The following is a 56,362-nucleotide window of genomic DNA, read 5'->3' as shown; positions in this document are numbered from 1 at the left end:
AGTCCTCACGATCGGGGAAGACGCCCCGCTATCCAAGGCGGCGATGCTGCTCGGCGTTCACCGGATCAAGCGCCTGCCGGTTGTCCGCGACCCGCAGTTGGTGGGCATCGTCAGCCGGGCGGATCTGCTCAAGGTCATCGCAACGGGCGGGCCGGACGCCGAAATCAGGGGCGACGAGGCGGTCCGCCGCGCGCTACACGCCCGCCTCGCGGAGGCCGGGAACGTCTTGAGCCGTCAGCCGGAACTTCACGTCGAGGCTGGCAGGGTGCGCGTGGCCGGCGCAATGGGATCGCCCGCAGAGCTCGAGGTCGTGCGGATGGTGGTCGACAGCGTCGTCGGATCGGGGTTTAAGGACGAACTGACGGTCGAGAAGGAGCGTGAATGAGGGTTGTTCTGTTCGAGGCGGAGGATTGGGAAAAGAAGGCTTGCGCAACACTGATGCGCCTGCACGATGTCCGCTGCACGACAGTTCCGCTCAACATCTCGACAGTCGATGACTTCAAGGATGCCGAGGCAATCAGCCCCTTCGTGGCCTCGCGCCTCGATGCCCGCATCATCAACCGACTGCCCGATCTGAAGCTCATTGCGACCCGATCGGCGGGATACGATCATATCGACCTCGACGCCTGCCGCGAACAGGGGGTCGCCGTTGCCAATGTCCCGGACTATGGGGATGCGACGGTCGCCGAGCATGCCTTCGCGCTCCTGCTGGCGCTCGCCCGCAACATTGTCGAGAGCGTTGCGCTGACCCGCCGTGGCGGCTTCTCGATGGCTGGAGTGCGCGGTCTCGAATTGCGCGACAAGGTCATCGCGGTCGTCGGGACGGGGCGCATCGGCCGCCGCACGATTGAGATCGCGCGCGGCTTCGGCATGAAGGTGTTGGCCTTCGACCAAGTCGAGGACCACGCGGCCGCGACGCGGCTGGGATTCACCTATGGCGCGCTCGACGAAATCCTGGCGCTCGCCGATGTCGTGACGCTGCATGTGCCGTCATCGCCGACGACCGTGGGACTGATCGGCGACCAGCAGTTCGCAACCATGAAGGATGGCGCCATCCTCATCAACACGGCGCGCGGCAACGTGGTCGATACCGAGGCGCTGGTGCGGGCGCTGGCAAGCGGCAAGCTGCGGGCGGCTGGTCTCGACGTGTTACCCCAGGAGCCGCTGATCCGGGAAGAAGCCGAGATCTTCCGCCAGGACAAGGCGGTTGATGCGTCCGATCTCAAGGCGCTGGTCGCCAACCATGTGCTGCTGCGATTTCCGAACGTTCTGATCACGCCGCACAATGCCTACAACACCGACTCTGCTCTCCGGCGGATCATAGAGACCACTATCGCCAACATCGAAGGGTTCGCGGCGGGTCGCTCCGTCAACCTGGTCCAGGCTGGCTGAGATGTGCCTGTCCGCAGAGGTCAGTCTGGGCGCCGCGGCCGTTCTCATCCCGACCGGGGCGGTTGCCGCCGCCTCCGCCTGGCGGCGGGATCGCCGCTACCTGATGATCGCGACTCTGCCTTTTCTCTTCGGACTGCAGCAATTGGTGGAAGGGCTGATCTGGATTGAGGGCCGTGCCGGCAATGCGCATCACGTCGCACAATACTCGCTCCTCTATATGTTTTTCACCTGGATCGCCTGGCCGATTTGGGTGCCGGTCTCGGCCTATTTCCTCGAAAGCGGCGCGCGGCGGAACGTCATCCTGCTGTTCGTCATCGCCGGCGCGATGCTGGGCGGCCTGCAGTTCATTCCGTACTTTGTTCACGACGGCTGGTTGACGACGACCTTCCTGCGTTGGGCCGTCCGCTACCAGGACATCAACCTGCTCGACGGGCTCGTGTCGCGGACCGTGACCTACGCGGTCTACGTGAGCGTCATCATTGTCCCGTTCCTGCTGGTGCGCGGCTGGGAGATCAAGGTGTTCGGCCTGCTCGTCGCTGCCGTCCTCATCGTCACCTATGTGTTCTTTTCCTTCGCCTATATTTCGGTATTCTGCTTTGGCGGTGCGGTGATCTCCGCCTATTTGCTGGCGCTGATGTGGCGCCGGCGGCGGCCCACGCCCGCCTTGGCGTGATCGCGCGGGAGCTTCAGCGCCGCCAGAGCGAGTTCGCCGATCGCACGACGCGACGGCAAAGCCAGAGCGCCACGGCTAATCCGGCCAGGGCGGCTGCTGGCACGCCGAGCACGACCGGTCCGACGCGCGCCAGCGCGAGCAGCGCGGAGGCGATGAGGATGCCGATCGCCAGGAGCGCCAGCGCCATGAGTCCCGCGCGTCGATCAAGCCCCCGCTCCATCTCTTCCGAATGCTCGACGCGCAGGCCGAAAGCTGGTGTTTTTCCGTCTTCATGGGCGCGATGCAGGAGCGAGGCCAGCAGCGCGGGCAGGTCCTGGGCTGAAAGCGCCAGCTCGGTCTTGAGACGCGCCATCGCGGCGCGATCGGGCCGGCCGCCCAGGGTGTGAGCGATAGCGGCCTCGCCCTTGGCGATGAGGTTGTCAAGGACGTTGAAGTCCGGATCCAGCCGGCGCAGGCAACCCTCGATGAGGAAGAGCGCGCGCACCAGGACCATGAGATTGTAGGGCACGGCGACATGGGCGCCATCGCCGAGCCGCATCACTCTGAGGAAGGCATCGGCGATCGACCAATCCTTCAGCGGCAGCGATGAATAGTCGCTGAGTATCTCTTCGATGCCCCGCACGAAAGGCGTTCGTTCCGCCTTGCGGTCGATCAGAGAAAGCTCGATTGCCGCGTCGAGCATCCATCCGGCGTCCTGTTGAACGAAGGCCTGAAGGAAGATCCCGAGGTTGCGCCGAGTCGTGCGATCGAGATAACCGACGAGCCCGAAATCATGAAAGCAGAGTCGACCGTCCTCCATCAGGAAGAGGTTGCCGGGATGCGGATCGCCATGAAAGAGCCCGTCTTCAACAGCTGCTCGAGATAGAAATCGACCAGAACGCCCGCGATCCTGGGACCGTCCCGCACCGCGACTGGATCCTCGATCGATCGGCCATGGCTCATCACCTGGACGAGGATCGCCTCGCTGCACAGCGCTTCGAACGCTGCGGGCACATAGACGTCCGAGCGCTGTTTGTAGGCCTCGCCGAAGCGGCGGATGTTGCGGGCTTCCTGTAGGAGGTCCGTCTCGCGAATGAGATTGTCCCACATCTCGCCGGCAAGGCGCTGGAGTTGAAAGCGGCGCAGGCCGGGAACCAATGCGCCGGCGCATTTGGCAACGACAGTCAGAATGCGCATGTCGCCGTCGATGCGCTCGCGCATCTGCGGGCGCCGGATCTTCACGATCACGTCCTGTCCGTCGCGCAGGTGGCGCGATGGACCTGGGCGATCGAGGCAGCGGCGAAAGGTTCGCTCTCGAATGTCCGGAAGACCTCGTCAAGCGGGCGTCGCAGGGCGCGGTCCAGCTCGCGCTTGGCCTCCTGCGCCGAGAACGGCCGGGCATGCTCGCGCAGGTCCCGCAACTGCCTCAGATAGGGCTCCGGGAGGAGGTCTGGCCGCATGCTGAGGGCCTGGCCGACCTTGAGGAAGGTCGCGCCAAGATCGTCGAGCGCCCGGCGCAGGCGCAGCGGCAGGGCCGACGCATCGGCGCTGACGCCGCGACGGCGCCCAGATAGAGCAGGATCAGCGAGGATGCTGAGGCAACGATCTTGAAGAAACGGGCTATCACTTAGGGGGCGGCCCGTATTGATCACGGACTCCGGCCATCGCGTCAGAAAAACCGCTGCCGAATGCCGAGGGAGGCATTCGTGCGCGCGATGGAGCTGTGAGCGTCCGATGCGAGACCGGTCAGCGCGCGGATCGCGTCGATCGTCTCGGGAATGACGATGGCCTGATTGTCGACCATATAGGCATAGAACAGCTCGTCGCCTTCCGTGCGTAGCATGTCTTCCCAAAGCGCCACTTCGTAGAGATTGTCGCGTGGGCGGTCGAGGTCGGCCATCAGCTCCTTGACGGTGTTAATGGCGGTGAGGCCGTCCGCGGTTCGGATCAGCGCGATCCGCGACGATTCCCTGAAGGCCTGAAGCACCTCTTCCTTCTCTGCCGGGCGTGTCAGCTGCACCACCCAGTAATGGAGGTGCGCAAGCGTTTCCGGCACCTTGACGGCCATGGTGACGACATCGAGCTCCGGATCGACGCTTCGTGCATCCGGGCCCTGATGGCTTGGGATTTCCCCCTCGGGAACGAGCGTGTTCATGATGCCGCCCGCATCGCTTTCCCAGGGGTCGGTGGCGCGCCTGAGGAGCGTGCCGCGCGCTCGCTTCAGAAGACCGGCGCGCTTCAGCGCTGACAGCGTGCGGACGATGGAGGTGGTGTTGCACGACACGACACGCGTCGATTCCCGGCCGACCGCTGTCGTAAAGGAACTGTCTGCAACGAAGGAGTGCCCTGTGACGGCGTGCTTTTCGCCGCCATGCACGATGAACTTGATGCCGCGGGCGCGGTAATGCTGGACGTTGGCGGCGCCGACGCGCTTGGGTGTGCAGTCGACGATGATGTCGACGGCTTGCACGAGCGCCTTGAGGGTGCCGGCGACCGCAAGGCCAGCCTGGTTCATGCTGCGGGCCGTCTCCTCGGAGGCTCCGTAGAGTGTAATCCCTTTGTGGTCCAACGAGCGCAGGCGCCAGTCACTGGCGACATCGCATACGCCGACGAGTTCCATGTCATCCTGCAAACGCACGGCATCGGCGACGCGCTTGCCAATCACGCCATAGCCATTGACCGCAACGCGGACGGGACTGCGTCCTATCATTGAAGCGCCCTTCGTGAAGTTTGCCTGACCTAGGGACCACCGCCAGTCCTGTCGATCGGTGGAAATCGCCTCGACATCATCTTGTTGCCGCCGCATGAGCCTGCGCGCGTCGTCGCAAGTCATCCTTGATCGAGGTTAAGGAAACGCGTTTCCGGGTCCTAGCTTTATGACTGCTCGCCAGCGGCGAAGCGCCGAGTGTCTGCGGGCATTGTCCTGGCAAGGGATTGGGGGCCGTCTGATAAGCGAGATATTGAACCGAAGGCTGTTCTCAATGGTACCAAGGAAAGATGCGCTTTCGGGGATCTTGCTTGTCGCTCTAGGGGTCGTCAGTCTCGGTATCGCGACATTCTTCCTTGTGCTTCGCCCGTCGCTGCTACCCGAGGACCTTGCCTATACGGGCGTTGACGCAAGTGCGCTGCCAGAGGCCTTTCACGATTGGCTTCGCATCGTTTTTCGCACCTGGGGCGGATTCATTGCAGGTTTAGGCTGCCTGTTGGTGGGAGTCGGCGTCTTCCTGCTCACGGGGCGCCTGCGCTGGCTCTATCTCGGCTCCTCGGCAGGCATCGTGCTTGCGTTTGGACGCTTCCTGTTCAGCAATATCGTGTTGGGCTCCAACTTCCTTTGGCTGATCGCGGCGGCGTTCGCGTTGGCGCTCTGCACAGCGTTTCTTTTGGTCGTTAGGAGTGGTCGATGAAGCGCAGCATGGAGCCTGCGGATTGCTTGGCTCGATGCTTTTGACCACCCATCGATGTGGTGGGCGCAACGCAGGGGGTCAGTCATCCGGGCGGCACCGGCTGGGCCGCATGGCTTCGGACGCCTGATGCCGGCTGCGATGCCGGCACCAGGCTTGTCGTGGTCTAGCCAAGGTCCTCATAGGTGAGGTAGGCCATCATGCCGGTCGCCATATGGTAGAGATGGTGGCAATGCAGCGGCCACGTCCCCGGATTATTGGCATCAAAGACGATCGTCACCGTGCCGCCGGGCGGAACCAGCACCGTATCGCGCAACGCTCCGCCCAGCTCCGTGCCGTTGATGGCGGTCACCTGGAAATGGTGCCCGTGCAGATGCATCGGATGCGACATCATGGATGCATTCCGCATGGTGATCTCGATGCGTTGGCGCCGCCGCGCGCGCAGCTCGTCGCCGCCGTCGATCGCCCACGCATAGCCTTGCATCTGGCCCGTGAGCGTCACCGTGAAGCGTCGATCGGGCGGTCTCGATGCAAGTGGATGGCGCGCCCGCAGACGCATCTCGAGGTCGGTACCGACGATCGGGCCCGGCGCATCGCTCGCAGTGTCGACGCGCTTTGCCGTGGATCCGGCTGTGGCGAGGATCACGCCGGTGCGCTCAACAGCGCCCTCCCGCATCGCGAGGATGGGGTAGGAACCTCCGCCTGACGGGAGCGACAGCGCGATGTCGAGGCGCTGTCCCATGCTGATCGGGAATTTTGCTCCGACGATTGGTTCAACGTCTTGGCCGTCGACGGCGACGAGGGTGCCCCGAAGAGTGCCCGTATCGACGGTAAAGCCCGTCGCGGTTGCGCCATTGATGATGCGAAGGCGAATGCGGCCGCCTTTTTCGACCCGCACGATCTCGGGGTCGTCGAGGGTCCGCTCATTAGCAAGATACGCGTCATACTCGATGTCGTTAAGGTCCATCCCGCCCATTTGCATGCCGGGCATCCCCGCCATGGGCATCTTGGCCATGTCGCCGGCACCCATCTTGGAATGATCCATCATCGGCATGCCCGCCATTCCGCCCGCTCCCATCGCCGAGTGGTCCATGGCAGCGCCATGATCCTGACCTTGCTTCAACCGGGCGAGCAGCTCCTCGACGGGCGTGAAGGAGAAATCGTGAAGGAGGATCACGACTTCCTGCTCGTCTCGCGCGCGGTCTGCCGCGCGGCGGACAATGAGCGGGGCGGCCAACAGATTCTGCTCCTGCAGCGTGTGAGCGTGCATCCAGTGCGTGCCGCCGTCGCCGACCGGGAATGTGTACCGATGGCTGCTTGCCGGCTTGAGCAAGGGCATCGGATTGTCGGGAACGCCATCGGCCTCCCAGGGCGGCGTGAGTCCATGCCAGTGAATCATCGTCGGCTGGTCGATCTGGTTCGATAGCTCGACGTCGAAGTGCGCATCGGCATCCAGTGTCAGCCCGTGCACGCCATTGGGCTGCAGCAAGCCGAAAACGCGCGCGGCGCGGCCATTGACCTCGATCGTCCGGCTCGTGGCCGCGAGCTTGATTGGCGGACGATCGCCCGGCGCCTGCGCCCAGCTGGTAACTGGACGCGCAAGCGCGCCGACACCGAGCGCTGCTGCGCCACCCATCATCGAGTTGAGAAAACTACGTCTGTTCATGGTGCTGATTCCTCATCGTGCCTGCATCGGGCAGGCGAGCTGATTGAGCGCGTCGTGGCGACGCGCACCGACTGGGGAGGTTGGGCTGGATCAGCGTCGAGGAGGTCCGTGCGGCTGGCCGACAAAGATGCCGGCGACCCAGTCGCCCCGGTCGAGCCGATGCTTGACGAGTATCGGCTGGGGCTGTTCGCCCGAGCCTGCAGCGACGGGAGCATTGCAAAGGCTGCACATCGACGTGCAACAGGAAGCAGGGCGGGCGTCGGCTCGCTTGTCGATGGCGTTCGCCGCGAAATGGACGACGGCGTCATGATTCGCGCTGTCAACGCTGCGGACGTGCTCTGCAAAGGGCGTTGCATGGGAGCACGGCATCACGTGCGCGCTCGCCATCGACATGCCCAGCCAGGCGAGCACGAGCACGGCGACCAAGGCCGTTCTCATGGAGCCGACAACACTCGTCAGTAACCACATCTGCGCGGAGAACCCTGTTTTCACGAGACTATCTTACCACGCCCCGTGTTCGATTGATCGGGATCAATCTGTTTGAGCTTTCGTGTTGTTGAGAATCGGACATGATCCCAGATGGCGATAGCTTTGATTATCAAAGGATCGGTGTCGCTCCAGGCCAGGTAAAGTGCGGCAGTGCCGCGAAGGCCGCGGCGCCGGCAGCACCCGCGAGGGCGGAGGCGCCGGCAAGCGGAAGCCAGAAACGCACCGGCCCCGTGGCGGCGGCGACGATCAAGCGGCCAACGGCATTGGTCGCGAGCGCGATCAACACGGCGTGGCCGACCGCCTCGACATCGGCCGAGGCTCCCAGAAGCCGCAGCGCGCTCAGAACTGCAACGTCGACATCGAAGACGCCGGAGACTGCAGATGTCGCCACCATTCCCGCGGAATGTCCCGAAGCGGCGGCAGCGCTGATGGTCGAGACGACGGCGAAGCCAACCGCGAAGAGGAGGAGCGGTCCGAGCTCGAACGGATTTCGGGGAGAACCATCGCCAGTTCCCGCGAGATTACCGCGCGTGAGATAAAGGCCTCCGCATATCGCAAAGACGGCGACCGCTGCGAGAATTGCAATGCCCGCGACGCCAAGCACGGAAGGCGCGACGATGGCGACGATTCCGGTGACCCGCAGCACCGAGACCGCTGCCGCGAGCGTCGCCGCTCCCGCAAGCGGCCATGGATTGCCGCCAGCGGCCGCCGTGCGCGCGAGCGCAAGCGTAACCGCTGTGGATGAGACGACCGCGCCCGCCAATCCGCCGACCAGCACGCCGCGCGTGGCGCCGAAGACGCGGACAGCGATATAGCCAAGATAGGAAATCGCAGCGGTGAGGACCGTGAAAATCCACACCTGCCGCGGATTGAAGCCGCCCCATGGATCGACCGCCTGCGCCGGAAGGAGCGGGAGGATGATCGCTGTCATGACCGCGAGCACGAGCGCGGCCCGCAGCTCGACCCATGAGATTCGCTTGACCAGCCCATGGAGGAGGTCGCGGCTCGCAAGAATGACGGCGAGCGCGGTGCCGCCAGCGGCCGCGGCGCGTTGATCGCCCGTGACCGCCAGCGCGCCGAGCATGAAGACGCTCATGCCTGCCACCACGCCCGTGACGCTGAAATCTGCATCGTGAAGGGCTTCGCGACTCTTGTACCAGGCAAATACGGCGGTGAAGGCGAAGAGCCCTGCGATCAGCAGGGAGGGCGCCTCCAGGCTGAGGGCGAGAGACGCCGTGAGACCGCCCAGCAGTCCTGTAATGGCGTAGGTGCGGATACCGGCGGTCCGTGCGCCATCCGGAGCATCGCGTTCACGCCAGCCACGCTCGAGGCCGACCAACAGGCCGATGGCGAGCGCCAGCCCGAGTTTGGCGATGAGAGACTCCATCACCAGCCTGCCGATAGCCGATGGTCACGGGGCGAACAGGGCCTCATCGCGCGCCCCGAAGCATGCGCCAAAGGACCGCGTCGCGGCGCCAGAAATGGTGCCAGAGCGCGGCACCTGCATGGAGGAGAACCAGCGTGAGCAATGTCCAGCTCAGCAGGCTGTGAAGCGGCGCGATCCTGAACGACACATACATGGCGATCGTGCCGGTCACCGGAAGCGCGATCAGGACACCGTAGAGAGCGGCATGCATGACCGCGGCGATGATACGCTCGCCTACCGACATGCCCTCGACAGGTGCCGGCCTGCCATAAGCGAAGCGCAGGACCAACTGCGCCAGAACGAGACCAAGGATGGCCCAGCCACTCCAGGCATGGACCTGATGCAGAAACAGGTCAAAGGGGCGCGGCTTCATGAAAAGGTGCATCATGTGGGTGCGCTGGATCGCCCAGGCCGTCGGCACCTGCACCAGGCACAAGACCAGCACCGTCCAATGCATGAGGCGATGGGCGAGGGGAAATCCATCCGGCGGCGCGGCGCGGCGCATCGATCCTGGCCCGAGCCACCTCAAGCCTCGACCTCGACGATATCCCCGGCCCGCGCGGCGTAATCGAGCGCGTAGGCGAGCTCGCCCGTCGTTTCGGCGTGGACATGGAGCAGGGGTTGCCCGCGATCGATGTCGTCGCCGAGCCGCACCGCCATGCGCAGGCCCGCCGCCTTCGCCTCCGGGGCGCCGGCGAGCTTGGCGAGCCGGGAGAGCTTGCGGTTGTTAATGTGAACGACGCGACCGGCGTGCGCCGCGGTCAACGGATGGACGTAGGACGCCTTCGGCGGCGTGCGAAAGCCACCCTGCGCCTGACAGATCGCCTCGAACTTCACCCATGCCCGCCCGCTTGCGAGCGTTTCAAGTGCGAGGTTCACACCTTCTCCCCGCGCAGCCTTGCCGCCGATCTCAAGCGCTGCGCCGGCCAGCGCCGCCGCGCGTCGGCGCAGATCGTCCGGCGCCTCCGGCGTGTTCTGCAGCACGGCGAGGACGTCGTAAGCCTCCAACGCCGGTCCGATTCCACGGCCGACAGGTTGGGAGCCGTCGGTCTGGACGCAGGTCGTCGCCAGGCGGAAGCGCTTCGCGACGGCGTCGAGGCGCGAAGCCAACCGGTTGGCCGCGTCGTCGCCCCGCACCTTCGCCGTCGGCCCGACAGGGATGTCGATGACGACATGGGTCGAGCCCGCTGCGATCTTCTTCGACAAAACCGAGGCGACGAGCTGCCCTTCGGTGTCGATATCGAGTTCGCGCTCGACGCGCACAAAGATGTCGTCAGCGGGGCTCAGATGCACGGCGCCGCCCCAGGCGACGCAGCCCCCTTCGCTTTCGACGACGCGTCTCAACGTAGCGAGATCGAGTTCGACCGGCGCCAGCGTTTCCATCGTGTCGGCGGTGCCGGCCGGGGAAGTGATGGCGCGCGAGGAGGTCTTGGGCATGACCAGCCCGTTCGCGGCAACGATCGCGACGACGATCGGCGTCGTCCGGTTGCCGGGAAGGCCGCCCACACAATGCTTGTCGACGACAATCGGCGCGTCCCACCGCATCCGCTCCCCGACATCGACCATGGCGCCTGTCAGATCGACGGTCTCGTTCTCGTCGAGGGGGAGAGCGGCGCTGGCGGTGAGGAATGCCGCAAGGTGGACTTCGGTGTAACGCCCTGCAACGATATCACGCAGAATCTCGGCAAAGGCGTGGGCGTCGAGCCGATTGCCATAGATGCGCTGACGCACACTGGCGAGAGAATCGATCGCGGGCGCGTGGCTGACATGGACCGCATCGCCGTCGGTGAGCCCGAGCCGTTCCCAGGCGGTCTCCGAAAGGCCGACCTCGTCGATGGCGATCAGGCCATCGCCATCGACCTGAAACAGGGTCGCCTGGACCTCTCCTTTGCCGTTCGACACGAGCACCTGCGATCGCGCCGACAAGCCCTCCGATCGGCAGACGTGGCAATCGCTGCGCATGACGGCCACTGCCTGATGCTGCGTGTGCAGCCGGATGCGCCTGACTCGGAGCGTGGGCTGAGCAGGAATCGTCGCGACGGAAGACGTCATAGCTTGAAAGCCTGGTCCTGACGCGGAACGACGGCGTTCCATCCGAGCTCGCGGTCGATGCGAACCCGCAAGGCTTCGGAGCCCTCATCCTCGCCATGCACGATGAAAATGCGGGTCGGCGCATGCCGGAACCCCGACAGCCATCGTAACAGCTCATTGGAATCGGCATGAGCCGAGAGCATCGACAGTTCCTGGACAGCGGCGCGGACGGGAATCCACTCGCCATGAATTTTGGTCTCCTGGGCGCCCTGCAGCATGGCGCGGCCGCGGGTGCCTGCTGCCTGGAAACCCGAGAAAAGAATGGTGTTGCGGGCATGGGGGGCGAAGGTCTTCAGGTGATGGAGGACACGCCCGCCGGTCGCCATGCCGCTCGCTGAGATCACCACCTTGGGATAGGGGCTTGCGGTAATCGCCTTCGAAGCCTCGACATCGCGCGTGTAGGTCGCGATCGCGCAGACCTCCTTGCATTGCTCGGGCGTCAGGCGGTGATCCTGGCGATGGGCATGCAAAAGGTCGGTGGCGTCGATCGCCATGGGGCTGTCTAGATAGACCGGAACCTGGGCCAGGCGCCCTGCCGTCTTGAGCTTCCACAGATGATAGAGCAGTGACTGGGCGCGACCGACGGCGAAGGCCGGGACGACGACCGTCCCACCGCGCGCGATTGTCCGCTCGACGACGGCGCCGAGCGCCTCGGTCGGATCGGCCGGATCGTGAACACGATTGCCATAGGTCGATTCAATCAGAACGTAGTCGGCTTCCGGCACCGGCGCTGGATCGGGCAGAACCGGATCGTCATAGCGTCCGAGGTCCCCAGAGAATGCGACGCGCCGGCCGCCCCATTGGATCTCGGCGGTGGCCGCGCCGAGGATATGCCCGGCATGGCGGAAAGTCAGGGTCGCGCCAAAGGGCAGCTGGGTCGGTGTGTCGAACGGAACGGTCGAGAAGAACTCGAGGCTGCGTTCCGCATCGCGGATGCCGTAGAGCGCGAGCGCCGGCTTGTGCTTCGAGAAGCCTTTCCGGTTGGCGTATTCGGCATCCTTTTCCTGCAGGTGCCCACTGTCCTTGAGGATGAGCTCCGAGACGTCGCGCGTCGCGGACGTCGCATAAATCCTTCCACGAAAACCATCACGCACGAGCTTCGGAAGGTAGCCCGAATGGTCGAGATGGGCATGCGTCAGGATGACGGCGTCAATGCTCGACGGCGCGATCGGCAGCGGCTCCCAGTTCAACTCGCGCAGGTTCTTGAGGCCCTGAAACAGACCGCAGTCGACCAGGATGCGCTTGTCGCCGTTGGCGAGGAGATGTTTCGAGCCGGTGACGGTGCCTGCGCCGCCGAGGGAGGTGAGTGTGAGCATGTCGTCCTTCACTGCGTGGCGGTGGACAGAGCGGCGGGTGTGCCCTTCCCATCGATGGCGTTGCGTTCGTCAGGCGTGAGGTGGTCGTGGCGGGACCAGCCGGCGAGCGGAGCCGCCGCGTCGATCAGATGCGCCCATGAGCACCGATTGGCGAACAGCATCCCGGCGACGTCGAGCGTGCCGCCCCGGCTGATATAGCCGCGCGCGCCGGTCCGTTTCGGGCCCTCGTCGAGCCGGCGCAGCAGGCCGAGCATCGGCTCCGGACGGGTGTGCGACACGATCAGGCGCGGGACGCCGGGCGGAAAGAGGCGCGCGAGCGTATCGTCTGTCGCCACGAAGCGCGCTTCGATCGGATCGCGTGGGATCCGAAAACGGCCGGGCTCATTGATCGCCGTCACCAGGACATGCCGTCCGCGCGCCTTCAGCCGACGGGCGGCCTTGAGCGCCTCTTCGAGCTGGTAGGCGCCGATCGCGACGATCTGCAGCTCCGCGCTCCCGGCCTGTCCGAAAACAGGGGCGGCGCCGTCGGCCACGAAACGGGTCGCGGCCTCGCCGTCGAAGCGATGCGGCATGTCTCGCTTCGAAACGATCACGCAGCCGACTTGCCCGCGTCCGTCGAAGACCGAGACCATCGTGGCGACCGCGCTGTTGGCGTCCACAGGGAACAGCACACGCGCCGTATCGGACATTTCGCCAAACAGCGCCTCGCCGAGGGTCGGGTCCTGGTGCGATTGCTCGTTCTTGGAGTTCTCCCAGGTATGCGAGGTGACGACGAGCGGCACCGAAATCCAGCCCGGCTCCTTGCCATCCTCGCGCTGGCGGCGCGCGAACACGATTTCCTGTCGCAGGCCGCCGAGCATCTTCATCGCGAAGGCCTCGTAGCTGACGATGAGATTGATCCCGCCCTTGTTCGCAAGTGCCGCGGCGGCGACCGCCTCCTCGTTGAGCGCCGTGATCACACCGCCGTCGTAGGCCTCGGCCACGCCTGTCTCCGGCGCGTTGACGCGATGGCGCAGGCGCTCGAGGGTCGCGCTCATATGGTTGGAGCTCAGCTCGTCCGGATTGCCGACGCGCACTCTGAGCCCCGGATTGGCATCGACAAGCCGGACGAACCAGCGATCGAGCGCATGCATGGCGCAATCGGGCGGAGCGTTCGTATCGGTCCATTGCGGCTGCGGCTGGATCGGCTGAGGCGGATGGCGCGAAGCCAGCGGATGCCGGCTCGCCGCGGGCCGGTTCTGCTCCTGGTGGACGGCGATGGCGGAGACCGCCGCAGCGATGTCGGCTGGCGCGACAAACAGAGCCCGCGCCGCCTCATTGAACGCATCGCGCGCGGCCCGATCGCGCGACGGGTTTGCGGCAAGCGGCAGGTTATGCGCGGCATTGGTGCCCGCGCCGGGAAAGCCGAAGCCCTTCACGGTTTCGGCGATGGCGTAGGGGATGGGAGCAGGATAGCTGCGGGCGGGATCGGCGGCAAAACGGCCGAGGCGTTCCTCCGCCGTCAGGATCGCCCAGACGAAGGCTGCGGGATCACGGCCGTCGATCCCGAAGGGGTCGAAGCCGTTGAGCCTGAGATGATCGGCAAGCCACGCCGCGCCGCCTTGCTGCGCGATCTGCGCCCGCTCCTCGATACGCCGCCCATTGAGGATCATGATGGGAACGACGAGGCCGCAATCCTCCGCCCGCCACCAGCGCGCCGTCCAGTCCGAGCCCCGCTGCTCCTCGAAGGCGCCGTCGCTCAGAAAGGCGACCAGGCTCTCTCCCGGCAGCGGTGCGTGGACATACTGGACTTCGGCGAAGCCGAGATAGCCGCCCTCGGAGATAGCGCCGGCCGTGTTTGGCCCGGCATGGCTGCCAATCGGAACCGCCGGCCGGCCGTCGGCGTCGATCGCGTAGGAATAGAAATCGGCGGCAAGCTGGGACAGGCCCTTCTCGCTGCGGTCATAGCGGCCTTTTTGCGCGTCGGAGACATCGCCGGTGAGGGCGTTGACCGCCTCGACCGCGGCGACACAATGGCCCTGTCCCATCAGCCAGGAGCGAGTCGTGGCCGACAAGGCGTTCGCCGTCAGATAGCCGACAAAGGCGGGCACCATGTTCAGCGATCCGCCGGTGTGCCCTTCCGGCGCAGTCTTGAAGGCGTCGGCCGGCAAAGGCGCTCCGGATAGATCGACTCGCTTGGCATAGGTCATGTGCACGACCGTCCACATCGCGGCACATGCCAGCCGGTCAGCGGCGGCGAGACGACGATAAAACGTTTCCGGGTCGAATCTCCCCGATTGCGCAAGCGTGCGAATGCGCTCCACCGTCTCGTCGCCGTGCGTGATCGGGCCGTAGCCGCTGCGCCAGTGTTCGACGGCTGATGATGTCGTTGCGACCATACGCTTGTCATTCCTTGAGTTCTCTGTGTCGGCTGTCCTATTCGACCCCGCCGGTCCAGGGTGGAGGGTCGCTTGCGGGAAAGGAATCGATGCCCGCCCGTTCCACGTCGTCGATCGGCTCAGGTGGCCGCCGATGGCGGATCGGCCCAGGACCGGGCGTGTCTGCGGCAGCGACCGCATCGGCGATCAGCCGGGCGAGCCCGATCGCGTTGCTGGCGTGGCTGACGGAATTAGTCGAGACAATCCTGCCGCAGAGCGGCGCCAACCGCGCATAGGAGTCGCCGGCGAAGATGCCGTGCACCACCGCGACGTCGGGGCGGGTAAAACCCTGCGACGGCAGCTGGCGCGCCGCTTCGATGAGAGTGTTGCCGGACGAGGCGATATCGTCGACGAGTACGGGCTGTAGATCACTCCATTGCGAGAGGTCCGGCAGCGCGACTTCGACATCGCGGTCGCCATGGCGGATCTTGCGCAGCACGGCATGCGGCGCGCCGATCCGCGCCGCGATCGCCGACACCCACTGTTCGCTTTCCTCATCCGGACCGATGACGAGCGGCTTGGTGATCGAAGCCGCGATCCAGTCGGCCAGCAACGGTGCGGCATGCAGCGTCAGCGTCCGGATGTCGTAGAGCGCGGACAGCGCCGGATAGCGGTGAAGATGAGGATCAACAGTGACGAGCCGGTCGAAGCTGGATGAGATCAGGCGCGCGAAGCTGCGCGACGTGACGGCTTCGCCCGGCTGGAAACGGCGATCCTGCCGCATATAGGCGAGATAAGGGGCGACCAGCGTCACCTCGGCCGCGCCGAGGGAGCGTGCTGCATCGGCAAGGAAGATGAGGCGCAGGAAACCTTCGTCGGGTCGAGCGAGGGTCGAAACCAGCAGAACCGCTCGTCCTGCCACGTCGGAGGCGAGGCGCACATAGGTCTCGCCATCGGGGAAGTTGCGCGTCTCGATGGCGCCGACCTCGCCGGCGCCGGCGCTTGCAAGATCGCGCGCGAAGGCCTCATTGCCCGGCAAGGGGATGATAATGTGCGGAAAATTCTTCGAGACGGGGACAATGGCCATTCTTTATCTTTCGTCGTCTCGCCTCGGCGTTTAGCAGGACCCGGCGTCGGCTCGTGATTTCTGTCGCGAAGGCGAAGACTCGGTTCCTGATAAGGCTGCGCGGCGCCGCAATTCTTTAATCGAGATTAAGTTCTGTCCGGGTCCCTGCCGACCGTCCGGGCTCGTGGAATCGCCTTTCCCGTCGCGCTCAATGCCTGGGTAGACGGTCTCGCCGGCAGCGACTTTCCGGGCGCAACCTTGATTTGAGTTAAAGTTTCGGCCGGCACGGACGCGCATCGTCGCCGCCGAGGAGGGGGCACGGGTTCGCCGTTGTCGGCGAGCTCTCTAGGCCCTGATGCTCATTAGACGTGGTGATCGGTTACGTTCCGGGGCTGATGATTTCAACCGGATCGCGCCCGTCACGGACGAGGGAAGTACGGGAAGGCGGCTGATGGCGACTGACAACAAAGCTCCCGCCAAGCGGGTCTTCAAGTTCGACATCCTTTACTTCATCGCGGTTTTTTTCGCCGTTCTGCTGATTCGTGATCTGCTGGTCGGCCAGAACCACGTCAAGGTCATCCCCTATAGCGAATTCCAGAACCTCATCGAAAAGGACGGTGTCACCGACCTGATTGTCGGTCCAACCGAGATCACCGGCGCCTATAAGCCGCCGGTCGACAAGGACGCGCCTCAGCATTTCTCGACCGTTCGCGTCGACCCCCAGATCGCGGATGTGCTCACCCGCCGCAATATTTCCTTCTCCGGGCAACCGGCGCCCGGCCTTTTCGAAAACCTGCTGTCGTGGCTCATGCCGGCCGCGATGTTCGTGCTGATCTGGATGTTTCTGCTGCGCCCGATGATGGCCGGGCAGCATGGCGGGTTGATGAGCATTGGTCGCAGCCGGGCCAAGGTCTATGCGGAGAAGGGCGTGAAGGTGACATTCGCGGATGTCGCGGGCGTCGACGAGGCAAAGCAGGAGCTCGCCGAAGTCGTCGGGTTTCTCAAGGACCCGGCAACCTCTGGCCGGCTCGGCGCACGCATTCCCAAAGGTTTGCTTCTCGTCGGACCGCCCGGAACGGGCAAGACGCTGTTGGCGCGCGCCGTCGCTGGAGAATCGGGCGTTCGCTTTTTCTCCATCACGGGCTCCGAATTCGTCGAAATGTTCGTCGGCGTCGGCGCCTCGCGCGTGCGCGACCTTTTCCAGCAGGCGCGCGAGCAGGCGCCAGCCATCGTCTTCATCGACGAGCTCGACGCGCTGGGCCGCGCGCGTGGCATCGATGTGCCAGGCGGGGGACACGACGAGAAGGAGCAGACGCTCAATCAGCTGCTCGCCGAGATGGACGGCTTCGACCCCAGCGTCGGCATCGTCGTCCTCGCAGCAACCAACCGGCCCGAGATCCTCGATCCGGCGCTTTTGCGGGCCGGGCGCTTCGATCGGCAGGTTCTGGTCGACCGTCCCGACCGGCAGGGCCGGATCGACATCCTCAACGTGCATCTGAAGAAGATCAGTGTGGCGCCCGATCTCGACGTCGCAGCGGTCGCGGCGCTCACACCGGGATTTACCGGCGCCGATCTGGCCAATCTCGTCAACGAGGCTGCGCTTGTTGCCACGCGCCGTGGCGCGAGCGCCACCGTTCTCGACGATTTCACACAGGCTGTGGAGCGTATCGTCGCCGGACTCGAGAAGAAGAGCCGGATTCTCATTCCGCGCGAGCGTGAGATCGTCGCCCATCACGAAATGGGACATGCGCTCGTCGCCATGGCCCTGCCGCAGACAGACGTGGTGCAGAAGGTCTCGATCATCCCGCGCGGCATCGCGGCGCTGGGCTACACGCTGCAGCGGCCGATCGAGGATCGCTTTCTCATGAGCCAGTCCGAGCTGGAGGATCGCATGGCGGTGCTGCTCGGCGGCCGTGCCGCCGAAAGCCTGGTCTTCGACGAGATTTCGACCGGCGCGGCCGACGATCTGGTCAAAGCGACGGACATTGCGCGCAACATGGTGGTTCGGTTCGGCATGTCGAAGGAGCTGGGACAGGTCGCCTACGAGCCGGAGACAGGCAGCTTCCTGGTCGGCCAAACCCCGGTCTGGCGTCCACGTACCTATAGCGATGAGACGGCCGAGGCGATCGATCACATGGTGAAGGACCTCATCAGCAGCGCCTTCCAGAAGGCCCGCGCGATCCTCGAGCGCAACCGGTCAATGCTCGACGCCAGCGCGCGCGAGCTTCTCGCCCGCGAGACGCTCGGCCCGGATGAACTCGCCACGTTGACCGCGGGGCTCGAGCGCGAGGTGCGGCGAAAGCCCGGTCTCGCTCTGGTCGAATGATGCGGATCGGAAACTGCCAGATTGGCCTGCTCGGCGGGCGCTCGCTGTTCAGGGGTATCTATGGTGCGTAGATCGTCCGTTGTCGTCGTCGCCGTGCTGGTCGCCACCGCTGCGGCCGGCGCCTACGTCTATTGGCTACGAACGCAGAACCAGGTGCCTGCGGGGTTAGCGCGGGTGAATGGAAGGATCGAGGTCGAGCGGGTCGACATCACCAGCAAATATGCCGGCCGTCTGGCCGAAGTGATGGTCGACGAGGGGGCCAACGTCAGCAAGGGCGACGTCCTCGCCCGGCTCGATACGAGCGAGATCCGGGCGCAATTGACGGCGGCGAGAGCTGCTGTCCATCGCAGCCATCAGAGCGTGGCCAGCGCTGAAGCCAGCGTCGCGCTACGCGAGGCGGAACTCAATCTCGCGCAAATCGAGCTCCAGCGTGTCGTGGATCTCATGCGGACGAATACCTCCACGCAGGCCGAGCTCGATCGGCGGACGGCACAGCGCGACATCGCACGAGCCTCGCTGCTGACCGCGAAAGCCGCAGTCGAGGACGCCAAGGCCTCGGTGGAGGTCGCCGAGGCGCAGGTCAGCCAGATCGAAGCCGCCATCGCCGACATGACGTTGAGGGCGCCGGTGTCCGGCCGCGTCGAGTACCGGCTGGCGCGAACCGGAGAGGTTGTCGGCGCCGGAGGGCGGGTCCTCACCGTCTTCGATCTTTCGGATGCGCACATGACCATCTATCTGCCGACGGCCTCCGCTGGTCGTGTGGCCGTCGGTTCGCAAGCCCGCCTCGTGCTGGATGGCCCGGGCGGTTTTGTCCTGCCGGCGACCGTGTCCTTCGTCTCCGCCGACGCGCAGTTCACGCCGAAATTCGTCGAGACCGCGAACGAACGCGAGAAGCTGATGTATCGCGTCAAGCTGCACCTCGATCCGGCCCTTGTGGCCTCCGAGCGGGGCTATGTGAAGGCGGGCATGACCGGCAACGCCTATGTCCCGGTGACGGGCAACGCGAACTGGCCGGCCGAGCTTGCGCCGAGGCTGCCCGATGGAGGCTGAGTCAGCAGCAGCCGTCAGCCTCTCGGCGATCCATCAGGCCTATGGGAAGGTGATCGCGCTTCGCGATCTCGGGCTCTTGATATCAACGGGCTGCAAGCTTGCGATTGTCGGTCCAGATGGCGTTGGGAAGTCGACTTTGCTGGGTCTGATCGCGGGGGTGCGGCGCATCCAGCGCGGTTCGGTTCGCGTGCTCGGCGGTGACATGGCCTCGGCGTCCCACCGCAGCGCGGCCGCGCCGCGGATCGCCTATATGCCGCAAGGGCTCGGACGCAATCTTTATCCGACGCTTTCGGTCATGGAGAATATCGACTTTTTCGCCCGACTCTACAGCCAGCCGGACGGCCGCAGACGTCGACGGATCGATCAGCTCATGCGGGTCACCGGGCTTTTTACCTTTGCCGACAGGCCGGCGGGAAAGCTGTCAGGCGGGATGAAACAGAAGCTCGGCCTGTGCTGCGCGCTGGTGCATGATCCCGATCTTCTCATCCTCGATGAGCCGACGACGGGCATCGATCCGCTGTCGCGCCGCCAGTTCTGGACGCTGATCGCGCGTATCCAGGCCGAGCGGCCGGCCATGACGGTGATCGTGGCGACCGCCTATATGGAGGAGGCCGGCGAGTTCGATCGCATCATCGCCATGGATGATGGAGCGATCATCGCCGACGGCAGCAAGGCGGAGCTTCTCGCCCGGACCGGCGCCGCCACGCTCGAGCAAGCCTATATCGAGCTGCAGCGCCCAGAGCGGCGCGGCGCGCGCCCAGTGTCGTCCGTGCCACGTCTTGTGCCGGATGGCGGGCCCCCGGCCATCGTGGCCGAAGGCCTGACGATGCGCTTCGGCGATTTCACCGCGGTCGACCATGTGAGCTTCCGCATCGAGCGAGGCGAGATCTTCGGCTTCCTCGGCTCCAATGGCTGCGGCAAGACGACCACGATGAAGATGCTGACCGGGCTGCTGCCGGCGACGGAAGGACGCGCCGAGCTTCTGGGAAAGCCCGTGGACGCCCGTGATATCTCGACTAGGACGCGGATCGGCTACGTCTCGCAAACCTTCTCGCTCTACGAAGAATTGTCCGTGCGCGGCAATCTCGAATTGCACGGGCGGCTCTGTGGCATTGGCGGCAAGACGCTCGTCGAGCGTGTCGAACAAGGCTTGTCGCGCTTCGAACTCGCTGATGTCGCCGAGACGCTGCCAGACGCATTGCCGTTGGGCATGCGCCAGCGGCTTCAGCTGGCGGCGGCATGTCTGCACCGGCCGGACGTCCTGATCCTGGACGAGCCGACGTCAGGTGTCGACCCGGCGGCGCGCGACCGCTTCTGGAGCCTTTTGGTGGAGATGTCGCGCAAAGACGGGGTGACGATTTTCATCTCGACGCACTTCATGAACGAGGCCGAGCGCTGCGACCGCGTCTCTCTCATGCATGCCGGTCGGGTGCTGGCCGTCGGCGCGCCACACGAGCTTCAGACCGCGCGCGGGGCTGCGAGCCTCGACGACGCCTTCGTCGCCTACCTGGAGGATGCCGCCGCGACCGGATCCGACGCGGAGACGCCCAGTGAGGGTGCCTGGTCAACCGAGCCCGCTGCGCCAGCCTCCAAGGACGACGCCATTGCGCCGCCACGGCCGCTCCTGGCGCCGGCGAAGCGGATCTGGACGTTCGCACGGCGCGAGGCGCTGGAGCTCAGCCGGGACCGCATTCGGCTGGCTTTCGCGCTCGTCGGCCCCCTCCTACTCATGGCGGCGTTCGGCTACGGGATTTCCTTCGATATCGAAGGCCTGCGTTACGCCGTACTCGACCGCGACCAGTCGCTGGAAAGCCGTGCGTTTCTCGATCAGTTCTCGAACTCCCGGTATTTTGTCGAGCAGGAACGCCTTGGCGAGGAGATCGACATCGATCGGCGCTTGCGCGCCGGTGAGCTGAAGTTCGCCATCGACATCCCGCCTGGCTTCGGGCGCGACCTGTTGCAAGGGCATCGTCCCGAAATCGGCTTCTGGCTCGACGGCGGCAACACCTTCCCCGCCGAGACCGCTCGCGCCTATATCCTGGGGACGCTTCAGACCTATGCCGGCGAGCTCGCGCGCGCCTCGCGCGCGGCAGACGGGCCGCCGGCGGAGACGCTGCGGGTCGAACCGCGCTTTCGCTACAATCAGGATTTCCGCAGCGTCTTTGCGATCACGCCCGGATCGATCATGCTCCTGCTGATCATCTTCCCGGCCATGCTGACGGCCCTCGGCGTCGTCCGGGAGAAGGAGATGGGCTCGATCGCGAACGTCTATGCGTCGCCGGCGACGGTGGGTGAATATCTGCTGGGCAAGCAGCTCCCCTATGTCGCGATCGGGATCTTGAGTTATCTGAGCTTGCTGGCCTTTGCCGGCGGTGTACTCGGCGTCGTGCCGAAGGGCTCGCTGCTGGCGCTCTCTCTGGCGGCCGTCCTCTATGTCTTCGCCGCTACGGCCTTCGGCCTCCTGGTTTCGGCCTTCGTCTCGACCCAGGTGGCAGCGATCTTCGGCACCGCGATCCTGACCGCGATGACCGCGGCCCATTATTCCGGATTCCTGATCCCGGCCTCCTCGCTGGAGGGCCCGGGGCGCATCATGGGCCTGTCTTTCCCCCCGCTCTGGTTCCAGACGATCAGCCTGGGGGTCTTCGCCAAGGGACTCGACACACCCGCCTTCACCCGCGAGCTCATTGTGCTGGCCGGTTTCGGGCTGGGATTCCTGCTGCTCGCGCGGCTGCTGATCCGCAAACAGGGGGCGTAGCGATGCGCCGCTGGATCGAAAATGCCTTCCGTCTCGGCGTCAAGGAATTCGCCAGTCTGTCGCGTGACGTCGTGATGGTGGTGCTCATCGCCTACGTCTTCACCTTCGCTGTTTATTCAGAGGCGACAGCGATGCGAACGGACGTCAATGACGCAAAGGTGGCCGTCATCGACGGCGATCGCTCGACTCTTTCGGGCCGGATCAAGGACGCGCTGCGGGCACCCTATTTTCGGCCTCCGGTCGAAATCGACCGCTCGAGCCTCGACGGCTTGATGGACAAGGGCGCCTTCACCTTCATCATCGATATCCCGCACGGGCTGGAAGCTGATTTCCTGGCCGGTCGTAGCCCCGCGATCCAGGTCAATGTCGACGCAACCAGCATCTCTCAGGCCGGTGTCGGCACGGCCTATATCCAGCAGATTGTCGCGCAGGAAACGACCAGCTTCCTCAAGCAAGCTCCCGCCGAGACCCTCGCTCCGGTCAATGCCGTGATCCGCGCGATGTTCAATCCGAATCTCGAAGCGATCAGCTTCACCGCGAGCATGGGCGTCATCAACAACGTCACCATTCTCGCCATCATTCTGGTTGGCGCCGCGGTGATGCGCGAGCGCGAGCACGGCACGATCGAACATCTCCTCGTCATGCCGGTGAGCGCCAGCGAGATCATCGCCGGGAAGGTCTGGGCGAATGGCCTGGTCATTCTTCTCGCGGCCGCCTTCTCTCTTCATGTCGTCGTCGAGGTCGTCCTGCGCACACCGATCGTCGGTTCGATCGAACTGTTTCTCGCTGGAACGGCGATCTACCTCTTCGCCGTGACGTCGCTCGGCATTCTGCTCGCCACGGTCGCGAACTCCATGCCGCAATTTGCGCTGCTCTCGATTCCGGTCTTTGTCCTAATGTTTCTGTTGTCGGGCTCGTTCACGCCGTTCGAGAGCATGCCGCGGGCCCTCCAGGCGATCATGGACCTCTCACCGTCGACCCATTTCGTGCGCTTCGCCCAAGCGGTCCTCTACCGCGGCGCGGGCATCGCCGTTGTTTGGCGGGATCTTCTGATCATGGCTGGGCTTGGCGCGGCCTTCGTTACGCTTGCGCTTTATCGCTTCAAGGCGATGTTGTCGCGTCAGTCGTAGGAGTTGCGTTCAAGGGTGCGACGAGGCTTGCGCGGTTGCGCACATTCGTCTCCAGCAGCTATTTGCTCGCGGGCGTGTCCGGCATCAGGAGCTGGGGCAGGCGCATGCTGGCGAGCAGCGTTCCCAGGACGAGCAGAGCGGCGAGGACGAAGCTGGCATCGGGCAAGACTGGCAAATCGAACAACGCGCCGCCCGCGACCGATCCAAGCGCCTGACCGAGGCTGGCTGCGGCTGTCATGCGGCCGAGCTGCGCGCCCTCGCTGGTCGCGATGCCGAGGGACGCCCAGTATGTGGCAACTGGCGAGAGCATGCCGGCGCTTGCCGCCACCAGCGCAACGGCGATCGACATCAAGACCGAGCCGCTCACGAGCGAGACGACGACGAGCCCGACGGACAGGGTCGCGAGCCCGGGCGCAATGAACCAGCGCGTGAGTTCTGGTTTGATGAGAGGCGAGAACACCAAGGCCTGGACGATGGCCATCACGAGGCTGCATTCGGCGAACATGATGCCGATATGTGCGGCATCGAGTCCGAGAACCTTGCCGCGCAATGCCAGCCCGACCTCGAAAACGCCGATCGCGAGAGCGGCCACGAGCGCGATCGCGAGAAGCCGCACCATGGCGCGACGCTCGATCTGTGCGGCGTCGGGTGGCGCATCAACGCGGTTGCGTTCTATCCCTGCAGGAAGGAGAAGAACCACGAGGATTGCTGCGATGACCGCCAGGCCTGTCGCTGTGAGCAAAGGCATCGCCAGCGATCGGTCAGGCGAGAGCGCCCAGAGCTTGCCGGCGACGCGCACCGCAAGCCCGCCGAGCAGCGGACCGATGAAGAACCCGGCAGTGCCGGCGATATTGATCAGCGCGAAGCGGTGGGCGCGCCATTCTTTTGACGGCGCATGATCACCGATGAGAGCATAGGCGACCGGGGTGATGGCGGCGGCAAAAAGTCCGGCAAGAAACCGGCCAAGATAGAGAAGCGGAAGGCTTTCGGTAACGGCAAAAAATCCCGTCGTCGCTGCAAAGCCGACCAGGCCCAGCAGGATGATCGGCTTGCGTCCGCAGCGATCCGAGATTCGTCCCCAGACTGGAGCGCCGACAAAGATGGCGATGATGTAGGCCCCTGTCAGCAGCCCCGTATGCCACGACAAGGCCTGAGGCGCGGTCTTCCCGGCGACCTGTTCGATCAGGAACGGCAGGATCGGCAAGGCGACACCATAGCCGACCGTGATCGCGAACATCGCGACGAGCACCGCCGACAGCGCGGTCCAGGTTAGCCGCGCCGGCTCAGCCACGGCCATGCCGATTTGGCCTGGCACTAGACTGGCGGGCTGATCGGACAGGAACGGGCGACATTCGAAGATCTTCACAAATAAACGACTGGCCGAATGCCTTCGGAACGCGAAGCCACCTTGTTGTCGTCTCTCGCACGGCCGTGGGAATATTGCGGATGAAAGACATGCTCCGCGCCGGGGAAAGCGGCAAAGCCGTGCCGACTGCGGATGAGGAGAATATGGTCCGCCAAACGCGACGCGACGTCAGCGCCGATCGCGACCCGGGCAGCGAACGTTGATGGGCTCGCATCGTCATCATCGTCCATTCTCACCTGCCGAAAGCTGCGTATTACTCGCCAGAGCTAGGCGGTGATCCCGTCTGAATCTTTAATTCGCATCAAGTTTTGCGAGGATGTCGCAACTGAAAGTACCGGGATCAAGCGAAGGCTTGCGCCCACCGCAGGGCGGCGGTCGGCCTCCCGTCAGATTCCCAGGGCGATGGCGTCGGCGACACTTAATAACTGTAGAGCCGACGGAACAGCTGCTCCTCGGCGCTGTCCCGAGCTTCGCGGGCGATTTCGATCGCTGCTTCCATCTGCTCGCTGAACGCACGCTCAGCGGCGCGCGCCGGGTGGTCGGGTGAAACCGACATGCGCGCCGTGCGGACGTCGTTCGCGAGCCGCGCTATGACATGCATCCAGGGCGAAAACTTTTCGGACAGCAGATAGCGGCTGGTTCGCATCGGATGCAGCCATCGGAGCGCCTCGGCCGACCATGGCGTAGCCATGGCTTGCACCCACGGGCTGACGAAATTGCCATAAAGAGTTTCGTTCGCCTGTGACAATTGCCGGACGCGTTCGAAGGCTTTGCGCGGGTTGTTGAAGGCCAGGTCCTCAACACGCCGTTCTTCGAAGGCGACGCTGTATTGGGGTTTGCGGCAGTCGGGATCATTGGTCGGGTTGGAGATCTTCATCTCGTAGAGACCGGGTGCGAGACTGGCGACCTCATCAAGGCTATCGAGGATGGCGCGGTGCTCAAGGCGCGCGACCGACGCGGAGACGAAGATGCCGAGATGGCCGATGCGAGGATCCGTCAGGTAGACGATCCGCTGGCCTGCCTCCTTCAACGCATTCGTGGTCTTGTAGACGGCTTTTAGCCAAGCCAGGGCCTGATGTGGCGGCGTGATGTTGTCCCCATACGAGGCAAAGACGACCAACGGGCTCTTCAGGCTGCGCAGATCAATCGTCACCTCGTCACCGAGGTCGAGCGTGCCCTGCTCGAGTTCGTTGCCAATGAAGAGATGGTCGACGATCTCGACCATCTCTTCCCGGCTGAAGCTATACCAGGCATTCCACCAGCGCTCGAATTCCAGGAACCGCTCCTCCTCGCGATCGACATCGAGGTACAGATTTGCGTATTTGTCCCAGATCGCCGCCTCGGGCTTCAAGGTCTCGAAGTTCTGGATGAGCCAGGCGCCGTCAAAGCGGCCATCGCCGAGATCGCCAACGAAATGCGTGAGCCAGCTTCCACCGAGCAGGCCGCCGGCAAGCCGCATCGGATTCGCACCCGATTCTCCCGCCCAATAGGAGAGGGGAGAGCCGTTGAGGACGATCGGGCCGACGGGCGCCCGGCAATGGATCGCGACCAGCATGGCGGCCCAGCCGGCCTGGCAATTGCCGTAGAGGACTGGCGTCTTACCGGGGTGTCTTGCGACAACCTCGTCGACGAAGCGATGCAGCGCGTGCAGGACATCGACAAGCCTTTGGTGGGGGCTCGGCGCCGGAAAGAAGCTCACAAAGTAGACCGGAAAGCCTTCATGCAACGCGATGCCAATTTCCGAGTCCCGCTTGAAGCCGCCGATGCCGGGCCCGTGCCCGGCGCGGGGGTCCATGACGATGACGGGAGGTTTGGCTTCGTCGACGCACACGTCCGCATGCTCTGTTCCGGCGGTCGTGATGCGAAGCAGCGCATAATTCGCGGGGCGCTCGAACCGCCTCGCATCGAACAGCATTTCGTACTGAAAGGTGAGCACCGGTGGCATGCCAGCCTCCTCGTGCTCCAGCATGACGTTCGCCCGCTTCCTCAGCACATCCCAAAACAGCACCGATCGCTGCCATGCATCGATCGTATAGGCCCATAGCCCCGTAGGGTCGAACAGCATCCCTGCCGCGTGCCTGGCCGAGGCCGGATCACGCATGTCAGATCGCGCAGAAGCCAGCGCCGGAAGCGCCAGCGGTGCCGGGGGCATTGAACCACTTTCGTCGCGTTGCGCAGGGCTGGTGACCGGCATCGGATGCTCCTTTGAAGCATGACGGGCTGAACTTGCACCGGATCCAGCGCCGCGCCGGCGTTCCCGTCCTTGACGGACGTTAAAGACGATCCGCCTGGGCGCGAAGCGCCGGCCACATCAGCCGCCAAGTTCTCTGCTCTACGATCGCACAACCGCCGAAGGACAGCACCGGCCCGCCCTTCCGGTCTCCGCGGTCGCAGCGACCGTGAGCGCTCGTCAGCCGTGTCTGCGGTAAAAGCGCAGGAACTGGGCATTGATGGCGACGATGATCGTGCTCGCGGACATGAAAACTGCAGCGATGGCCGGCGTCATCAGGAAGCCTGTTCCGAAGGTGATGCCGGCGGCCATCGGGATGGCGACCGTGTTATAGCCGGTCGCCCAGATTAGGTTTTGCACCATCTTGCGATAGGTGGCGCGCGACAGGCCGAGGATCGCGGCGACGTCGCGCGGATCGCTCTTGACGAGGACGACGTCCGCCGACTCCACGGCCACGTCGGTGCCTGCCCCAATGGCGACGCCGAGGTCCGCCTGGACGAGCGCCGGCGCATCATTGACGCCGTCTCCGACCATCGCCACGGAGAGGCCGCGGGCCTGGAGTTCCTTGATCTTGTCGGATTTCTGGTCGGGCAGCACTTCCGCGAAATATTCCGCGATCCCGAGCTCCTTCGACACGCTTTCAGCGACGCCCTTCGCGTCGCCTGTCAGCATGATGGCTTTGATGCCGAGCCGCGTCAGTTCGTCGATCGCTTCCTTGGATTCGGGGCGGATGATGTCGGCGAGCGCGAAGAGCGCACGCGGTTCACCGTCGCGCAGCAGCGCCACCACTGTCTTGCCCTGCGTCTCGAGCTGCTTCAGCTTCTCGTGGGTGATGGGCTTGCCCTGCCGGGCGAGATGTCCGGGACTAACGATGCGAATGTCCTGCCCGTCGACCTTCGCGACGATGCCTTCGCCCGTGATGTTGCTCACCTCACTGGCTTTCGGAATGGCGACGTTTCTGCGCTTCGCCTCGGCGACGATCCCGTGCGCGATCGGATGTTCAGACTGGTTCTCGGCCGCGGCGGCAAAGGCGAGTTCGGCATTCTCGTCACCCCCTGCGAGCAGCACGACGTCGCTGACACCGAAGCGGCCTTCCGTGAGTGTGCCGGTCTTGTCCAACACGACCGCATCGAGATTGCGTGCCCGCTCGAACGCTGCGCGGTCGCGGATCAGAAGGCCATTGCTGGCGCTCAGCGATGTGCTGACGGCGACCACCAGCGGAACGGCGAGGCCGAGGGCATGCGGGCAAGCCACGACCATGACGGTGACCATGCGCTCAAGCGCGAATTCAAGGGGCGCGCCGAGCCAGATCCACCAAACGAACAGCGTGCCGAAGCCGACGACAAGGGCGATATAGGTCAGCCAAGCAGCCGCCCTGTTGGCGATGTCCTGGGTGCGCGAGCGCGTTGCCTGCGCCTTTTTCACGAGATCAATGACCTGAGCGAGATAGGTCGAATCGCCCGTCTTGGTCACTTTTATGGTGACCGCGTTCGCGCCGTTGATCGCGCCACCGATCGCCGTCGCGCCGACGGTCTTGGTGACGGGACGCGATTCGCCCGTCAGCATCGCCTCATTGAAGCCTGACGATCCCTCGACGATCTCGCCGTCGACCGGCACCTTAGCGCCCGGGCGGACGATGACGTGGTCGCCCGGCTTGAGATCGGAAATCGCTACCTCATGCGTCGTGCCGTCAGCGTCGATTCGGGTCGCACTGTCGGGCAAGAGACGAACCAGCTCTTCCAGTGCGCGCGAAGCGCCCATCACCGAGCGCATCTCCACCCAGTGACCGAGCAGCATGATGGCTATGAGGGTGACGAGCTCCCAGTAGAATGCCTCCCCTGGGAAACCGAAGGTGACTGCTGCGGAGAAGAAATAGGCCGCCGAGATCGCCAGTGCGATGAGCGTCATCATTCCCGGCTGGCCCTTGCGCAGCTCGGAGAAGAAGCCGGTCAGGAACGGCCAGCCGCCGTAGAGATAGGCGATGGTCGACAACACGAAGAGGACCAATCCGTCGCCTTGGAAGGACAGAAGATCGGTGAGGCCGAGCCAGTCCCGGATCATCGGCGAGAGCACTAGTACCGGAGGTGTCAGGACCAAGGTGACCCAGAATCGGCGCCGGAAGTCGGCGACCATGGCTCCGTGGTCGTGACCGGCGTGATCCGAATGGCTGGACCCGGCTGCCGCAACGATCTTGGCGCCACCCTGATCGGCATCAGGCCCGGATTTGGCGCCCGCGTGCTGTTGATGATCGTGGTGGTCGTGATGGGAATGCGGTGAGCTCATGCGTCCTCGTCCGTCAGGTGGTCCGGCCAGAGCTTCGCCATGGCGGGCAATCGGTGTCTCTGCCGCACTGATCATAACCGGGAAGCGACAACGTCCTGATCACGAACCTCGCTGCCGCGCGCCCTGAAATCTTTAATCCAGATCAAGTTCAGTCTGCGCGTCGCCTCAGCTGGACGGGAGGAGCCTCCGTCACGGGCTTCGGAGAAGGGATCACGAATGGGCCTCATCTGATATGACGGTCGTTCCGGCGTTGCCCTCGAGGATCGCCCGGGCGTCTTGCAGTCGCCCGATGCCCGCAATCCGGCCGGGCGTCGCAGCGAACTGGCAGGCTGCCTCCACCTTCGGACCCATGGAGCCGGGCGGAAACCGGTGGGCCGCAAATTCAGCGGGCCGCGCTCGTCGAACCGGACGTTGCTGGGGTGTACCCCAGTCGAGATACACGGCATCGACATCCGTCAGCATGAGAAATGCATCGGCGGCGAGGTCTGCGGCAAGCAGTCCGGCGGCGCGATCCTTGTCGATAACGGCCTCGACCCCCTGAAGGTCGCCAGCAGCGTCGCGGACAACGGGAATTCCGCCGCCGCCAGCGCAGATCGTGACGACCTTCGCGGTGACCAACATGCGGATGACCTCGATCTGGACGATCCGTTTCGGCAACGGCGAGGAAACCACGCGCCGCCACCGGCCCGGCGCCTCTTCAGCTACGGGCCAGCCATGCGCCGCGCGGGCATTTTCGGCCTCATGGGCCGTATAAATCGGACCAATCGGCTTCTCGGGACGGCTGAACGCGGGATCGTCGCGCTCCACCTCGATGTGGGTCAGCAAAGTGGCCAGTCGAGTGGCCGGAGGGAGGACGTTGGCGAGTTCCTGCTCGATCATGTAGCCGATCATGCCGATGCTTTCGGCGCTGATGACATCCAGGGGATAGGGTGGAACCTCCGTCAACGCGGCGGCCTGAAGGGCGAGCAATCCCACTTGCGGGCCACTTCCATGAGCGACGACGATATCGTGGTTTCTAGCGAGATCGGCGAGGGCCGCAGCCGCCTGTCGCACATTGGCGCGCTGAACGTCGGCGCTCATGGGCTCTCCGCGTTTCAGCAACGCATTCCCCCCAAGTGCAACAACAATGCGCATCGTCAACTCTCCAAGCGGCCAACGGCGAACGGAAGCAAAGAAGCCGCGGTCTCGACTGGGAAAGGTATGCCTCCGGTCGGCGAAACGGCAGTTGCGAAGTACTCTCTCCCTATGCTTTCGGCCACTTTCAGCCCGTCAAATGATAAACGCGCCGCTGTCACCGATGCCCCGCTCGACATGGGTGGCTGCGACCGCACGAGCCAATACGGCAGGTCGTCTGGTTTGGGCGACAGGACTTCAAATGTCGAGGTCCGACGCTGATCGATCCTTGATCGAAGTTAAGTTCATCCATGGTGGCCTGTTCTACTGTTGGAATGGAAGTCGCGGTCTGCTCCAGCGCTTTCGGCAAATGAGCGCCGACGGTCGCGCACCCCGATCGCTCGACGGAACGGACGACGAGGACCTGCCCATGCAGCCCAAGCTGAAAGCGATGCTGGTATTCGCGTTCCTGTTCCCGCCGACGCTCGCTCTTGCGCAGCACGACGCGCACCATGACAGCGGGGTGGGGGACCAGCCCTCTCCTCCCGCAGTCGCGGCGGCACCGCAGCCATGCGGGCCGATGACGGGTATGATCAAAGACACGATGGGCGAGCACATGTCGGCATGCCTGGCGCCCTTGCCGCAAGCGTCGCAGGCTTACATGCGGGCGATGATGGGCATGCACATGCCGATGATGGAGGCGATGCAAGCGAAAGACCCGGATTTGGCTTTCGTCAAAGGAATGATACCGCATCATCAGGCCGCGATCGACATGGCGCGAGCAGTGCTTCAATTCGGATCCGACGAATCCGCGAAGACCATGGCGCAGCAGATCATCGCGAGCCAGCAATCCGAAATCGATCGGATGCGTGAGTGGTTGCGGCGACGCGGCGAGTAAGTCGGACGGATGTGCTGACGTCGAGCTCCAACATAGTTGAGCTTGAGATGTGATCGTGACCGGAGCGGATCAAATGGATGTGCGGGCGTGGCTGCAACGCGCTGGTATCCTCATCACAATGCTGTTGGCGACCGGCGCGGCGATCGCGGACGATGGCTATCGGCAGGCGGATGGCCTGGCCGTCTACCTTGGCCTTATGCCGGCGGCGGTCGTTCGAGGCCATCCAACCACTCACTCGGAGAGTACGATGCACGGCGGCGCCGGAACGGCGCGCCATCAGCAACACATCGTTGTTGCCGTGTTCAATGCGCAAACTGGCGCCCGCGTCGAGAATGCGCGCGTGTCCGCGACGATCGGCGGCCTCGGTCATGTTGGCCAGAAAACCGTTCAGCTCGATCCGATGACGATCGAGAACACTGTCACATACGGGGGATTTGTCATTCTTCCTGGAAACGATCGCTACGACATCACCGTCGTCATCATCGTTCCGGGAGTTTCGCGCGCCGTTTCGGTGACTTTCTCCAGCGATCACGTTCAGTAGGAACATAGGCGCGAGGCCTTGGGCACCGGCCGCCATCATGCGAATTCGATCAACTCGAGGTCATGACGCACGACTGCCGTAACAAAGAGCCGTCTGTTTACGAAAGAGAGGGGTGGGGCCGTGGCGGATGCACGCGTCGGCACAATACCACCAAGTCGGCCGGTGCCGCTACGACACGTCCTGTTCGGTGCGCGAAGGCCAGGCCGGCACGATCGAATCTCCTACTGGAGGCCGGCGGATGGCATGGCAACGACCGCGAACGGAAGAGCTGATCGACAGGCTCGTCGCCGACCTGCGGCCTCGACAGATCGAAAATCGTATCCAGGCCCGCCGGCACTGGGCGGCTGCCATTCTCGCGATCGCACTGCCGCTGCTGGCGCTCGCGCAGCCTCTTCGTCCCGATCTCGCCTCGCGTCTGGCGGATCAGATGTTCGTCGCTTCGATCATGACCTCTGCGATGATTTTCGCCACAGGTCTCCTGACGGTCCTCATGCTGCGCGTCCCAGGCCGATCGTGGCTCTGGCTTCTCCTGCCGCTGATCGCCTACGGGCTCTGGATCGTTTCGGAGTCAGCCACCATCGCCCTCGACCTCTCCCAGGAGGGTCGGCGTGCCTTGGCCTTTGAGAGCAGCCCGCAATGTCCATTGATCATCGGGGCTGTCGGCGTCCCCGTTTTTTTCGGCCTCCTCGGCCTCAGTCAGGTCGGCCTCATTGTGTGGAGAGGACCAGTCATTGCTATCGCCGCTCTGTCCGCCTTCTCTTTACCGGCAACCATGCTGCATCTGCTTCACGGCCTCGATACGGGCGCGATGGTCTTGCTATGGCATCTCGGCGCGATCAGCGTTTTCTCGATCGCGGCGGCATTCCTCCTTCATCGACGCTTCCCGCGCATTCTGTGCGACTGGCTCGGATTATGAGCCTCGGCTCGGGTCGCAATCACCCTCGGCTTCGCGAGAGGGCGAATGCTCGGCCCGGGCGCAGCCGGTCAACTGACCGTCACGAAAGTCGGCTGGCATATCCGCCCGCATTCTGGCTCTTCGGCTGTGAGGTTCTGCAAACGGCGCTCTTCGCGCTCGATATAGGCGCGCGTGAGGGGAACCGCATCCTGCCGTCTAGCGACCTGAATCTGAAAAACCATCATCCCCTGATAGCGGAAAGCAAGCTCCGAAACGGCAAGGTAGTACTCCCACAACCGCGCGAAGCGTTGATCGAAGAGTTCAACGGCCGTCGCGCGGTGTGCTAGAAATCGCTCTCGCCAGTGTCTGAGCGTCTCCGCATAGTGCAGCCGCAAGATTTCGATATCCGTGACGACGAGCCCGGACCGCTCGATCGCCGAAAGGACTTCGGAGAGCGCCGGTATGTATCCGCCGGGGAATATATACTTTGCGATCCACGGATTTGTGTAACTTGGTGGATCGGAACGGCCGATAGAGTGAAGCAGAAGCACGCCATCGTCATCCAGCAGATCGCGGCATTTGCGGAAGAACGCGTCGTAATGATTCACGCCAACATGTTCGAACATACCCACAGAGACGATGCGATCGAAGCGCTCGGTGACGTCGCGATAGTCCTGAGACCGAAAGTCGAGACGCGCCGGATCTGAAGACGCGGCAGCACGAGTTCGGGCGAATTCAAGCTGCTCCGTCGACAGCGTGATTCCGGTGACGCGGGCGTCGAAGGCTTCGGCAAGGTACAGCGCCAGGCCTCCCCAACCGCAGCCGATGTCAAGTACGCGGTCTTGGCGATCGGCGCGGAGCTTTGCTGCGATGTGGCGCTTCTTCGCCTGCTGAGCCTCGTCGAGGGACATGTCTGGATTTTCGAAGTAAGCGCAGCTGTATTGCATGTCCTCGTCGAGGAACAGTTCGTAGAGTTTTGCGCTGAGATCGTAGTGATGGGCAACGTTTCGCTTCGATCGCTTGCGGCCGTTTGTCTGCGCAAGCCGCCGGACGACGAAGCGCAGGCCGGCCAGCATCTTTGTCGCAATCGGCGTGGTGCCGGTGTGCTCCTGGGACAAAAGCAGCTCGAGCAACTGCGTGATGGTGCCCTGCTCGACGATGAGGTCGCCGTCGACGAAGGCCTCGCCAAGGCGAAGTTCAGGATCAAACAGGACCCGTCGCTGCGCAGTGGCGTTTCTGAACCGGATCGCGACCGGCGCCCCGCCACCATCACCGAACGTTCTGGCGACGCCATTGGCTGTCATTATTGTGAGAGTACCCTTCTTGATCAGGCGGCGAAGGGTTCTGAAGACAAGGGCATTCATGACCGCGCTTTCTCAGTCGATTGACGCAAAAACCCGACTAGAATGCGCGCGAGCGGGCAGGAAACTTTAACGTGGATTGAATAGACGCGCCGGCGAGATCACGAATGATGGGAGTTGAACGTGGCTTCGACAATTGCACTCATCCGCTGACATTGGCGCGTTGAGCCGAGAGGCGGGGAATGAACGCCGGGACCTCTCGCATATAGCGCGCATAGGCGTCGCCGAATTCGGCAAGGGACTCGCTTTCTTCGTGCTTGGACAGCCTCCAATACATGAATACAAGGATGGGAAACATGGCGAGCGTCAGCAGGGTCGGCCATTGCAGCAAGAACCCGAACATGACCAGGACGAAACCGACATATTGCGGGTGCCGGATCCGCGCGTAGATGCCTGTTGTTGCGAGCTTGTGCTGCCGCTGCGCCCGATAAAGCGCGTTCCAGCCGGCAGAGATCAGAATGAAGCCGCCTCCGATGAAGACAAAGCTGAGAATGTGGAACGGGCCGAAATGGGGATTGGCACGCCAGCCGAAGAATTCCTCGAGCAGGTGGCCCGCATCGTGCGAGAACCAGTCGACGCCGGGATAGCGCGATTGCAGCCAGCCTGAGAGCAGGTAGATCGTTAGGGGAAAGCCGTACATCTCGGTGAAGAGCGCGACGATGAAGGCGCTGAAGGCTCCGAAAGAGCGCCAGTCCCGAGCGGTCGCCGGCTTGAAGAAACTGAACGCGAAGAAAATAAACACGATCGAGTTCAGAACAACGAGGGACCATAGACCATAGGCTGGAATACTGTCGTGCATGGGGCGCTCCGCTGAAATCATCAATGCTGGTGCGGGGATTGGCCAGGCGGTGATGACGACGAGCTTTCATCATCGCCATGCCCACCGTGCCCACCATGTTTTCCATGCATGAACACATGCAAGAGCGGGCAAGCAAGGATGAGAAGCCAGGGCAGCCAGCCCAGCAGATGCGCGCGATGTTCCGTGATCAGGTAGAATGCCGCGATCGCCAGAAAGCCGTACAGAGCAATGTTCGCTGCGCTGAAGCGGTTCGACGGTTTTTGCTCGTGATTCATGTGGTCGGTGTGCGGTTCCATGAGGGGCTCGCCGGGTTAGTGACCTTGCCAAGAGAGTAAGGGCATTGTCCTTCCCGAGGGATCGGAGGCCGCTGCCGCGAGAGGCTTGGCAAATCGCGCTTCTGCTCTCGTGCGAACGTTGAGCGCCCGCAGCGGCCTAGTCTTTAATCTCGGTTAAAGTGCCGGCGACGCCGCCCCGAAGGCGCCGCGGCGCGGTATGGCCTAGTGTCTGTTTGAGCGTCGCGGCTTTCGCGGCCTGGGAGCCGTGTTCGCCGGCGCGTATGGAAGGCCTCTCGCGCGTCGGGAGGAGGCGTCGGGGCCGAGCAGCGCATCGTCCCCGCGAAGCAAAGAAGCGGATGGCAAGGCATTGAAGTCTCGGACCAGGCTTGCCACCGACCGTGCGCACGAACCAACTCGGATATCGATGCCAGACGCGGCAAGGCGCTCACGCTCAGCGCCACCGATAAAGCCGCAAACGAGCTTTGTGGCGCCACTGGAGAGGATGAGTTCGCAGGTGGACTCGCTGGTCCGCTCGCGATTCGGCCAAAATTCCCGAAGCGGCGAGAGCGGGTCAATCAGGAGCAAGCCATCGCATTTCGCGAAGAACGGACACAGAAGGGTTCTCTGCCGGCTGCGCGAGACGAGCAGGGCGATCCAGCGCGTTCGTTCTGCCGGTGTCGGGTCTATCGTTGCCATTTCCGATCCGCAGGACACGTCCTTGGACATTTAGAAAACATGGCCGGGGATTCCGCACTTTAATCTCGATCAAACATAGATCGAACGGCGACGAATGCCATGAACTCGCATCGGAAAGGGTGTCGGCTTGGCAGTTCTGGCTCCCGGTCGAGCTCACCTGATTGATCTGAATCAATACGCATTGGCCTAGAGTATGATCGACTCTACGGGTCGGCTTCTTTCAGCGACGCGGGAGGGATATAGTCCATTCTCGCGCAGCGGACGCGGCGCGGCCGCCAACGGAAAGCCTGAAGGTGCGAGCGTATGCTCAGGGTCCTGGCCTTGCTGATCTTCTGCACGGTGTCCTTGCTAGCGCAAGGGGCGCCGGCGCAGGCTCATGCGGGTCATGCCAGCCAGGTCAGCCAGCAGAGCCACGCGAACATTCCGGAGTTGCGGGTTTCTGGTCCCAATGAGGGCGATTGCCCGTTCCAGCATGGACGCTGCTGCAAAAGCATGTGTGCCATGTGTTATCTGCCCATGCCACCGCAGCCCCAAGGGGTTGTGACCCTTCGGCTCGAATCCTCCGCAATGCAGCCTGCGCGCGAGGATCTGGCCCGGCTTGTCCTGCTCGGCAGAGACCCTCCAGTCCCGCGGCCTCGCGACCTCTAAGGGCATCCTGGCCAGTCTGTGACCCTGTTTCGCGGGGCATTGGCTGAGTTCGGCTAGGCCCGGCTGAGAGCCCTGGCGCGCGCGCCAGCGGGCATCAGGACACTCCCATCAAAGAATTTGTTCGGCTGCGTAAGCAGCTGCCGGAACGGGCTCCGCGCCCGGGAGGTGTAATGTGAGCTTGGATCGAGCGTCTTTAACAGAAAAGACAGCCCGGTCGCTCCGCCGCGACGATTGGGAAACCGTTGAGCGCGAGCGGAATGGACTGGTGTTACGTGAATTGTCGTTGGCTGAGGCGAGCCGCCGGGGCTGTGCGCGGGGCGATGAGTTGATCCGGCGCCGGGGGCGCCAGGAGTCGCAGGATGGTCCGCCGGCAAGCGCGCCGGTCGGCGGAGCGTTGCCGGGTGAGCAGCACCGTCTGCTTGCCCGTTATCACACGGGCGATCGCAAAATTGAAGCTGGCCGCGACCTGTTCAGCATCGGCTGGACGGGCAAATCGGTCTTCAACCTGCTCGACGGCTGGGTGGCCGTCTACACGCTCTTGGAAGACGGTCGGCGGCAAATCGTTCAGTTCGCGCTGCCAGGTGCGATCCTTGGGATTTTGCCGTCCAGGCGGGGACCGGCCACGGTGGGCGCGCAGGCCTTAACGGATGTGAGCGTTTGCGTCATCCCGACGTCTGTCCTGACCGCCCATACGCGCACCGAACCGGAGATCTGCCTCCGACTCGTGCGGTCGCTTGCCCGCGATTGCAGCCTCGCGTTCGACCATCTTACCAGCATCGGACGGCGTTCGGCGCGAGAGAGGGTCGCTCACCTGCTTCTGGAGCTGTTCACGCGCTACCGGGCGCAATGGCCCGGCAATCATATCGAAGAGATGACGCTACCGTTGACGCAGGAGCAGATTGGCGATGCTACCGGCCTGACATTCGTCCATGTCAACCGCGTCCTGAGCGCCATGCGCAAAGAAGGGATCGTTCAATTCCACTATCGTCGATTGCGAATACTGAACCCAGATCGACTTATTGAGGTTGCCGGTGTGGATCCCGAAACGGCGATAGGCTGGCTTGAGCGACGCCCCTGGGCCTAGTTTGGCTGAATCAAAAGCAGCCCGGTCGGCGGAGTCCCGAGGGTCCGCCGGAGAATCGAAGCCATTGTTGCGACGCTGGGGCCGGCGTCGCGGTCGCGATCCTTGGCATTCTGCTGGTGAAGCGTCCGGTCGGCGAAGGAATGGCGATCCCCGGATATGCAGGAAACGCTTGATCGAGATTAAAGATGGTCCACCTGCCAGCGGCTAGCCTTGATAGTTGGCGAAGAGGAAACGCATGAGGCGAAAGCACCAGCACGCCCCCGATCGTCATGCCCTCGAGCAGGAGCCATCGTAATGAGCACCCCCTCTGTCGACCAGACCAAGACCCCTGAGCACGCGACCCCAGATGCCTCGTCCTGCTGCGGCGGCCATGCCAACACGGAAGCCTCCGAGAAAGCGCATGGCCACGCCTCATGCGCAACCCACGACCGTACCGCTGACCATGCCATAACGGCCGTGTCCCCGGATGATCAGGGTCGCGCGCCGTCCAGCGCCGGCCGTCCCGCGAAGAAATCCAGCTGCTGCAGCGGCGGGTGATAGGGCGGGAGGAGGAGGGCATGATCGGGCCTCGCGTCGATTTGGCAGCGGAGACGGCTTCGCCAATGACCGCCGAGATGCTTTCTGTCCGCCCATCGCTGAAAACGCGCCCTATGTCGGCCGACAGCTGTCGCTTCCGCCGCCGGCTGCTTCTATGTCGGCTCGGCGAAGGTCAGTTCAGAGGAATGACGCCTCGACCTGGAAACCGTTCGGGCCGGAGCGAACGCCTGCAACGGCAGGATGCGCTATCGACTTCATGACAGGATTGCAGATGGGCAAGAAGGAAAAACGCGAAGCCGCCGGCAAGGCACTTCACGAGCTTCAGGTGGAATTGTCGGGCCTTCAAAAACACGTCATCAAATCCGGGACGAAAGTTCTCGTGCTTTTCGAAGGCCGCGACGCGTCCGGCAAAGATGGAACGATAAAGCGGGTCGTCGAACATCTCAGCCCGCGCGAGACGCGCGTGGTCGCGCTGGGCAAGCCGTCTGACCGCGATCAAAAGTCCTGGTATTTCCAGCGTTGGGTGCCGCATCTCCCGGCAGGCGGAGAGATCGTGCTGTTCAATCGCAGTTGGTACAACCGTGCCGGCGTCGAGCGGGTGATGGGATTCTGCAGCACCGCGGAATATGATGAGTTCCTCACAACGGCGCCACTCTTCGAACAGTTGCTCGCCCATTGCGGCGTCACCATCCTCAAATACTATCTGGACATCTCCCGGACCGAACAAAAGCGTCGGCTGAAGGAGCGACGAGATGATCCACTGAAGCAGTGGAAGCTCAGTCCCATCGACGACACCGCAACAAAACATTGGAACGACTATAGCGCAGCCCGGAACGAGATGCTGGCTCGCACGCACACCCCATTCGCGCCATGGACCGTCGTCCGCGCGGATGACAAATCAGAGGCCCGGCTCAATGTCATCCGAGACCTTCTGACGCGCTTCGACTTCGGCGGCAAGGATCGCGCTCGGGACCTACCGGATCCGAACGTCGTATTCCCGTACGACAAAGCGGCGCTGACGAACGGCCTAATTGCGGAGTAACTGATGCCCTATCCATCCGACGATTTTCGCTACCATCGTCGCCCAGCAAAGTATGACCCGCAGCTTGTTTCCTAAGGATGCTCCGATGATGGACCACTCTTATATGATGACCGGTTATTGGTCACCTTGGCACTGGTTTGCGTTTGTTATGTTCGCCGCCCTCGTTCTTTACCCCGTCGGGCGCATCCTCGCTCGAATTGGCTACTCGCCATTTTGGTCAATCCTCGCGTTCGTGCCGCTGGCCAACCTGGTTGGCCTCTGGTTTGTCGCGCTAGGCGAATGGCCACGGCATAGGTCGAGCTCGTGATGACGCACGCGTTTTATCGCTCAACGGCCATGGCCCGGAAGAGTGAAAACGGTTGATGGCCCTGAGCGACGTGGCCTGCGCTTGGGAGAACACTGGTTTATCGCGTAATACCGTTTGACGCGCGAGTTTCACGGGCCAGACTAGCAGCGGTCGGTGCAGCCAGACTGTCGGCGTTCAAATCGGCAACGGCCGGGGCGTCGGTTCAAGGGTCGGCCTTGGCTTTGGCATCGGCGAACGCCTTGCGAAATTGTTCGGCCTTTTCGCAATGGCAATCCAGGAACCCGTGCACTGGGCAGGTTCGGCACATCTCCTCGAGACGTTTCCGCAGCGCCTGCCGGCCGCGATGCAATCGAACGGTCACATTGTTCAACGAAGTCCCGAGACTTGCCGCCAGGCGCTCACGTGGCTCCCCGAGGATATCCGCACGCCAGATGATATCGGCGTATTCCGCTTTCAGTGTCGGCAATATGCGATAGAGGCAGTTGCAGATCGCCGCATCGAGCTCCTCATCGACGGGGTGGTTCTCGACGTCCGCCTGATCGATTACGATTTCGCGTCGACGCCGTCGTGCCGCTTCTCGTTGATAGTCGGCAATTGTCGTCGCCAGGATCCGGCCTAGCCAGCCGCGCACCATTCCCACATCGCGAAGCTGCGACGCTCGTTCCAGGGCCCGCAGCGAGAACCGTTGCAAGACCTCGTCGGCGGCGTCCCGATCGCCGAGGCGGCGCTGGAGAAATAGAAGTATCTGCTTCTGCGCCTCGACCAACGCGTTTTGCACCGCGCTATCATGAAGTTTTGCGGCTTGAACATCCTTGGCGGCGGGAGGCGGAGTCTTCTCGTTTTGCGGGCTGTCTGTCACGACCCTCCGTACTCCTTGACTTGCAGATGCGGGTGACGCTGACCACGCTGACATTAGAAACCGCCAAGTCTTTAACCCAGATCAAGGTCTGCTCTTGCGATCGCCGCCGCCCGCTGCTTAAATCACGACCTGAGCAGCGGCACGATCTGGGTTGTTCCTTCCGAACGCTCGTCCGCGAGTCTCGGCGGCGTCCCGCGCGATCCCCGCCACCCGAAAAAGCAATGGAGCTTTGTGCCCATACAACGTGGGCAGGCAGCGTGCGCAACTCGGCTTTCTTCATTGCCGAGGGGTTCAACATGCTCATGGTCATCCACGGCTCGGACGTCGGTCGGCACAGCGCGCTGATGAATCGCGCTCACCGCTTTCGACACAGTATCTTCGTCGACGAGAAGGGCTGGGAGGAACTGCGTCAGTCCGATGGTTGCGAGCGTGACCGGTTCGACGACGCGCATGCCGTTCATCATATCTGCCTGCACGGCGAAGAGATTGTCGGTTACCAGCGCTTGCTGCCGACCACCCGGCCGCACCTCCTGACCGACGTGCTCACGGATCTGTGCCGGCGCGCGCCGCCGCGCGGGCCGCGCGTCTTCGAGTGGACGCGCTTTTGTGTCGCTCAAGGCCACCGGGAATTGAGACCACGCGGCAATAGCCCCTTCCTCGAGCTCGCCCAGGGCGTTGTCGAATGGGGAATGGCAAGGCGCGTCGGCACTGTCACCGTCGCGATCGACTGGCGTTTAATGGTTCAAGCCTCAATATGAGCGTGTTCGAACTGCTCGGCTTCGAGGTCTCCGATGCGCGGCGCGCCCTCAAGAAGAGCGGTGTCGACTACGACGATCTGACATCGGCGATTAGCAAAAAGAATCGCGCCGATCGCGCCCTGGCGCGTCAGACACGATCTCGGAAGCTTCCCTCCTGAAAAACCGCGACCAGTGCGGCAATCGCTGTTCTGGCTCAGGCGAGAAGCTGGGGAGGTCTGGCCTCCCCAGCTGGATCGATTATGCGGCTGAGCGCTCAGCGGCCTGGGCGAGCCGGCCAAATTCGAGGGCGATCAGGTCGACGGTGTAGATCCGCTTGCCGTCGCGCTCGTAGCTGTTCTGCCGAAGGCGGCCCCGCACGTGGACCAAGTCGCCCTTGCTGACGTGCTCGTTCACGTAACCCTGGATCGATTTGGTGAAGATCGTGACCTCGTTCCAGTGCTGGTCGTCCTGCCACTCGCCGCCTTGGTCCTTGAAGGGATAGTTGGCGCAGACGGTAACGCGGACTGTCTTGCCGACCTGCTTGATGGTCCCGACGTGGCCGATGAGGGTGAATTCGGCGATGTTGCGCATAGTCTCTCTCCATCTTGTGGGGCTGCGCCCCGTTGCGATGGCGATCCGTCATGGCCGGGAAGCCGGCACAGAGCCGAAGCCCGCGAGACGCGGGCGAAGGGCGAGCGTAGCGCTGCGTCCCGGAAGGCCGTGAATTTTGGCGCCGCAGGCGCGGGCGCGAGGAATGCCGATCGGGGCCCCGCTTGCGGGGTGATCCGGCAGGGGAAAATTCTCGGGCGGAGGGACCGACGTGCGGGCGACGGCCATAGGAATCCAGCCACGCAACCGGGAGCGCTGCCCGACCGGGAGAGAGGAGCAATCGTCGCCATGCCACCACGACCGCGCGGCGGGCCTAACACCGTGGGCACGAAGAAAAAAGCGATGTCGATGCTTGCTCGCCAAGGACGAGGAGGCGTGGGAAGAGGCGCCGCACGGATTGGCATCGACCAAGGAAAACGGCCATGGACCCGAACGAGCGCCAGCTGCGACCTTTCACGGGATGGGTCCGACGGCACGACCGCAGCGCGAACGTCGGGCGAAAAACCGAGCTCCGCCCGTTGCACAGCGGGCTCGGAGCCCCGGGGTGCCGACGCCTTGCCGAACCACCTGAGGAGGCCAAGCCGTACCACGACACCGCCCGCGCCATCAAGCGGATCGTTTCGCGCGAAGTTGCGCGTTGATCTGCGACATCAGGATCGGGCCAAGCGAGAATTCACCGGCTTTGGCCTTTTCCGTCAGGCCACGCAAATACCCGCCAGCGGAGCGAATCGCCGCGCCGCGTTGCAGGATGCACGCGACCACCACCGCGGCCTGCATTTCGCCCATGATCGCTTGCGCCTCCTCCCAGGCGCTGGGACTGATCCCGAGCATCGACCGCACCACGACCGCGGTGGCCAGCAGGTCACGCCAGTTCGAAATTCCGCCCTTGGCGTACTCCGCGATGTCGGGGCAAGCGTTCATCACCATCCCAAGGGGATAGGCCGTCTCCGCAACCCTCGGCGTTCGTGGTTCTGGCACCGCCCTCCCCGCCCGGCTTCCTCGAAAGCCAGGTTCAAGATCAATTAAGGGGTCTGGATTTGAATTCTGTATATGGCGCTCATTTCGGGACTCATTGGCGCTCATATCTTGTGTTTTGATGTGACTTTCCAGCAGGTTGAGGACGTCGTCAGCCAGTTGCGACAACTCTTCGGCCGCGGCCTCCAGCTGCCCGCGCGTCGCCGTGCGCGGAATCCCCTCGACAATCGAGCGAAAACCGGCATGCACCTCCGCCCAGTCTGCGGGCCCCTGCCCTCCCCTGCGCGTCGGAACGCCCTCCTCGATCCCCGTCGCAATCATCTTGGCGATGTCGCGTCGGCACAGTGTGATGCGCTCGCGGGCCAGCTTTATGGCGCGCGCTTCAGCCTCTACGGCAGCCGCAAGGCTCTGAAACTCCTCCGCGCGAACGACAAGCGGCGAAAGATCGAAGCCAAAGGCGAGCTCGATCTCGCCGGACGCGCCCTTGCGGGCGTAGCGCTTGCCGTTAGGACTGTCCCGCCGGATGACAAGACCCGCGTCGACGAGGACGGAGAGGTGGCGACGCAGCGTCGATGCCGGCATGCCGTGGGCGCGCAGAGAGAGCTGAAGGTTCGAGGGGAAAACGACAAGATCGTCCTCGCCCGTCAGCGCAGTCTCCGGATGGAATGTGAGAAGCGCGTTCAGAACAGAGAGGGCGCGCTCCGTCACGCCGAGGCTCGGCCGCGCCAGACATATGGCGTGAAAGATTTTCCACTTGTGTACGACCTTGTCAGGTGGCCGAGACGATGCGGCGATCTGCGTTGCCACATGGGCAAGCGTCAGTGATCGCCGCCCGAAGGGCGTCGTTGGGGTATGCGGTTCCATATCTTTGCCTCATCCGGGCAAAGGAAAGCTGCTCGCCGAAACGGCGCCGTCTCTCACTTGAGACTTGACTGCGATTCGCGGAAGTGATTCTCTATCAGTCGCCAAACTAAGACAGAGGCTTCCGGGACGGTGACGTTTCGGGGGCCTTTTTCTTTGCCGATTTCAATCCTTCAGTGGGTGGAACGCGGTTCACGCATTACGGCGGCCGCCTCGCGCTGTGCGAGGGCAGCTGCTGCAATCTTGGTTGCAAGGAGGTGTCATGCGCCCTCCTTGGATTTTCGGAATGCCTCGTAGAGATCCGGCAGCCGATCTAGGACGAAATCGCCGAACGAAGGGGCTGCCTTCTCATCGACGCTGAGGATGAATCGGCTGGGACTTCTGTCGATTTTCGCGATTCTCTTCCCGTCGTTTGCAGTCCAGACCGTGGCCTTTGCGGTTTTTCCCTCGCGCGCGGTCAGGATCGACAGCGCCATGCGAAAGCGGTCGTCCGACGATCCTGCGAGAAATTTCGGATTGCCGAGCAAGGCCTCAAGCGTCTTGGCAGGCTTGCGGTCGCCGAGATGCTCGACGAATTCCAGCCATCGACGGCGTCCAACCTTCGGTGCGGGACCGATGGCATCGCTCAGCTCGGCCGGGATCGCGCGATAGATGGAGATCAGGCGCGACAATTCCGTTTTGTCGACGGATAAAGCGGCCATGATCGTATCGCGTTTGAAGTTGCGATCCTCGAGCAATGTCGCGTAGCGCGCGCGTTCGATGAACGAGAGGTCCTCTCGCTCTCCGTTCTCCTTGCCCTGCGCGACCACGAGCTCGTCGTCCGAGAGATCTTGGACAACCGCGCGAACGGGGCGACCCAGTTCCCGCAGCGCTTGAACCCGCCGGTGACCATAAGCAGTCTGATAGCGGCCCGGTTGAGTAGGGTGGGGCCGCAGAAGGGCTGGGACGAGTTGTCCTCTCGTTCTAATCGACTCCTTGAAGGACGCGAAGTTTGCATCCGAACCCTTCATGCGATCGGGGATGATCGAGTCATCGACGAGATCTGCGTCAATCTCGACGACGTCTTGTCCGCTGACCAAGCGTTCGGAAAGAACCTTGGCCGCATCGCGCTCAGCGGATAGCTGCTCAAGAGAGCGGCTCATCGCGCCTACGGCCCCACGCGAACCAAGCGTCGGCACGCGTTGTTCCGGCGCGGCCGCCGCTGCTTCGCCAGCGAGGCTGGAATGACCGCCTTCTATGAGGTCAGCGAGAAGGTTCTTCCGTGCCATCAGGTCCTCCGCCAGGCCGCCCGGATGAGGCTCTCGATTTCGCCGTTGACGCTGTCCAATGATTCGATCGCGCGGTCATAGGTCGAGCGCGTGAACTGCTGCCGCTCCACTTCGTACAGCGTCTGTTTGGTGATCCCGGCGTCGGAAATCGCGGTACTTTTCAGAACCATGTTCGTGAGGACGCGATCGGCGAAGAGCGATCGCATGAAGCTCACCATCTGTGTCTGCGGCCCGTCACTTGGCTCGTATCGCGTGACGAGATAGCGCATCCAATCGTAGTTCGTGGCTCCGCCGGCTTTCGCCACGACAGACATCAGGTCCGAAGTCATGATCAGGAACTGGCACATCGACATGACGTCGAGCATCTGTGGATGCACGGGAATGAGCAGAGCCGTCGCAGCGCAAAGCGCCGACATGGTGAGAAATCCCAGTTGCGGCGGACAATCGATGACGACGACATCGTACTTGCTCTCGACCGTGCCGAGCGCCCGCGCGACACGCGCGAAGAACAGTGGATCGTCTGTTTTTCGTGACGTGAGCGCTTTGGGCGTCTCGTGCTCGAATTCCATGAGCTCGATATTGCCAGGAATGATGTCGAGCCCTGAAAAGTACGTTGGACGGATAATGTCGGCTAGGTCCCTGCGCTCGGCGTCATACCGGATTGCGCCGTACAATGTGCCGTTTTCCTCAACGTCGAATTCGGGCTGATACCCATGGAGCGCAGAGAGCGACGCCTGCGGATCGAGATCAATCGCGAGGACGCGGTATCCCTGCAGCGTGAGATGCTGTGCGAGATGGGCGGCCGTCGTGGTCTTTCCGGAGCCGCCCTTGAAATTGACGACAGCGACGACCTGAAGATGGTCCCCCGCAGATCGCCATGGGCGATAACGGCGAGCGCTCTTGCCTGTTTCGTCAAGATAGGTCCGTAGCGCCTGAATGTCATCGAACGAGTAGGAGCGACGTCCGGATGAACTCGTTTCCGGCTGCGGCCCCTTCCCTTCCAGAGATAACTGGCGCAAATAGCCGTCATTGACGCCGATGAGCTTTGCCGCCTCGCCCGACGAGAATGGTCTCAGTTTCTTTCTCGCTTTCGGGGGAAAGAGCTTTAAGCGGTGCTGCTGAAGTTTCGCGGATAGCTCTCTTGCATCGGCTGCAATAAGCTCATGAATCGCGAGGCGGCCCGCGTCCGGCGTCACTGGGAAAGTTTCGTCCACCCGGTTGTCCACGGTCCGCTCGTGTAGTTACGCCTTCGAGGGGCTCTTACGGTTATAAACCGTGGCTAGTAAGCCCGATTCTACCGTGTTCCGCAACAAATTAAGGGTTAACGAGATCTTAACGCTGCATGGCTTCGCAAAGATTGCCGCGGCCCACGGAACGGGTGCCGGCGGCGAGTTGACCGGTGTCAACTTTCGGGTGAAGTCGCGAGTTGACACCGGTCAACCCCGATGTCTCGTCCGATGACCGGCGTCAGAGACCCAATCGAGCCGCCCTGCCCTGCGCACGCTCTACCTCGTTATAGTAGCTCGACGCCTGCTGGACGGACCGATGTTGGGACTGCTGCATCGCTTCCGGCAGCCCGATCCCCTGTCGTGCCGCCTCGGTCAGAAATCCAGCGCGCAATCCGTGCGCGGTGAACTCCCTGGGGTCGAGCTCGGCCATCGCGCAGCGACGCTTAACGATCAGGTTGATCGATTGCGGTGTCAGCGCGCGCTCCTCGATCGCCTCCCAACGGTCGATCGCGCGGAAGACAGGGCCCTTCCGAATATCGGCTCGCAAGAGCCACTCCCGCAATGCTTCGACCGGCGGCCCGACCAGGAACACCCTGCCCTCATCGTTGGCGTCTCCAGTCTTGGTGCGGCCGAGCTGGATGGAGATGCACGGCAAGGTCGGAGAATTCGGGTCGCGCGGATCGAGTGGCACGTCCTGCTCCTCACCCAGCTGCTCGACGCGAAGTCGTGCCACCTCGCTCCGGCGCCGCCCGCCGGAGGCGAACGCCACAAGCAAGATCGCGAGATCGCGGGTGTCGGCCAGCCGGTCGGTCGCGCAGGTCGCAGTGAGCTTGTCGAGGACGTCCCGCGTGACGGCGCGCTTGCTCTTGCGCCGGCGTGGCCGCGGCGAAGCCCGCACCGAGAGGCGCACCGCCGACCGAACGCCGGGCGAGCCGAACGACCCCTTCATCCCCTTCCAGCGATGCAGTGTTCCCCAGCTCGCCAGCCGCCGCTTTACGGTGTTCGGCGCATGTGGCCCCTCGCTGCGCAGCAGCCCCTGCGCGCGCAGAGCGGCATCGACTTCCGCGGGCATCCCGTGACGGAGAGCGCGCTCGCGCTCGGACGTGTCCCAGAGATGATGGGCGACAAACTTCAGGGCGAGCGCCTCAGGCGCCGGCCACGGCAGCGCCTCGCCGGTCGCCGCAAACGCCCAGGCTTCGAGATAGGCAAGGTCAGAGGTGAGCGCGCGAAGGCTGTTGTCACCCATGCCTTCCTTGGCGAGATGCTTCAGCGTCGCGACGTCGTCGTCGGTGAGCAGCTGCGCCAGGCGGTCGCGCCGATCCATCGGGAGAATGGCCGAGAGCGTGTCGAGCTCAAGAGCGCGTCGCGATTCGGCGTCGAGAGAGCGACCTTTGACGATATCATCCATGGCGATCCTCAGAACCCGTAGGTCTGCTCGGCCCAGCGCAAAAGCACGACCGCGTCGGCATCGGGCAGACGCACGCGCTGCTTCTTGAGACCGTCCGCGATGGCGAGACCCACATCGGCCTCGACCCAGTGGCCATGCGTCATCAGAAAAAACCAGCCGAAGGTCAGGGAGACCTCGCGATCAATCGCCTCAATGCGATCCATCAGCTGATGGACGGAGGTCTCGGCCGAAATCAACAGGCGCTCACGCGGCATCTTCAGCGGTCGCGGGATAAACCGACTTCGCGCTCGCCCTTGTAGGCGTAGTCGCGGACGTCGAGCGCCCAGTGCGCGAAGACGCGTTGCGCGCGGGCGCTCGAATCTTCCCAATCGCGGAAGAAGCGCGCCTCGCGTGGCACGAACTCGAAATAGTCCGGCACCAAGTCAAGGAACGGCGTCTCGCGCGTCCCGTCCGGTCCGACCTCGCGCAGCACCCGCCGCTCCATCTCGGGGCGCTTGGCCTCACGCTTCTCGCGCTCGACGCGACCGCACCGATCGAGGAAGCTACGGACATGAACGAACGCGCCGCCGGCGCGATCGAGCAAACGGTAGGCCGGGCCGGCGAGGCGAGCCGTGTCGGGGAGGGGCTTGTCCCGCGGCCAGCCGGGATCGAGCAATTCCTCCTCGCCCCATGGGCGGTAGTCCGGGTTGACGACCGGCCCGGCACGCCATTCGATCTCGCGGCCGAGCGCGATCTGGATATAGTCGGCCGCCCCGGGACCGGTCGGCGCGAAGACGAAAGCGCTGGTGCCGCGCCACTCTGTGATCTGCAGGTCCGAGTCTTTAAGGCGCGCCCAGGTCGCCTTGACGTCGCCGGCGTCCTTGGCGATCTCTGCCGTCATCCACGGCCGCAGTTCGCTGACGCGCGTGCCGTCTGGCCGGATGATCGACCTCGTGTCGCGCCAGTAGTCATCGTCTACCCGGACCATGCTGAAGTCGAATCCCGGAAAGACGGCAGCGAGGGCAGGGACAAGATCAGCGTCCGCGGAATCGGCCGGAAGTTTCGCCAAGAGCGCTTCCAGTGAGGCCGCATCAGGCAGGCGGACAGGGGAGGGGGTCATAACCGAACCTCTTGCGGGATTAGCGGGATTTCCGTATATTACGGAATAAAGGAGAACGCATCATGACCTCCACCGTAACCGCCGCCGAGGTCTCGAAGAACTTCGGTGCCTACCAGGATGCCGCCGTGCGCGAGCCGGTGATCATCACCAAGAACGGCCGCCCGCGCACCGTGCTGATGGCCTATGAGGATTTCATCCGGCTCTCGAAGCGCGACCGCCGGGTCCAGCGCACCGCCGAGCTGAGCGAGGCAGAGATAGCTGCCGTCGAGGCGGCCGAGCTGACAGCCGATCCCGAGCATCTCAACACTCCTGCCGGCACACATGCTGCCGACTGACGTCCGCGTCGGCTGGATTTTTCGCTATGCCTATCTCTGGGACTGGCAGCACCGCGAGGGGCGGGAGGAGGGCGACAAGGACCGTCCCTGCCTCGTGCTGGCGATCGTCATGACGACGGAGGAGGGCGCGACGATCGTGCGCGTCCTGCCGATCACGCACACGCCGCCCGCGCATCCGGCCGACGCCATCGAGATCCCAGCCGACGTGAAGAACCGGATGCGGCTCGACGGCCAACGCTCCTGGATCGTGCTGACCGAAAGCAACCGCTTCACCTGGCCGGGACCGGACCTGCGCGCCGTCGACACCAAGAGCGGCTACCACGGCGCACTGACGCCCGGCCTGTTCGCGGAGGTCAAGCGCCGCTTCGTGGCGATCGCCCGGGGCGAGGTCGCGACCAGCGCGCCGCACCGGAGCGTGCCGCGGACCGAGTGACGGCCGCCGACGGCGGCCGGATGCGTCCGGAAGAGGGGAGGGGGCTGGCAGCGGCGGCGTCCTTTCGTCGATGGGAGGCCCGGCTGTGGTGATTGTCCGGGCTGAGGACGCCCAGAATCGCCGATCTGCGAGGCGGTGTCCGACACTATCGATAAGATCGACTGCCTCACGTCGACGGCGATCCCTTCATGATCGCGATCGCTGACTTTCACGCGCCAGCCTCGATGATCTGGAGCCGGGAAGGGCTGATCGGCTATCTTTACGGATTGAGCGCAGAAAAGGCGCAGGTCGACGGTCGGCCACAGGCCGTCGCGAGATCGTCGCAGCGCCTGCGGGGACCCAGCGCCTTTCCGGCGGGACTGTTCACCGACGACCGCTGCAGCGAGCTTTCGGCCATCATCTTCTCCAACGCCTGCTCCATCGCCAAGCTGAACCGCGTGGCGGTCTCGGGTCTCGGAGCGCCAACCGGGCTTCGGTACACCAGGGTCGGAATGTTCTTCGACCGCACCCCCGGCGCGCTCGCGGGCATTCCCTTCTGCCACGACGTCACGAGCGCTGAATATCGCGGTCTCTGGCCTCACGGATACGAGCCCTGGTCAGCCGAGCTCGAAGTTTTTCATAACCCGTTCGCGCGCCATCGCGTTCCGATCGAACTTATTCCTGAAGCGGCCCACTGGTTCGACCAGGACGGCGACCTCACCTGCAGCTCTGTTCACGAAACGTCGATCCTGTGGTCGCAGACGATGATCACCGAGGAGAGCGCCCGGGCGCCAGGCCTCGCCGACTTTCTCCCGAGCGGCGACGCCAAAATCTGACGTCGCTCTCAAACCGACGCCTGCACCTCCACGTCCTTCATCGCCGCGAGCGCCAGCTCCGCGAAACGCATGAGATCCAGATCCGAGCGCCCGTAGACCCGCACGAGCCCGTCGTCGCCGACCACGACGCCGACCGCGGCGGCGACGGCCAGGCGTTCAAATTTCGGCCCATGATCTACAGGCAGGAAGGCCGCGACATAGGGTTGTTGCGCCTGATGCAGTCCGCCGAACCCGCCCGCGTTGCAGCTCGCAACCGGGATGCCGCCAAGCGCCGACACCGCGACAACGGCCGACGCGACCCCGACATCAAGGCCGAACAGTTCATCTTCAGGGGAATCGGCTTCTAAACGCTCATCATCAAAGGCTTCGGCTGCGGCGTTGATGTCGTCCGCCGCCATGAAGCGCTCGACAATCGCGCGCTCGATCTTGAGCACCGTCGAGAGATGCTGGGCGCTGAGGCCCACCAGGTCCTGATAGGCGCAATTGCCGACGAAGTAGCCCGACTCGTCGGCGTCCTCGATCTCCGTCTTCGTCGGCCAAGCCAGGCGACGAACATCGATGACCTGCAGCAGATCGGCTTCATAGGCGTTAGCGCGCCACTTCACGGCCGGCCTCCCGTCTTGACACGGTCACGAACAGGAACAAAATAGAAACAGAATTGACGTGGCGCCACGGAGGCGCCACCGTGACGTCATGAAAAGCGAATCGAAAACCGTGCCGGTTCGGGAGCTCGACCGCTTCACGCTTCGCGTCGCGGACGAGACCCTCGCCGCTATCGATGCGCTGTGCGCCGTTCGGCCCGGCAACGTCTCGCGTAACACTTGGATAACCGAAGCAGTCCAAGAAAAGCTATTGCGCGATACGACGAAGTCGCTTGTCCCGGACAATGATCGGTCAGCTCATGGCTAATTTCTATGAGTTTTTTGCCGGCGCCGGCATGGCGCGATGCGGGCTCGGCGACGAGTGGACCTGCCTGTTCGCCAATGACTTCGACTTCAAGAAGGGCGCCGTTTATCAGCGCAATCATGGGGTCGGGGGTTTTCAGGGCGGCGACATCCGTCACATCACGCTCGATCAGATGCGCGGCGTTCCGGATCTCGTCTGGGGCTCTTTTCCCTGCCAGGATCTCTCACTCGCGGGCGGAGGCGCCGGACTGCGAGGCGAACGATCGGGCACGTTCTACCCGTTCTGGGACATCATCCGCGATCTTCGGCGCGACGGTCGTGCACCGAAACTGATCGCGCTCGAAAACGTGTGCGGGACGCTGACCTCCCATGGAGGGAGCGACTTCGGCGCCATCTGCGAAACCTTCGCGCTCGCCGGCTATCGCCATGGTTCGCTGATCATCAACGCCGATCTGTTCGTTCCGCAGTCGCGGCCACGCCTGTTCATGATCGGCGTTCGCGACGACGTTGCTATCGACCCCGCTTTGCTCGCCCCAGCGCCGCTCGATCCCTTCCATACCCGCGGCCTTCGCCGTGCTGTGGAGGGGATTTCGCAAAAGGCGCGCGAGGCGTTGCTGTGGTGGAATCTGCCGACGCCGGAGCGCCGTTCGCGCACTTTCGCGCATGAAATCGAGGAGGCGCCGGACAGCGTCTCATGGCACAGCCCGGCAGAGACCGTTCAGCTGCTCGCGATGATGTCGGCGATCAATCTCGCAAAGGTCGAAGTGGCCAAACGCGCCGGGCGGCGCATGGTCGGGGGCGTCTACAAGCGCACGCGGCTCAACGAGGTTGGCGTCAAGGTTCAGCGGGCGGAGGTCCGGTTCGACGACGTCGCGGGTTGTCTGCGGACGCCGGCCGGCGGATCAAGCCGACAGGTCATCCTCGTGGTCGACGGGCCGGTCGTTCGATCGCGACTGATCTCGTCCCGCGAAACGGCGCGGCTGATGGGATTGCCGGAAGAGTACCAGCTTCCTCGCAACTACAACGAGGCCTATCATCTCACGGGCGACGGGGTCGTGGTCCCGGTCGTGAGGCATCTGGCGGCGCACATTTTCGAGCCGCTGCTTCACCCTGCTGCTTCAAAAAAGCGGGCTGCTGCGTGAGCGTCATTCCCTGCGCTCGAAACGAACGGCTTCGGGCGCAGATCGAAGCCTTCGCCGAGACGCTCAAGACGGAAGCGCACAAGCTCGGCGATCACGGGCTCGACGAGCGCGAATTCTACGACAGTCCGATCTTTCGAGGCGCCATCGAACGTGTCCGCGGCCAGTTCTCGGCGACGATGCGCGGCAAACGCGAGTTCGTCCGTCATGTTCTCAATCACATGGAGGACGCCGGTTTCATTGCAGGCTGGGACGAAAGCGAGGACGCCGCCCGCAATGACTATGTCGTGCGGCTGAGCAGCGGACGAACCGCGGTGATCGATCTCAAGGGATGCCTCGACGGCAACAACACCAACATCTTCGAACGTCCAAGCGACGCCGACGAGTTCGTGATCTGGAGCCTTTGCACCAATTCCGGGGCCGATCCGCGGCGCAACGCCTGGTCCGGCATTCATACCCGGCTCAGCGCCGAGATGGTCAGCCGCGGTCAACGTGTCGACGGCGTCGTCATCTGGGACATGATCTGCGGAACCGTCGCGCGCCGTTGCCCGAAACTCGCTGCGGCCGACGCCGGCGATCGCTCGAGCGAGTTCGGATCGTTTCGGACGCCGCCGCCGTGTATCTACCTCTTCCCGTCTGCTCCTCCGACGCGCGATCGTCCGATCGCCGTCGCTCAGGCGCTCGATGACGTCGAGCTGCTCGCAGCGTTCAACGCGTGCTTCAAAGGCCGCGAGGACGAACTCAACCATGTCGCGTTCGAGCTGACGCAGACCGGGGACATGATCGAGCGCGCGACCACGGTGGTGCGCGCCGGCGACGTGGCGCGGGCATCGGGTCCGACGGCGATCCGTCGTGTTTGACTTCGGCAATCGACCGCCAAGCGACGCTATCAACGTTCCGCCATTCGAAACCGAAGATCTTCGGACCAACCTCACACGGTTTCTCGACACGCTCTTCACCGATCCGTCCGGCGTCGGGCGCCGCGTCGGGAATTTCCGCTGGGGGGTCTATGCGTTCTTCGATTACGACCGTGAGCCCATTTATGTCGGTCAGACCAATGAACGCCTGCGGACGCGGATACGCCGTCACCTGACGAACCAGCGCACCGACGCCGTGGCGATGTCGGTGCTCGATCCGTTCGAGGTGTTCGAGATCGAAGTTTGGCCGCTCCCGCAATATGAGACGGCGAGCCGCTCCGACGTCGACGCGCGCCGGCATCTCGATGCGCTCGAGCGCATCATCACGAGCCAGGCCGTCGAGCGATCGACGTTCAAAGCGATCCTCAACGAGAAGGATCCGCCGCCCGGCGACCTGGTGGTCGAACCACCGCCGTCCTTTCGCGACCGCATCGTCTCCGATCGCGTCTTCGAATTGCGCTCGCATCCCGATTTCCGGATCGCGCGGCGGTCCCTGATCATTTCGCGGCTCGCCCAGGTCATCTCGGAACGCAAGGTCCAAGGCGGCCTCCGACGCGTGATGCTGACGCAGGCCAGACGCCTGGCCTGGCTCGCCAGCCGCCGATATGAGGCGCTCGGCGGCGCTGCCTCCGTCAGGGAGGAAGGCGAAGACGACTCCGAGGCGTAAGCGGATGCCACTTTGTTGCCGCCCTTCCTGTCTGATCATGCGCTGAGCGCCCGCCGCCGCACCGAAAGCAGCGCCATGATCATCGGCCCGACCGAAAACTCTCCTGCCACCGCCTTTCGGGTCAGCTCTCGGAGATATCCTCCTGCGCTGCTGATCGCCTCCCCCCGTTGCAGGATCGCGGCGAGCGCCGTGACGGCGTCATATTCGCCGAGCGCTTCGCATGCATCGTCCCAGGCGCTTGGGCTGATCCCCAGCACGGATCTAACCACTCTGGCGGTCGCCATGAGATCCCGCCAGCAAGAAATTCCGCTCCGTGCGTAGTCGATGATATCCGGGCACGCGTCAAGGACGAGCCCTAGTGGGAAAGATCCCTCCCGTTTCCCAGCCGTTCGGATCCGTTGCTCGGGCTTCGCCGCCTGGCTTTCTGAAAAGCCCGGTTCAAGATCAATAGGGGTATTGGTTTTTGAATTCTGTTTGTGGCGCTCAGTCTGGGACTCATTGGCGCTTGAATCTTTTGTTTTCGCCTTTGCCTCCAACAGGATGAGGATGTCTTCGGCAAGCGCCGCCAACTCATCGGCCAACGGCTCGAGCACACCACGCGACGCCGTTCTTGGTATGCGCCCGACGAGCTCGCGGAATCGAACGTGAGCCTCCGTCCAGCTCGCAAACCCGCGCCCGGCCGCCCGGCAGGGCGCATCCTCCTCGATCGCCGCTTCGATCATCTTGGCGATATCGCGCCGACACAGCGTGATCCGCTCCCTCACGATCTTCAGGGCGCGCTCTTCGGCCGTGATCTCGTCCGCAATCTTGTCGATCTCGTCGGCGCGCGCGACCAGCGGACCGAGATCGAAGCCGTAGGCGGTTTCGATCTCGCCGCCGTTTCCGCGACGGGCGTAGCGCTTGCCGTTCGGGCTGTCGCGCCGGCAGATCAGACCCGCGTCCACCAGCACCGCGAGATGACGCCGTAGCGTCGCTGGAGCCATGCCATGCGACCGCAGCGACAGCTGGGCGTTCGACGGGAACACGATCAACGCGTCGCCGCCGAGCGTCGTATCTGGGTGAAACGTCAGAAGGGCGTTTAGCACCGCCAGCGCCCGATCGGAGACGTCGAGCCGCGCTTTGGCGGTGCAGATAGCCCGAAAGAGGATCCATTTGTGCACGACCTTATCGGCCGGCCGCGCGTTCGCCAGCGCCTGTGTCGCCACATGGGCGAGCGTCAGCGATCGCCGCCCGAAGGGCGTCGTCGTGTGTCTGGGTTGCATGTCTTCGCCTTCATCCAGGCAAAGAAAACCTGCTCGCCGAAACGGCGTTTATCGAGCCGGGACGCTTGACTGCGATTCGCGGAAGTGGGATTCTCAGGTTGCTTAGGACTGAGAGAGAGGCTTCCGGACGCGTTTCGGGGGCCTTTTTCTTTGTTTGGATTCTCCGTTCAGGGTTGATCGGAACTCGGGTTACGCACCCTCGCGGGTTTTCCAGTCCGCGAAGATCTGGGGAAACGACTGGGCGAAATAGGCGGCGAAGGCCGCAGACGCCTTCTTGTCGATCTTGAGCGTCAGGACTGTCTCGTCGTCTTTGAGCGTCGCCGCACGCGCCCCGTTGGGCAGCGTGAAGGCCTCGGCCGTCCGATCGCTTCGCCCGGTCTCCTTCTGCGTCAGCCGCCCGAACACATAAGAAAACCGCTCGTCGGATTTGCGGGCGGCGAAACTCGGGCTCGCCGCGAGTTCGCGCGCCCGCGCGGCGGCGCCATCGCCTTCAAGGCGCGCCGCAAGTTCCACCCAACGGTCGCGCCCGGTCTTGGGAGCCGGGCCAATCGCCTCGATGAGATCCCGAGGGATCTTCACTGCCGATGAGATCAGACGCGACAGCCCGGTCTTGTCGACCGCAAGCGCCGCCATGATGGTGTCCCGACCGAAGCCGCGCTCCTCGAGCGCGGCCGCGAACAGCGCACGCTCGATGAAGGACAGGTCGGCGCGGGCGGAATTCTCCTGGCCTTGCGCCACCACGAGCTGTTCGTCGGTCAGCGGCTTGACCACAGCCTTCACGGGTCGGCCGAGCTCGGCTGCGGCGCGCAAGCGTCGGCGGCCGTAGACGATCTGGTAGCGGCCGATCTCCGTGGGATGGGTGCGAACAAGGATCGGGACCTGCTGCCCATGCTCACGAATGAGCGCGACAAGGTCAGAGTGCCCTTCCGGACCGTCATCGAGCCGGTCGGTGATGAACGAAGGATCGATTTTGTCGACGGCGATATCGACGACAGTCAGCGCCTTGACCTCCTCGAAGGAGCGGCTCACCACGCCGATCGCACTGGAATTCGATAGCGTACGGGGCATCACGCTGGCGGATGGCAAAACGTTGGCCGGCGCCTCGTCAGGCTTGCCGTCCAGCAGGCCACCGAACAGGTTCTTGCGCGCCATTTACGCCCTCCCCCACGCCGAGCGGATCAGCTGTTCGATCTCGTTGTTGACGTTGTCGACGGCTTCGCGCGCGCGGTCGTAGGTCGCGCGGGTGAACTGGTCGCGGCTCACTTCATAGAGCGTCTGCTTGGTGATGCCGGCGTCGGCGATCGCTGTGCTTTTGAGCATCGGATAGTTCAGCACGTGGTCTCGAAAAATCGACCGCATGAAGGACACCATCTGGTTCTGCGGTCCGTCGCCAGGCTCGAACCGCGTCACCAGATAGCGCATCCAGTCGTAGCCCATCTGCCCGCCGGCGTTGGCCACGACGCTGAGCAGGTCGCTGGTCATGATCAGGAACTGGCACATCGACATGACGTCGAGCATCTGAGGATGCACCGTGACCAGAACCGCCGTCGCCGAGCACAGCGCCGACATGGTCAGGAAGCCGAGCTGTGGCGGACAGTCGACGACCACGACGTCGTAATCGTCCGCGACGGACGCCAGCGCCGCGTCCATGC

At 63.7% G+C, this 56,362-nt stretch carries 50 protein-coding genes and 2 pseudogenes (2 of these 52 cut by a window edge); 23 read left to right on the top strand and 29 right to left on the bottom strand.

The features are described from left to right. The 3 genes in view from ACO2RJ_RS20685 to ACO2RJ_RS20675 are tightly spaced (at most 1 nt apart) and all read left to right on the top strand, a layout consistent with a single transcriptional unit that may run on beyond the window. Window positions 1–385 carry the 3' portion of a CBS domain-containing protein gene (locus tag ACO2RJ_RS20685; protein WP_128778342.1) on the top strand. It extends 269 nt beyond the left edge of the window, so only the last 385 of its 654 coding nucleotides appear in the window; the start codon falls outside the window, past its left edge; its stop codon occupies window positions 383–385. Then, a complete protein-coding gene (locus ACO2RJ_RS20680) occupies window positions 382–1,392 on the top strand; it encodes a hydroxyacid dehydrogenase (protein WP_128778341.1) in 1,011 nt (336 codons plus the stop codon). Before ACO2RJ_RS20685 ends, ACO2RJ_RS20680 begins: the two co-directional genes overlap by 4 nt. Window position 1,393: 1 nt before the next feature. Continuing rightward, entirely contained in the window at window positions 1,394–2,065 is a 672-nt protein-coding gene (locus ACO2RJ_RS20675) for a DUF6629 family protein (RefSeq protein ID WP_128778340.1), read from the top strand. A gap of 13 nt (window positions 2,066–2,078) precedes the next feature. Here ACO2RJ_RS20675 and ACO2RJ_RS20670 read toward each other — a convergent pair. Next, window positions 2,079–3,504 (bottom strand): annotated as a pseudogene (locus ACO2RJ_RS20670) (ABC1 kinase family protein). Between the two features lie 209 nt (window positions 3,505–3,713). Continuing rightward, window positions 3,714–4,877 carry a type II glyceraldehyde-3-phosphate dehydrogenase gene (locus ACO2RJ_RS20665; RefSeq protein ID WP_245479723.1) on the bottom strand — a complete coding sequence of 388 codons (1,164 nt, stop codon included), beginning with the start codon at window positions 4,875–4,877 and terminating at the stop codon, window positions 3,714–3,716. 127 nt (window positions 4,878–5,004) lie between these two features. On the opposite strand from ACO2RJ_RS20665, the gene ACO2RJ_RS20660 reads away from it, so the two are divergent. Continuing rightward, entirely contained in the window at window positions 5,005–5,448 is a 444-nt protein-coding gene (locus ACO2RJ_RS20660) for a hypothetical protein (protein ID WP_245479722.1), read from the top strand. 163 nt (window positions 5,449–5,611) lie between these two features. Here ACO2RJ_RS20660 and ACO2RJ_RS20655 read toward each other — a convergent pair whose 3' ends face one another. The 8 genes from ACO2RJ_RS20655 to ACO2RJ_RS20620 form a co-directional block, all read right to left on the bottom strand. Continuing rightward, on the bottom strand, window positions 5,612–7,111 hold the full coding sequence (locus ACO2RJ_RS20655) for a multicopper oxidase family protein (RefSeq protein ID WP_128778336.1): 1,500 nt from the start codon (window positions 7,109–7,111) through the stop codon (window positions 5,612–5,614). A gap of 90 nt (window positions 7,112–7,201) precedes the next feature. Beyond that, window positions 7,202–7,537: a hypothetical protein gene (locus ACO2RJ_RS20650; RefSeq protein WP_152014057.1), complete on the bottom strand. Its 336-nt coding sequence runs from the start codon at window positions 7,535–7,537 to the stop codon at window positions 7,202–7,204. 172 nt (window positions 7,538–7,709) lie between these two features. After that, window positions 7,710–8,987: an MgtC/SapB family protein gene (locus ACO2RJ_RS20645; protein ID WP_128778334.1), complete on the bottom strand. Its 1,278-nt coding sequence runs from the start codon at window positions 8,985–8,987 to the stop codon at window positions 7,710–7,712. 43 nt (window positions 8,988–9,030) lie between these two features. After that, window positions 9,031–9,531, bottom strand: a complete 501-nt coding sequence (locus tag ACO2RJ_RS20640; protein WP_128778333.1) for a cytochrome b — start codon at window positions 9,529–9,531, stop codon at window positions 9,031–9,033. A gap of 20 nt (window positions 9,532–9,551) precedes the next feature. Then, window positions 9,552–11,078 (bottom strand): thymidine phosphorylase family protein, encoded by a 1,527-nt coding sequence (locus ACO2RJ_RS20635; protein ID WP_152014060.1) that lies wholly within the window; start codon window positions 11,076–11,078, stop codon window positions 9,552–9,554. Next, window positions 11,075–12,433 (bottom strand): MBL fold metallo-hydrolase RNA specificity domain-containing protein, encoded by a 1,359-nt coding sequence (locus ACO2RJ_RS20630; RefSeq protein WP_128778332.1) that lies wholly within the window; start codon window positions 12,431–12,433, stop codon window positions 11,075–11,077. Before ACO2RJ_RS20630 ends, ACO2RJ_RS20635 begins: the two co-directional genes overlap by 4 nt. An 8-nt stretch (window positions 12,434–12,441) precedes the next feature. Then, window positions 12,442–14,811, bottom strand: coding sequence for a xylulose 5-phosphate 3-epimerase (locus ACO2RJ_RS20625; protein ID WP_128778331.1), 2,370 nt, complete (start codon window positions 14,809–14,811; stop codon window positions 12,442–12,444). 37 nt (window positions 14,812–14,848) lie between these two features. Further along, a complete protein-coding gene (locus ACO2RJ_RS20620; protein ID WP_128778330.1) occupies window positions 14,849–15,877 on the bottom strand; it encodes a ribose-phosphate pyrophosphokinase in 1,029 nt (342 codons plus the stop codon). Window positions 15,878–16,307: 430 nt separating this feature from the next. Between ACO2RJ_RS20620 and ftsH the strand changes: the two genes are divergently transcribed. From ftsH to ACO2RJ_RS20600, 4 genes are read left to right on the top strand one after another with little or no spacing between them, the layout of a single operon-like run. Next, window positions 16,308–18,182: an ATP-dependent zinc metalloprotease FtsH gene (ftsH, locus tag ACO2RJ_RS20615; protein WP_128778329.1), complete on the top strand. Its 1,875-nt coding sequence runs from the start codon at window positions 16,308–16,310 to the stop codon at window positions 18,180–18,182. Between the two features lie 60 nt (window positions 18,183–18,242). Continuing rightward, window positions 18,243–19,232, top strand: coding sequence for an HlyD family secretion protein (locus ACO2RJ_RS20610; protein WP_128778328.1), 990 nt, complete (start codon window positions 18,243–18,245; stop codon window positions 19,230–19,232). Then, complete coding sequence (rbbA, locus tag ACO2RJ_RS20605; protein ID WP_128778327.1) at window positions 19,222–21,987, top strand: ribosome-associated ATPase/putative transporter RbbA; 2,766 nt, start codon at window positions 19,222–19,224, stop codon at window positions 21,985–21,987. The genes ACO2RJ_RS20610 and rbbA overlap by 11 nt, the downstream gene beginning before the upstream one ends. A 2-nt stretch (window positions 21,988–21,989) precedes the next feature. Continuing rightward, entirely contained in the window at window positions 21,990–23,117 is a 1,128-nt protein-coding gene (locus ACO2RJ_RS20600) for an ABC transporter permease (RefSeq protein ID WP_128778326.1), read from the top strand. Window positions 23,118–23,175: 58 nt separating this feature from the next. Here the strand turns inward: ACO2RJ_RS20600 and ACO2RJ_RS20595 are convergent, their stop codons facing one another. The 5 genes from ACO2RJ_RS20595 to ACO2RJ_RS20575 form a co-directional block, all read right to left on the bottom strand. Next, entirely contained in the window at window positions 23,176–24,414 is a 1,239-nt protein-coding gene (locus tag ACO2RJ_RS20595; RefSeq protein ID WP_244624029.1) for an MFS transporter, read from the bottom strand. Window positions 24,415–24,479: 65 nt separating this feature from the next. Beyond that, the gene (locus ACO2RJ_RS20590) at window positions 24,480–24,713 is read right to left on the bottom strand and encodes a hypothetical protein (protein WP_128778325.1); all 234 of its coding nucleotides are present in this window, start codon (window positions 24,711–24,713) and stop codon (window positions 24,480–24,482) included. Window positions 24,714–24,901: 188 nt separating this feature from the next. Beyond that, on the bottom strand, window positions 24,902–26,677 hold the full coding sequence (locus ACO2RJ_RS20585) for a DUF3141 domain-containing protein (protein WP_128778324.1): 1,776 nt from the start codon (window positions 26,675–26,677) through the stop codon (window positions 24,902–24,904). A gap of 216 nt (window positions 26,678–26,893) precedes the next feature. Next, window positions 26,894–28,996, bottom strand: coding sequence for a heavy metal translocating P-type ATPase (locus ACO2RJ_RS20580; RefSeq protein ID WP_128778323.1), 2,103 nt, complete (start codon window positions 28,994–28,996; stop codon window positions 26,894–26,896). 210 nt (window positions 28,997–29,206) lie between these two features. After that, window positions 29,207–30,076 carry a carbamate kinase gene (locus tag ACO2RJ_RS20575; protein WP_245479720.1) on the bottom strand — a complete coding sequence of 290 codons (870 nt, stop codon included), beginning with the start codon at window positions 30,074–30,076 and terminating at the stop codon, window positions 29,207–29,209. Between ACO2RJ_RS20575 and ACO2RJ_RS20570 the strand changes: the two genes are divergently transcribed. From ACO2RJ_RS20570 to ACO2RJ_RS20555, 4 genes are all read left to right on the top strand, one after another. Then, entirely contained in the window at window positions 29,987–30,391 is a 405-nt protein-coding gene (locus ACO2RJ_RS20570; RefSeq protein ID WP_423269983.1) for a hypothetical protein, read from the top strand. The genes ACO2RJ_RS20575 and ACO2RJ_RS20570 overlap by 90 nt on opposite strands. A 148-nt stretch (window positions 30,392–30,539) precedes the next feature. Beyond that, a complete protein-coding gene (gene copM, locus ACO2RJ_RS20565) occupies window positions 30,540–31,007 on the top strand; it encodes a CopM family metallochaperone (RefSeq protein WP_244624030.1) in 468 nt (155 codons plus the stop codon). A 49-nt stretch (window positions 31,008–31,056) separates the two neighbouring features. Further along, complete coding sequence (locus ACO2RJ_RS20560) at window positions 31,057–31,548, top strand: hypothetical protein (RefSeq protein ID WP_128778321.1); 492 nt, start codon at window positions 31,057–31,059, stop codon at window positions 31,546–31,548. A 238-nt stretch (window positions 31,549–31,786) separates the two neighbouring features. After that, on the top strand, window positions 31,787–32,464 hold the full coding sequence (locus tag ACO2RJ_RS20555; RefSeq protein WP_164919617.1) for an NrsF family protein: 678 nt from the start codon (window positions 31,787–31,789) through the stop codon (window positions 32,462–32,464). 68 nt (window positions 32,465–32,532) lie between these two features. Here ACO2RJ_RS20555 and ACO2RJ_RS20550 read toward each other — a convergent pair whose 3' ends face one another. From ACO2RJ_RS20550 to ACO2RJ_RS20540, 3 genes are all read right to left on the bottom strand, one after another. After that, window positions 32,533–33,807, bottom strand: a complete 1,275-nt coding sequence (locus ACO2RJ_RS20550; protein ID WP_128778319.1) for an SAM-dependent methyltransferase — start codon at window positions 33,805–33,807, stop codon at window positions 32,533–32,535. A 139-nt stretch (window positions 33,808–33,946) separates the two neighbouring features. Continuing rightward, a complete protein-coding gene (locus ACO2RJ_RS20545; RefSeq protein ID WP_128778318.1) occupies window positions 33,947–34,603 on the bottom strand; it encodes a methyltransferase family protein in 657 nt (218 codons plus the stop codon). Between the two features lie 20 nt (window positions 34,604–34,623). Beyond that, window positions 34,624–34,899, bottom strand: a complete 276-nt coding sequence (locus ACO2RJ_RS20540) for a DUF2933 domain-containing protein (RefSeq protein WP_423269978.1) — start codon at window positions 34,897–34,899, stop codon at window positions 34,624–34,626. A gap of 1,495 nt (window positions 34,900–36,394) precedes the next feature. Here ACO2RJ_RS20540 and ACO2RJ_RS20535 point away from each other — a divergent pair. Next, entirely contained in the window at window positions 36,395–37,306 is a 912-nt protein-coding gene (locus tag ACO2RJ_RS20535; protein ID WP_244624031.1) for a Crp/Fnr family transcriptional regulator, read from the top strand. A gap of 808 nt (window positions 37,307–38,114) precedes the next feature. Continuing rightward, window positions 38,115–38,885, top strand: coding sequence for a polyphosphate kinase 2 (gene ppk2, locus ACO2RJ_RS20530; protein ID WP_128778317.1), 771 nt, complete (start codon window positions 38,115–38,117; stop codon window positions 38,883–38,885). Between the two features lie 509 nt (window positions 38,886–39,394). Here the strand turns inward: ppk2 and ACO2RJ_RS20525 are convergent. Further along, on the bottom strand, window positions 39,395–40,051 hold the full coding sequence (locus ACO2RJ_RS20525; RefSeq protein WP_244624032.1) for an RNA polymerase sigma factor: 657 nt from the start codon (window positions 40,049–40,051) through the stop codon (window positions 39,395–39,397). Between the two features lie 26 nt (window positions 40,052–40,077). Between ACO2RJ_RS20525 and ACO2RJ_RS20520 the strand changes: the two genes are divergently transcribed. Together ACO2RJ_RS20520 and ACO2RJ_RS20515 are read left to right on the top strand one after the other, a co-directional pair. Then, window positions 40,078–40,809: an acyl-homoserine-lactone synthase gene (locus tag ACO2RJ_RS20520; protein WP_245479719.1), complete on the top strand. Its 732-nt coding sequence runs from the start codon at window positions 40,078–40,080 to the stop codon at window positions 40,807–40,809. Further along, window positions 40,806–40,967 (top strand): hypothetical protein, encoded by a 162-nt coding sequence (locus ACO2RJ_RS20515; protein WP_245479718.1) that lies wholly within the window; start codon window positions 40,806–40,808, stop codon window positions 40,965–40,967. The genes ACO2RJ_RS20520 and ACO2RJ_RS20515 overlap by 4 nt, the downstream gene beginning before the upstream one ends. A gap of 79 nt (window positions 40,968–41,046) precedes the next feature. Here the strand turns inward: ACO2RJ_RS20515 and ACO2RJ_RS20510 are convergent, their stop codons facing one another. The 6 genes and pseudogenes from ACO2RJ_RS20510 to ACO2RJ_RS20485 all read right to left on the bottom strand — a co-directional run bounded on the left by ACO2RJ_RS20510 (window position 41,047) and on the right by ACO2RJ_RS20485 (window position 48,237). After that, the gene (locus tag ACO2RJ_RS20510) at window positions 41,047–41,379 is read right to left on the bottom strand and encodes a single-stranded DNA-binding protein (RefSeq protein ID WP_128778314.1); all 333 of its coding nucleotides are present in this window, start codon (window positions 41,377–41,379) and stop codon (window positions 41,047–41,049) included. A 624-nt stretch (window positions 41,380–42,003) separates the two neighbouring features. Continuing rightward, on the bottom strand, window positions 42,004–43,236 hold the full coding sequence (repC, locus tag ACO2RJ_RS20505) for a plasmid replication protein RepC (protein WP_128778313.1): 1,233 nt from the start codon (window positions 43,234–43,236) through the stop codon (window positions 42,004–42,006). A gap of 257 nt (window positions 43,237–43,493) precedes the next feature. After that, on the bottom strand, window positions 43,494–44,501 hold the full coding sequence (gene repB, locus ACO2RJ_RS20500) for a plasmid partitioning protein RepB (RefSeq protein WP_128778312.1): 1,008 nt from the start codon (window positions 44,499–44,501) through the stop codon (window positions 43,494–43,496). Beyond that, entirely contained in the window at window positions 44,501–45,727 is a 1,227-nt protein-coding gene (gene repA, locus ACO2RJ_RS20495; RefSeq protein WP_423269977.1) for a plasmid partitioning protein RepA, read from the bottom strand. Before repA (ACO2RJ_RS20495) ends, repB (ACO2RJ_RS20500) begins: the two co-directional genes overlap by 1 nt. A gap of 241 nt (window positions 45,728–45,968) precedes the next feature. After that, window positions 45,969–47,138, bottom strand: a complete 1,170-nt coding sequence (locus ACO2RJ_RS20490; RefSeq protein WP_128778311.1) for a tyrosine-type recombinase/integrase — start codon at window positions 47,136–47,138, stop codon at window positions 45,969–45,971. 8 nt (window positions 47,139–47,146) lie between these two features. Next, a pseudogene (locus ACO2RJ_RS20485) lies at window positions 47,147–48,237 on the bottom strand (hypothetical protein). 62 nt (window positions 48,238–48,299) lie between these two features. Here ACO2RJ_RS20485 and ACO2RJ_RS20480 point away from each other — a divergent pair. The 3 genes from ACO2RJ_RS20480 to ACO2RJ_RS20470 all read left to right on the top strand — a co-directional run bounded on the left by ACO2RJ_RS20480 (window position 48,300) and on the right by ACO2RJ_RS20470 (window position 49,820). Further along, on the top strand, window positions 48,300–48,572 hold the full coding sequence (locus ACO2RJ_RS20480; protein WP_128778425.1) for a type II toxin-antitoxin system Phd/YefM family antitoxin: 273 nt from the start codon (window positions 48,300–48,302) through the stop codon (window positions 48,570–48,572). Then, window positions 48,559–49,005 carry a plasmid maintenance toxin (PemK-like) gene (locus ACO2RJ_RS20475; RefSeq protein WP_128778424.1) on the top strand — a complete coding sequence of 149 codons (447 nt, stop codon included), beginning with the start codon at window positions 48,559–48,561 and terminating at the stop codon, window positions 49,003–49,005. Before ACO2RJ_RS20480 ends, ACO2RJ_RS20475 begins: the two co-directional genes overlap by 14 nt. Before the next feature lie 188 nt (window positions 49,006–49,193). Next, the gene (locus ACO2RJ_RS20470) at window positions 49,194–49,820 is read left to right on the top strand and encodes a hypothetical protein (protein WP_128778423.1); all 627 of its coding nucleotides are present in this window, start codon (window positions 49,194–49,196) and stop codon (window positions 49,818–49,820) included. 8 nt (window positions 49,821–49,828) lie between these two features. On the opposite strand, the gene ACO2RJ_RS20465 is transcribed toward ACO2RJ_RS20470, so the two are convergent. Continuing rightward, window positions 49,829–50,425 carry a hypothetical protein gene (locus ACO2RJ_RS20465; protein ID WP_128778422.1) on the bottom strand — a complete coding sequence of 199 codons (597 nt, stop codon included), beginning with the start codon at window positions 50,423–50,425 and terminating at the stop codon, window positions 49,829–49,831. Between the two features lie 88 nt (window positions 50,426–50,513). Here ACO2RJ_RS20465 and ACO2RJ_RS20460 point away from each other — a divergent pair, with 88 nt between their 5' ends. Genes ACO2RJ_RS20460 through ACO2RJ_RS20445 form a run of 4 tightly spaced genes read left to right on the top strand, consistent with a single transcriptional unit; the run spans window position 50,514 to window position 53,448 of the window. Then, on the top strand, window positions 50,514–50,729 hold the full coding sequence (locus tag ACO2RJ_RS20460) for a hypothetical protein (protein WP_128778421.1): 216 nt from the start codon (window positions 50,514–50,516) through the stop codon (window positions 50,727–50,729). Continuing rightward, window positions 50,722–51,867, top strand: coding sequence for a DNA cytosine methyltransferase (locus tag ACO2RJ_RS20455; RefSeq protein ID WP_128778420.1), 1,146 nt, complete (start codon window positions 50,722–50,724; stop codon window positions 51,865–51,867). Before ACO2RJ_RS20460 ends, ACO2RJ_RS20455 begins: the two co-directional genes overlap by 8 nt. Then, on the top strand, window positions 51,864–52,724 hold the full coding sequence (locus ACO2RJ_RS20450; protein WP_128778419.1) for a hypothetical protein: 861 nt from the start codon (window positions 51,864–51,866) through the stop codon (window positions 52,722–52,724). The genes ACO2RJ_RS20455 and ACO2RJ_RS20450 overlap by 4 nt, the downstream gene beginning before the upstream one ends. Continuing rightward, window positions 52,717–53,448, top strand: coding sequence for a GIY-YIG nuclease family protein (locus ACO2RJ_RS20445; RefSeq protein ID WP_128778418.1), 732 nt, complete (start codon window positions 52,717–52,719; stop codon window positions 53,446–53,448). Before ACO2RJ_RS20450 ends, ACO2RJ_RS20445 begins: the two co-directional genes overlap by 8 nt. A gap of 35 nt (window positions 53,449–53,483) precedes the next feature. On the opposite strand, the gene repC (ACO2RJ_RS20440) is transcribed toward ACO2RJ_RS20445, so the two are convergent. The 3 genes from repC (ACO2RJ_RS20440) to repA (ACO2RJ_RS20430) all read right to left on the bottom strand — a co-directional run. After that, entirely contained in the window at window positions 53,484–54,710 is a 1,227-nt protein-coding gene (gene repC, locus ACO2RJ_RS20440; protein ID WP_128778417.1) for a plasmid replication protein RepC, read from the bottom strand. Window positions 54,711–54,899: 189 nt separating this feature from the next. Then, window positions 54,900–55,862 (bottom strand): plasmid partitioning protein RepB, encoded by a 963-nt coding sequence (gene repB, locus ACO2RJ_RS20435; RefSeq protein ID WP_128778416.1) that lies wholly within the window; start codon window positions 55,860–55,862, stop codon window positions 54,900–54,902. Further along, window positions 55,863–56,362 carry the end of a plasmid partitioning protein RepA gene (repA, locus tag ACO2RJ_RS20430; RefSeq protein WP_245479734.1) on the bottom strand. Its footprint extends 709 nt past the window's final position, so 500 of the gene's 1,209 nt are visible here — the last part of the coding sequence; the start codon falls outside the window, past its right edge; it ends in the stop codon at window positions 55,863–55,865.

It is taken from the genome of Hansschlegelia sp. KR7-227 (genome assembly GCF_049446035.1).
Taxonomy (GTDB): Bacteria; Pseudomonadota; Alphaproteobacteria; order Rhizobiales; family Methylopilaceae; genus Methylopila.
Note: the sequence above shows the minus strand (reverse complement) of the source record. Positions and strands in the feature narration are given on the sequence as shown.

What these genes read in the sequence shown, in the direction of transcription:
- ACO2RJ_RS20680 (WP_128778341.1), top strand. Translation starts at nt 382, where the DNA reads ATGAGGGTTGTTCTGTTCGAGGCGGAGGATTGGGAAAAGAAGGCTTGC.
- ACO2RJ_RS20675 (WP_128778340.1), top strand. Translation starts at nt 1,394, where the DNA reads ATGTGCCTGTCCGCAGAGGTCAGTCTGGGCGCCGCGGCCGTTCTCATC.
- ACO2RJ_RS20665 (WP_245479723.1), bottom strand. Translation starts at nt 4,877, where the DNA reads ATGACTTGCGACGACGCGCGCAGGCTCATGCGGCGGCAACAAGATGAT.
- ACO2RJ_RS20655 (WP_128778336.1), bottom strand. Translation starts at nt 7,111, where the DNA reads ATGAACAGACGTAGTTTTCTCAACTCGATGATGGGTGGCGCAGCAGCG.
- ACO2RJ_RS20645 (WP_128778334.1), bottom strand. Translation starts at nt 8,987, where the DNA reads ATGGAGTCTCTCATCGCCAAACTCGGGCTGGCGCTCGCCATCGGCCTG.
- ACO2RJ_RS20640 (WP_128778333.1), bottom strand. Translation starts at nt 9,531, where the DNA reads ATGCGCCGCGCCGCGCCGCCGGATGGATTTCCCCTCGCCCATCGCCTC.
- ACO2RJ_RS20635 (WP_152014060.1), bottom strand. Translation starts at nt 11,078, where the DNA reads ATGACGTCTTCCGTCGCGACGATTCCTGCTCAGCCCACGCTCCGAGTC.
- ACO2RJ_RS20630 (WP_128778332.1), bottom strand. Translation starts at nt 12,433, where the DNA reads ATGCTCACACTCACCTCCCTCGGCGGCGCAGGCACCGTCACCGGCTCG.
- ACO2RJ_RS20625 (WP_128778331.1), bottom strand. Translation starts at nt 14,811, where the DNA reads ATGGTCGCAACGACATCATCAGCCGTCGAACACTGGCGCAGCGGCTAC.
- ACO2RJ_RS20620 (WP_128778330.1), bottom strand. Translation starts at nt 15,877, where the DNA reads ATGGCCATTGTCCCCGTCTCGAAGAATTTTCCGCACATTATCATCCCC.
- ftsH (WP_128778329.1), top strand. Translation starts at nt 16,308, where the DNA reads ATGGCGACTGACAACAAAGCTCCCGCCAAGCGGGTCTTCAAGTTCGAC.
- ACO2RJ_RS20610 (WP_128778328.1), top strand. Translation starts at nt 18,243, where the DNA reads ATGGTGCGTAGATCGTCCGTTGTCGTCGTCGCCGTGCTGGTCGCCACC.
- rbbA (WP_128778327.1), top strand. Translation starts at nt 19,222, where the DNA reads ATGGAGGCTGAGTCAGCAGCAGCCGTCAGCCTCTCGGCGATCCATCAG.
- ACO2RJ_RS20600 (WP_128778326.1), top strand. Translation starts at nt 21,990, where the DNA reads ATGCGCCGCTGGATCGAAAATGCCTTCCGTCTCGGCGTCAAGGAATTC.
- ACO2RJ_RS20595 (WP_244624029.1), bottom strand. Translation starts at nt 24,414, where the DNA reads ATGGCCGTGGCTGAGCCGGCGCGGCTAACCTGGACCGCGCTGTCGGCG.
- ACO2RJ_RS20590 (WP_128778325.1), bottom strand. Translation starts at nt 24,713, where the DNA reads ATGGACGATGATGACGATGCGAGCCCATCAACGTTCGCTGCCCGGGTC.
- ACO2RJ_RS20585 (WP_128778324.1), bottom strand. Translation starts at nt 26,677, where the DNA reads ATGCCGGTCACCAGCCCTGCGCAACGCGACGAAAGTGGTTCAATGCCC.
- ACO2RJ_RS20580 (WP_128778323.1), bottom strand. Translation starts at nt 28,996, where the DNA reads ATGAGCTCACCGCATTCCCATCACGACCACCACGATCATCAACAGCAC.
- ACO2RJ_RS20570 (WP_423269983.1), top strand. Translation starts at nt 29,987, where the DNA reads ATGAGCGACGACGATATCGTGGTTTCTAGCGAGATCGGCGAGGGCCGC.
- ACO2RJ_RS20575 (WP_245479720.1), bottom strand. Translation starts at nt 30,076, where the DNA reads ATGAGCGCCGACGTTCAGCGCGCCAATGTGCGACAGGCGGCTGCGGCC.
- copM (WP_244624030.1), top strand. Translation starts at nt 30,540, where the DNA reads ATGCAGCCCAAGCTGAAAGCGATGCTGGTATTCGCGTTCCTGTTCCCG.
- ACO2RJ_RS20555 (WP_164919617.1), top strand. Translation starts at nt 31,787, where the DNA reads ATGGCATGGCAACGACCGCGAACGGAAGAGCTGATCGACAGGCTCGTC.
- ACO2RJ_RS20550 (WP_128778319.1), bottom strand. Translation starts at nt 33,807, where the DNA reads ATGAATGCCCTTGTCTTCAGAACCCTTCGCCGCCTGATCAAGAAGGGT.
- ACO2RJ_RS20545 (WP_128778318.1), bottom strand. Translation starts at nt 34,603, where the DNA reads ATGCACGACAGTATTCCAGCCTATGGTCTATGGTCCCTCGTTGTTCTG.
- ACO2RJ_RS20540 (WP_423269978.1), bottom strand. Translation starts at nt 34,899, where the DNA reads ATGGAACCGCACACCGACCACATGAATCACGAGCAAAAACCGTCGAAC.
- ppk2 (WP_128778317.1), top strand. Translation starts at nt 38,115, where the DNA reads ATGGGCAAGAAGGAAAAACGCGAAGCCGCCGGCAAGGCACTTCACGAG.
- ACO2RJ_RS20520 (WP_245479719.1), top strand. Translation starts at nt 40,078, where the DNA reads ATGCGGGTGACGCTGACCACGCTGACATTAGAAACCGCCAAGTCTTTA.
- ACO2RJ_RS20515 (WP_245479718.1), top strand. Translation starts at nt 40,806, where the DNA reads ATGAGCGTGTTCGAACTGCTCGGCTTCGAGGTCTCCGATGCGCGGCGC.
- ACO2RJ_RS20510 (WP_128778314.1), bottom strand. Translation starts at nt 41,379, where the DNA reads ATGCGCAACATCGCCGAATTCACCCTCATCGGCCACGTCGGGACCATC.
- repC (WP_128778313.1), bottom strand. Translation starts at nt 43,236, where the DNA reads ATGGAACCGCATACCCCAACGACGCCCTTCGGGCGGCGATCACTGACG.
- repB (WP_128778312.1), bottom strand. Translation starts at nt 44,501, where the DNA reads ATGGCACGGAAGAACCTTCTCGCTGACCTCATAGAAGGCGGTCATTCC.
- ACO2RJ_RS20490 (WP_128778311.1), bottom strand. Translation starts at nt 47,138, where the DNA reads ATGGATGATATCGTCAAAGGTCGCTCTCTCGACGCCGAATCGCGACGC.
- ACO2RJ_RS20480 (WP_128778425.1), top strand. Translation starts at nt 48,300, where the DNA reads ATGACCTCCACCGTAACCGCCGCCGAGGTCTCGAAGAACTTCGGTGCC.
- ACO2RJ_RS20475 (WP_128778424.1), top strand. Translation starts at nt 48,559, where the DNA reads ATGCTGCCGACTGACGTCCGCGTCGGCTGGATTTTTCGCTATGCCTAT.
- ACO2RJ_RS20470 (WP_128778423.1), top strand. Translation starts at nt 49,194, where the DNA reads ATGATCGCGATCGCTGACTTTCACGCGCCAGCCTCGATGATCTGGAGC.
- ACO2RJ_RS20460 (WP_128778421.1), top strand. Translation starts at nt 50,514, where the DNA reads ATGAAAAGCGAATCGAAAACCGTGCCGGTTCGGGAGCTCGACCGCTTC.
- ACO2RJ_RS20455 (WP_128778420.1), top strand. Translation starts at nt 50,722, where the DNA reads ATGGCTAATTTCTATGAGTTTTTTGCCGGCGCCGGCATGGCGCGATGC.
- repC (WP_128778417.1), bottom strand. Translation starts at nt 54,710, where the DNA reads ATGCAACCCAGACACACGACGACGCCCTTCGGGCGGCGATCGCTGACG.
- repB (WP_128778416.1), bottom strand. Translation starts at nt 55,862, where the DNA reads ATGGCGCGCAAGAACCTGTTCGGTGGCCTGCTGGACGGCAAGCCTGAC.